The sequence below is a fragment of the Achromobacter sp. GbtcB20 genome, from assembly GCF_019091095.1.
GTDB classification, from domain to species: domain Bacteria; phylum Pseudomonadota; class Gammaproteobacteria; order Burkholderiales; family Burkholderiaceae_B; genus Achromobacter; species Achromobacter mucicolens.
The window spans coordinates 1-44,649 of sequence record NZ_JAGXJZ010000028.1 but is presented as its reverse complement, the minus strand read 5'-3'; the positions used below and the strand labels follow the sequence as shown (position 1 = coordinate 44,649).

The 44,649-nt window shown below is 65.8% G+C and carries 37 protein-coding genes; 20 read left to right on the top strand and 17 right to left on the bottom strand.

The genetic code is table 11. From position 1 onward, the window contains the following. Positions 1–247: 247 nt before the first annotated feature. The 3 genes from KVT32_RS25225 to KVT32_RS25215 form a co-directional block, all read right to left on the bottom strand. Positions 248–1,447, bottom strand: coding sequence for an MFS transporter (locus KVT32_RS25225; RefSeq protein WP_217618995.1), 1,200 nt, complete (start codon positions 1,445–1,447; stop codon positions 248–250). Between the two features lie 98 nt (positions 1,448–1,545). Next, entirely contained in the window at positions 1,546–2,052 is a 507-nt protein-coding gene (locus tag KVT32_RS25220; protein ID WP_056327822.1) for a hypothetical protein, read from the bottom strand. 204 nt (positions 2,053–2,256) lie between these two features. Then, positions 2,257–3,141 carry a LysR family transcriptional regulator gene (locus KVT32_RS25215; protein ID WP_056327821.1) on the bottom strand — a complete coding sequence of 295 codons (885 nt, stop codon included), beginning with the start codon at positions 3,139–3,141 and terminating at the stop codon, positions 2,257–2,259. A gap of 84 nt (positions 3,142–3,225) precedes the next feature. On the opposite strand from KVT32_RS25215, the gene KVT32_RS25210 reads away from it, so the two are divergent. Both KVT32_RS25210 and KVT32_RS25205 read left to right on the top strand, forming a co-directional pair. Next, the gene (locus KVT32_RS25210) at positions 3,226–4,065 is read left to right on the top strand and encodes an alpha/beta hydrolase (RefSeq protein ID WP_217618994.1); all 840 of its coding nucleotides are present in this window, start codon (positions 3,226–3,228) and stop codon (positions 4,063–4,065) included. A 61-nt stretch (positions 4,066–4,126) separates the two neighbouring features. After that, complete coding sequence (locus tag KVT32_RS25205) at positions 4,127–5,092, top strand: tripartite tricarboxylate transporter substrate binding protein (protein ID WP_217618993.1); 966 nt, start codon at positions 4,127–4,129, stop codon at positions 5,090–5,092. Between the two features lie 62 nt (positions 5,093–5,154). On the opposite strand, the gene KVT32_RS25200 is transcribed toward KVT32_RS25205, so the two are convergent. Beyond that, complete coding sequence (locus tag KVT32_RS25200) at positions 5,155–5,604, bottom strand: Lrp/AsnC family transcriptional regulator (protein ID WP_008159001.1); 450 nt, start codon at positions 5,602–5,604, stop codon at positions 5,155–5,157. A gap of 130 nt (positions 5,605–5,734) precedes the next feature. Between KVT32_RS25200 and KVT32_RS25195 the strand changes: the two genes are divergently transcribed. The 5 genes from KVT32_RS25195 to KVT32_RS25175 all read left to right on the top strand — a co-directional run bounded on the left by KVT32_RS25195 (position 5,735) and on the right by KVT32_RS25175 (position 15,524). After that, positions 5,735–9,241, top strand: coding sequence for an indolepyruvate ferredoxin oxidoreductase family protein (locus tag KVT32_RS25195; protein WP_217618992.1), 3,507 nt, complete (start codon positions 5,735–5,737; stop codon positions 9,239–9,241). Positions 9,242–9,545: 304 nt separating this feature from the next. After that, complete coding sequence (locus KVT32_RS25190; protein ID WP_152383333.1) at positions 9,546–12,476, top strand: ribonucleoside-diphosphate reductase subunit alpha; 2,931 nt, start codon at positions 9,546–9,548, stop codon at positions 12,474–12,476. A 20-nt stretch (positions 12,477–12,496) separates the two neighbouring features. Further along, positions 12,497–13,696 carry a ribonucleotide-diphosphate reductase subunit beta gene (locus KVT32_RS25185; RefSeq protein WP_056327816.1) on the top strand — a complete coding sequence of 400 codons (1,200 nt, stop codon included), beginning with the start codon at positions 12,497–12,499 and terminating at the stop codon, positions 13,694–13,696. A 350-nt stretch (positions 13,697–14,046) separates the two neighbouring features. Then, complete coding sequence (locus KVT32_RS25180; protein WP_062841584.1) at positions 14,047–14,775, top strand: histone H1-like DNA-binding protein; 729 nt, start codon at positions 14,047–14,049, stop codon at positions 14,773–14,775. Between the two features lie 188 nt (positions 14,776–14,963). Then, positions 14,964–15,524 carry a YggT family protein gene (locus tag KVT32_RS25175; RefSeq protein WP_056327927.1) on the top strand — a complete coding sequence of 187 codons (561 nt, stop codon included), beginning with the start codon at positions 14,964–14,966 and terminating at the stop codon, positions 15,522–15,524. 4 nt (positions 15,525–15,528) lie between these two features. Here the strand turns inward: KVT32_RS25175 and KVT32_RS25170 are convergent, their stop codons facing one another. From KVT32_RS25170 to KVT32_RS25110, 13 genes are all read right to left on the bottom strand, one after another. After that, a complete protein-coding gene (locus KVT32_RS25170) occupies positions 15,529–16,977 on the bottom strand; it encodes a D-alanine--poly(phosphoribitol) ligase (protein WP_062841583.1) in 1,449 nt (482 codons plus the stop codon). A gap of 16 nt (positions 16,978–16,993) precedes the next feature. Continuing rightward, on the bottom strand, positions 16,994–18,121 hold the full coding sequence (locus tag KVT32_RS25165; RefSeq protein ID WP_152383331.1) for an MBOAT family O-acyltransferase: 1,128 nt from the start codon (positions 18,119–18,121) through the stop codon (positions 16,994–16,996). 7 nt (positions 18,122–18,128) lie between these two features. Further along, entirely contained in the window at positions 18,129–18,302 is a 174-nt protein-coding gene (locus KVT32_RS25160) for a hypothetical protein (protein ID WP_128829895.1), read from the bottom strand. Then, complete coding sequence (locus tag KVT32_RS25155; protein WP_056327812.1) at positions 18,299–19,486, bottom strand: D-alanyl-lipoteichoic acid biosynthesis protein DltD; 1,188 nt, start codon at positions 19,484–19,486, stop codon at positions 18,299–18,301. Before KVT32_RS25155 ends, KVT32_RS25160 begins: the two co-directional genes overlap by 4 nt. Next, complete coding sequence (locus KVT32_RS25150) at positions 19,464–19,703, bottom strand: acyl carrier protein (RefSeq protein WP_008159625.1); 240 nt, start codon at positions 19,701–19,703, stop codon at positions 19,464–19,466. Before KVT32_RS25150 ends, KVT32_RS25155 begins: the two co-directional genes overlap by 23 nt. A gap of 408 nt (positions 19,704–20,111) precedes the next feature. Further along, the gene (locus KVT32_RS25145; RefSeq protein WP_056327811.1) at positions 20,112–20,615 is read right to left on the bottom strand and encodes a glycine zipper 2TM domain-containing protein; all 504 of its coding nucleotides are present in this window, start codon (positions 20,613–20,615) and stop codon (positions 20,112–20,114) included. A gap of 205 nt (positions 20,616–20,820) precedes the next feature. Further along, positions 20,821–21,762, bottom strand: a complete 942-nt coding sequence (locus tag KVT32_RS25140; RefSeq protein WP_152383330.1) for a carbohydrate kinase family protein — start codon at positions 21,760–21,762, stop codon at positions 20,821–20,823. Between the two features lie 12 nt (positions 21,763–21,774). Continuing rightward, positions 21,775–23,229 (bottom strand): DUF3426 domain-containing protein, encoded by a 1,455-nt coding sequence (locus KVT32_RS25135; RefSeq protein WP_175157404.1) that lies wholly within the window; start codon positions 23,227–23,229, stop codon positions 21,775–21,777. Between the two features lie 24 nt (positions 23,230–23,253). Beyond that, positions 23,254–24,186, bottom strand: a complete 933-nt coding sequence (gene prmA / locus KVT32_RS25130) for a 50S ribosomal protein L11 methyltransferase (protein WP_152383328.1) — start codon at positions 24,184–24,186, stop codon at positions 23,254–23,256. A 111-nt stretch (positions 24,187–24,297) separates the two neighbouring features. Further along, positions 24,298–25,644, bottom strand: coding sequence for an acetyl-CoA carboxylase biotin carboxylase subunit (gene accC / locus KVT32_RS25125; RefSeq protein WP_217618991.1), 1,347 nt, complete (start codon positions 25,642–25,644; stop codon positions 24,298–24,300). Between the two features lie 9 nt (positions 25,645–25,653). Further along, entirely contained in the window at positions 25,654–26,109 is a 456-nt protein-coding gene (gene accB / locus KVT32_RS25120) for an acetyl-CoA carboxylase biotin carboxyl carrier protein (RefSeq protein ID WP_063951929.1), read from the bottom strand. Between the two features lie 88 nt (positions 26,110–26,197). After that, complete coding sequence (gene aroQ / locus KVT32_RS25115) at positions 26,198–26,632, bottom strand: type II 3-dehydroquinate dehydratase (RefSeq protein WP_056327805.1); 435 nt, start codon at positions 26,630–26,632, stop codon at positions 26,198–26,200. 89 nt (positions 26,633–26,721) lie between these two features. Beyond that, entirely contained in the window at positions 26,722–27,255 is a 534-nt protein-coding gene (locus KVT32_RS25110) for a TlpA disulfide reductase family protein (protein WP_217618996.1), read from the bottom strand. Between the two features lie 97 nt (positions 27,256–27,352). Between KVT32_RS25110 and mpl the strand changes: the two genes are divergently transcribed. The 13 genes from mpl (at position 27,353) to KVT32_RS25045 (ending at position 44,431) form a co-directional block, all read left to right on the top strand. Then, positions 27,353–28,723: a UDP-N-acetylmuramate:L-alanyl-gamma-D-glutamyl-meso-diaminopimelate ligase gene (gene mpl / locus KVT32_RS25105; RefSeq protein ID WP_217618990.1), complete on the top strand. Its 1,371-nt coding sequence runs from the start codon at positions 27,353–27,355 to the stop codon at positions 28,721–28,723. A 110-nt stretch (positions 28,724–28,833) separates the two neighbouring features. Further along, entirely contained in the window at positions 28,834–29,433 is a 600-nt protein-coding gene (locus KVT32_RS25100; protein ID WP_152383325.1) for a YqiA/YcfP family alpha/beta fold hydrolase, read from the top strand. A gap of 75 nt (positions 29,434–29,508) precedes the next feature. Then, a complete protein-coding gene (locus tag KVT32_RS25095; protein ID WP_152383324.1) occupies positions 29,509–31,404 on the top strand; it encodes a ribonuclease catalytic domain-containing protein in 1,896 nt (631 codons plus the stop codon). 910 nt (positions 31,405–32,314) lie between these two features. Further along, positions 32,315–32,986 carry a response regulator transcription factor gene (locus tag KVT32_RS25090; protein WP_056327800.1) on the top strand — a complete coding sequence of 224 codons (672 nt, stop codon included), beginning with the start codon at positions 32,315–32,317 and terminating at the stop codon, positions 32,984–32,986. Further along, a complete protein-coding gene (locus KVT32_RS25085; RefSeq protein WP_217618989.1) occupies positions 32,973–35,510 on the top strand; it encodes an extracellular solute-binding protein in 2,538 nt (845 codons plus the stop codon). Before KVT32_RS25090 ends, KVT32_RS25085 begins: the two co-directional genes overlap by 14 nt. Before the next feature lie 143 nt (positions 35,511–35,653). Then, complete coding sequence (locus KVT32_RS25080) at positions 35,654–36,751, top strand: ABC transporter substrate-binding protein (protein ID WP_217618988.1); 1,098 nt, start codon at positions 35,654–35,656, stop codon at positions 36,749–36,751. Between the two features lie 137 nt (positions 36,752–36,888). Then, a complete protein-coding gene (locus KVT32_RS25075; RefSeq protein ID WP_056327797.1) occupies positions 36,889–38,667 on the top strand; it encodes an iron ABC transporter permease in 1,779 nt (592 codons plus the stop codon). After that, positions 38,660–39,748, top strand: coding sequence for an ABC transporter ATP-binding protein (locus KVT32_RS25070; RefSeq protein ID WP_152383322.1), 1,089 nt, complete (start codon positions 38,660–38,662; stop codon positions 39,746–39,748). Before KVT32_RS25075 ends, KVT32_RS25070 begins: the two co-directional genes overlap by 8 nt. A gap of 108 nt (positions 39,749–39,856) precedes the next feature. Next, positions 39,857–40,729, top strand: coding sequence for a TonB family protein (locus KVT32_RS25065; protein ID WP_056327795.1), 873 nt, complete (start codon positions 39,857–39,859; stop codon positions 40,727–40,729). Beyond that, on the top strand, positions 40,726–41,589 hold the full coding sequence (aroE, locus tag KVT32_RS25060) for a shikimate dehydrogenase (RefSeq protein ID WP_056327794.1): 864 nt from the start codon (positions 40,726–40,728) through the stop codon (positions 41,587–41,589). The genes KVT32_RS25065 and aroE overlap by 4 nt, the downstream gene beginning before the upstream one ends. 5 nt (positions 41,590–41,594) lie before the next feature. Continuing rightward, positions 41,595–42,329, top strand: a complete 735-nt coding sequence (gene mtgA, locus KVT32_RS25055) for a monofunctional biosynthetic peptidoglycan transglycosylase (RefSeq protein ID WP_217618987.1) — start codon at positions 41,595–41,597, stop codon at positions 42,327–42,329. 93 nt (positions 42,330–42,422) lie between these two features. Next, positions 42,423–43,601: an LPS export ABC transporter permease LptG gene (lptG, locus tag KVT32_RS25050; protein ID WP_180100372.1), complete on the top strand. Its 1,179-nt coding sequence runs from the start codon at positions 42,423–42,425 to the stop codon at positions 43,599–43,601. After that, complete coding sequence (locus KVT32_RS25045; RefSeq protein WP_062841565.1) at positions 43,598–44,431, top strand: symmetrical bis(5'-nucleosyl)-tetraphosphatase; 834 nt, start codon at positions 43,598–43,600, stop codon at positions 44,429–44,431. Before lptG ends, KVT32_RS25045 begins: the two co-directional genes overlap by 4 nt. The last annotated feature ends 218 nt before the right edge of the window (positions 44,432–44,649 follow it).

Sequence of the window (44,649 nt, the reverse complement as noted above, 5' to 3'; positions counted from 1 at the left end):
CTAGGCTATAAAACCCCAGCCCAGGTCGAGGCCAATGTGTCCTAACCAAACTGTCCGAGAAATCCGGGTTAGCTCAGACACCCTCCGAAAGCCCGCTGCCCAGGTGTCTCCTCCGAAGGCTCATTGCCCAGGTGTCTGACACCCTCGAGAGCTAACGCCGCAAACCCGCGACGGTCTCGGCAGGGTGTCTGACACCTGCATAAGCCTGCCGCCCTGGTGTCTTCAATCCGGCGTGACGCAACGCCGTTCACGCCCGCTGCATCGCGGCCCTCGCCTTCAGCGCCCGGGCAAAGAACGCCCCCAACAGCGGCAGCAGCACGGCCGAACCGCCGAACAGCGCGGCCGCGCCGATCTCGTCCACCACGGCCCCTGCCAGCGCCACGCCCGCCGCCTGCCCCATGAAGAGGCACGAGGCAAACCATGCCACCGCCGTGCCGCGCGCGGACGGCACCATCTGCGTGGCGTTCGTCTGCAGCGTCGCGTGCAGCAGGTAATAGCCGAAGCCCGCCAGCACGCTGGCCGCCAGGCTCCATATCCAGACCGGTCCCAGCCAGTACGACAGGAACGCCACGCCCAGCACCAGCCCGCCCGCGACGGCCAGGCCGCGCTCGCCCAGCCGTTTCAGGATGCGGCCCGCGACAACCGTATAGATCAGTCCGCCCACCGCATACACGGCGACCAGCGCGCCGGCGGCGGTCAGAGAAATATCGAAGCGTTCGTGCAGGTACGAGGGAGCAAAGGCCAGCGCGCCGAACACCAGCAGCCCTTCGATGAACACCGTCGCCAGCACCACGCGCGCCCACGGTGCGCCCAGCACCAGCCGCGCCTGCGCGACGAAGCCTTGCCGAGGCGCGCCGGGATCGACCTGCGCAAAGCCGGCCGCCCGCTGACGCCGCACTTCCAGATGCAGCAGCACCCCCACGATCAGATATCCCGCCACGAGCGCGGCAAAGGCCCACCGCCAGCCGACGGTATCGGCAAAGAGCCCGCCCGCAAGCTGGCCGGCCGACATGCCGAGGATGGTGCCGGTCAGAAAGCGCGCCAGCGTCGCCTGCCGGCGTTCATAGGGAACGTTGTCGCCGATCCAGGCCATGGACAGGGGCACGATGCCCGCGCCGGCCGCGCCGGACAAGGCGCGGCAAAAGACCAGCATGTCGAGCGATCCGGCCATGACGGCGCCGGCGCTGCCCAGCGCGCACGCAACGGTCGCCACGCTGACGACACGGTACTTGCCGTAGCGGTCGCCCACCGGACCGAAGAACATCTGCAGCACGCCATAGGCCACGGCAAAGGCCGTGACGGCGCGCGCGGCCTGGCCGGTGGTGGTGCCGAATTCCGCCGCCAGTTGCGGCAGCATGGGATCACAGATTCGGAAAGCGCTGGCGCTGACGAAGGCGGCCAACGCGAGCAGCGCGATCGCGCGTGCTTCGGAGGACAGGGCGGGCATGGGAAACCGGCTGCGGGGCGAAAGTCGAAGCCCGCACCTTACCGCAGCCTGGCCCACTTGGCTTGACCGCCGGGCGAAATGTCCGCCCGGCGCAACGGTCAGTAGGCCAGTCGGTAGCCCGCGGGCATGCGGCGCGCGGTCAGCAGCATGCCGCCCGACTTCAGTTCGCGCAGCGACAGCTTGGACTGCTCGACCTTCTCGACGCGGTAGCGGTTCAGATAGATCGGATCGGTGGGATCCACCGGCTCGCCCGCCGACTTCGTGGTGCGCATCGTGTAGACGCCGTCCGCCACGCTCCAGCAGCCCGTCTCGCGCAGCGCGGGACGCGTCTTGCGGCCGATCTTGAGCAGGGATTCGTAGGACATGGTGCCGTCGGCGGACAGCACGATCAGCGACTGCATGTCGCCCGCCACATCGCGCGGACGCGAATTGGACAACCAGGTGCCGATCATCGGGTCGCCGGTCTTGGCGGGCGTGCAGGCCACCGGCTTGGGCGGTTCAGCGGGTTGGGCCTCGGTGATGGCGGCTGGCTTCCTGGCGGCGCAACCGGCCAGGATCACGATGGCGCAGGCAATGCCTGCCGTACGCAAAAACACACTGCTCATGACTTCCTCAAGACGTCCGCCGACGCGCCGCGCCGATCACACCGGCCCGTCCCAGGCGCAGCGGACTTCACGCACTCTAAATAGGCGTCAGGGAAGAATCAACGACGATCCGCGCCGTGTGCAAATGCGCAACAGTGCGGGTGCGGACGCGCCCGGAATCCGCGCGGAAACCGCAAAAATGCGTTGGTTTCTAGCGACAGCGGCTCACCCGCGACGCGCCTTCTCGCGCAGCATTTCCTCCATGCGCGCGGCGGCCGGAGACAGGCTTCTGCCGGCCAGACGGGCAATGCCCAGTTCGCGTTCGATGCGCGGCCGCGACAAGGGCACAAACGCCAGTCCCGGCGAATCCGGCGGCACGCCCAGGCGGGCCAGCACCGTCACGCCCACGCCGCGCTCCAGCATGGCCAGCAGCGACATCATGTTGGAGACGAACACCTGCCGGTCCAGCATGAACGCCGCTTGCGGATGACCGGCAAGCTGGCGGTGCGCAATGGTGCCCACCAAAGGCAGGTCGGCGATCTCGCGCCACGTCACGGACTTGCGGCCAGCCAGCGGATGGCCGCGATGGCAGACCAGGCCAAAGGCGTCGCGCATCAGCGGTTCGAACGACAGGCGGCGGTCGCGCGACACGGTGCTGCACACGCCCAATTCCACCTCGCCCGCCAGCACCATGCGCTCGACCCCCTCGGAGTTGTCGTCGAACAGGCGCAGCGACACCGCGGGATACTGCGCCCGGTAGGCGGCCACCAGTTCGGGCAGCCAGTGCGTGGCGGCGGACGCGACGGACGCCATCGTCAAGCTGCCGGCGCCATTGTTGGCCAGCCCCGACAATGCGCCGGCGACCCGGTCGTGGTGGTCAACCAGTTCACGCGCCAGCGGCAGGCAGTCTTGCCCGAAGCGCGTCAGCGTGCCGCGGTTGCCGGGCTCGAACAGCGGCTGGCCCAGGCGTTGTTCCATTTCCCGGATCGACAGGGACAACGCGGGTTGGGATCGGAAAGCCCGGACGGCTGCGGCGCGAAAGCTGCCCAGCTCGGCGACCAGCAAAAAATGCCGGTAATGGGAAATGGAGAGATCGGGAAGCGGGCGCATGGGGCGGCGGATTAGTAGAACTTATCAATCCATATGAAAAATAAAGTTTTCTGATCATAGGCCGCCTCTTAAGATGGCCGCAATATGCCTACCGCCAACCTTATCTCTCCCCCCGCCACGGACCCGCTGGACTTTGGCGTGGCCGATCGGCTGCCCGTGCGCGATGCGGGGCATGGCCGCCTGCGCATCGGCGCCGTCCCGCAAGACGGCCGGCCCGGCCTGTTGTTCGTGCCGGGCGCCTACCACGGCGCCTGGTGCTACGCGCACTATCTGGATTACTTCGCAGCGGCCGGTCTGGCGTGCGCGGCGCTGGACATGCGCGGCCACGGCGACCTGCCGCAAGACGCCGGATTTCCGAACGTCACCATCGAGGACCTGGGCCAGGACGTCGTCAGCGCCCTGGATGCGCTGGAGGCGCCGACCGTTGTCGTGGGCCACAGCATGGGCGCGTTGCCGGCGCTGCTGGCCGCCAGCCAGCGGCCCGTGGCTGGCGTCGTGCTGCTGGCGCCCTCGCCTCCGGGCGATCTGCCCGGTGCGCGGGGCTTGCCTGCCGTGCCCGGGGCAGCGCCGCGCGCCGCCCCCGGCGAGGCGGAAATCCGCTCACGGTTTCTGGCGACCACGCCTGACCGGGACGTTCGCGCGGTGGCGCGGCGCCTGTGCGCGGAAAGCCCCCAGGTTCTGAACGATAGGTACCTGCTGCGCGTGGCTATTGGCCCGGCATCGATCCGCGCGCCCGGCCTGTGCCTGGAAGCCGGACTGGATACGCATGACCGGCATCCGCCGGGACAGGATCAAGCCATTGCGCGGCGCTACGGCTTTTCGCATGCCCGGCTTGCCGGACAACCCCACTGCATGATGTACGCAGATCATTGGCAGATCAGCGCCGGCGCCATCCTGGACTGGCACCGAACGCAATTTGGCTGATCACCAGCAAGATAAACACGACAACGACAACGACGCGCCCAAGCGCACTCAGGAGACAGACATGACCATTTTCCGCTTGCTGCGTCCGGCGCTCGCCGGCGCCTGCCTGCTGTGGGCCGCGGCCTCGCACGCCGCCGGCTGGCCCGATAAGCCCGTGACGATCATCGTGCCCTCCGCGGCGGGCGGCGCGGCCGACCTGACCGCCCGCACCTTCGCGCAGTATTTGGGCGAGAAGACCGGGCAGACAGTGATCGTGGAGGATCGCCCCGGCGCCGGCGGCATCGTGGGCACCAACGCCAGCAAAAGCGCCGCGCCCGACGGCTACACGTTCCTCTTGTCCACGAACTCCACGCATTCGGCCAATCAGTTCCTGTACAGGACGCTGCCGTACGACGCGCAAAAGGATTTCGTGCAGGTCGGCATGCTGGGCACGTTCGGCACGGTGGGCGTCGTCTCGCCGGACAGCCCGTACCGGACCGTGCCCGAATTGGTCGAGTACGCCAAGAAACATCCGGGCGACGTCTTCTTCGGCTATTACAGTTCGTCCTCCCAGGTGCCGTCCGAACTCTTCAAGCAGCGGGCCGGCATCAACATCACCGGGGCGGCGTACAAGAACATCACGCAGATCATCACCGACCTGCGCGGCAAGCAGATCGGCTTCGCTTTCGTGGATTACCTGACCGCCATGGGCCAAATCGACGGCAAGGGCCTCGTCCCCATCGCCGTGACCGGCGCCCGGCAGCATGATGCCTGGCCCAGCGTGCCGACCATGGCCACCTACTATCCTGACTTCGTCGTGGCGGGTTGGCTGGGCCTGTCGGCGCCCGCCCGCACGCCACCGGAGATCGTCGCCAAAATGAACGCCTACCTGCAGGCCGCGGTGCAGGACGACGCCACGGCGCGCAAGCTGCGCGCCTTGGGATTGACGCCGGAAGCGATGGACGTGGCGCGCTTTGACGCGTTCGTGAAGGAAGACACGGCTCGCTGGAAGGAATGGATCCGGATCGCCGGCATCCAGCCCCAATAAACCTGTCCCTTTGCACTGCGGCGCGCCCTTTCTCTCTATCTATATAGAGAAGGCGCGCCTTTCTACAGCGGCAGCCGCTGCTCGTGCTTGATTTCACGCAGCGCCACAATGGTGCGCGTCTGCCGGATGCCCGGCATGTTGAACAGGAACCGGTGCAGGAAGCGATCGTAGGCTTCCGGACTTTCCACCAGGATCTTCAACAGGAAGTCCGAATCGCCGGTCACGGCATAACACTCCAGGATTTCCGGGGCATCGCGCACCGACCGCTCGAAGTTCTCGACCGTGTTTGCCGAATGCCGCTCCAGGCTGATCTGCGCAAACATGCAGCCCAGCCCCACCTTGCTGCGGTCGACCTGGGCGCTGTAGCCCTGGATCACCCCGCTCGCCTCCATCGCCTTCACGCGCCGCCATACAGGCGCGGCGGACAGCCCCACCTTCTCGGAAAGCTGCTGCGCAGAGGCCCGGCCATCTTCCTGCAGCGCCTTGAGGATGCCGATATCGGTCTTGTCCATTCGTTTGTCTCCTGGTTTTCTTGAAATACGAAATGTTCATTGCGAATTATAGGGATAGCACGATCCAAAAACGCAATAAACCTGATCCCTCGCGAACCTATCATGGTGCCAAAGACGAGGAGCATTGACTATGGACGGTACCCCCGCCGCCGCACCCGAGCTGGACCTTGATTACCAGCTTGCCGACAACCTGACCCGCGAGTCCGGACGCATCTTCCTGACTGGCACGCAGGCCCTGGTGCGCCTGATGCTCACGCAGCGCCGGGTGGACCGCGAACGCGGCCTGAACACCGCCGGCTTCGTATCGGGGTACCGCGGATCGCCGCTGGGCGGCGTGGACATGGCCATGTGGAAGGCGCAGAAGGCGCTGGACGCCAACCAGATCACCTTCCTGCCGGGCATCAACGAAGACATGGCCGCCACGGCGGTCATGGGCACGCAGCAGGCCGGCGTGCGCGCTGACCGCAATGTCGATGGCGTGTTTGCCATGTGGTACGGCAAGGGTCCCGGCGTGGACCGCGCCGGCGACGCGCTGCATCACGGCAATGCCGCGGGCGCCTCGCGCCACGGCGGCGTGCTGGTGGTGGTGGGCGACGACCACACCGCCGTGTCGTCCTCGATCCCGCACGCCAGCGAAGCGTCGCTGATCGGCTGGCAGATGCCGATCGTGCATCCGACGTCCATCGACGAATACGAGACCTTCGCGCTCTGGGGCTGGGCGCTCTCGCGTTATGCGGGCACGTGGGTCGCCTTCAAGGCCGTGTCCGAAACCATCGAAAGCGGCCACTCGTTCACGCCAGCCGCCATCCAGACCTACGACATGCCCGAGGATCCGGACATGCCGGCCGGATCGCTGGAATACTCCGCGCGCGACTTCCTGTCGCTGGCGGTCGAAACGCGCATGAACCAGCGCATGAAGGCCGTCGCCGCCTTCGCGCGCCGGCACAGCATCGACAAGCTGACCTGTCCGGCGCCCAAGGCGACGGTGGGCATCGTCACCGTCGGCAAAGCGCACCTGGACACCATGGAAGCGTTGGCGCGCCTGGGCGTGGACACGGTCACGGCGAATGCGCCGGTGCGGATCTACAAGCCCGGCCTGACCTGGCCGATGGACGAAGGCCGGTTGCTCGACTTCGCGCGCGGCCTGTCGCACATCCTCGTCATCGAGGAAAAAGGCGCAGTGGTCGAAAGCCAGATCAAGGACATGCTGTTCAACCTGCCCGAGCGGCCGACGGTCGTGGGCAAGAAGGGACTGGACGGCGAGCCGATGGTGCCGTCTGCCGGCCAGCTGCGCCCGTCGCTGCTGGCCGCGCCGCTGGCCGGTTGGCTGTCGCGCGCCGCGGGGCTGCCCGTGAACCGCGACCTGTCGGCCTTCGAATGCCAGGCGCCGCTATCCAACGACGCGGACGGCATGCGCCGCCGCCCTTACTTCTGTTCGGGCTGTCCGCACAGCACGTCGACCAAGGTGCCCGAGGGCAGCCAGGCGCTGTCCGGCGTGGGCTGCCACTACATGGCCGCGTGGATGGACCGCGACACCGGCGGACTCACGCAGATGGGCGGCGAAGGTGTCGACTGGATCGGCCTGTCCCGCTATACGAAGATGCCGCATATCTTCCAGAACATGGGCGAAGGCACGTATTACCACTCGGGCTACCTGGCCATCCGCCAGGCCGTCGCGGCGCGCGCCAACATCACCTACAAGATCCTGTTCAACGACGCAGTCGCCATGACCGGCGGGCAACCGGTGGACGGCCCGATCTCGGTGCCCCAGATCTGCCAGCAGCTGCGCGGCGAAAACGTGGCGCGCATTGTCGTCACCACCGACGAGCCCGAGAAATACCAGGGCGTGGACCTGGGCCCCGGCATCAAGGTCCACCACCGCCGCGAGCTTGACGCGCTGCAGCGCGAGCTGCGCGAGATCCCGGGCGTGACGGTCCTGATCCATGACCAGACCTGCGCGGCCGAAAAGCGCCGCCGCCGCAAGAAGAACCAGTTCCCGGACCCGGCGCGCCGCATGCTGATCAACAGCGCCGTGTGCGAAGGCTGCGGCGACTGCGGCGTGAAGTCCAACTGCCTGTCGGTCGTTCCGCTGGAAACGCCGTACGGCCGCAAGCGCGCGATCGACCAGTCCAGCTGCAACAAGGACTACTCGTGCGCGGAAGGCTTCTGCCCGAGCTTCGTGTCCGTCATGGGCGGCAAGCCCAGAAAGAGTGCGGCGCCCAAGGCCGACCAGGAACGCCTGCAGGGCATGATCGCCGGCCTGCCGCAGCCCGCCCTTCCTGCCTTGGACCATCCCTATCGTCTGCTGGTCGCCGGCATGGGCGGCACCGGCGTCATCACCATCGGCGCCATCGTGTCGATGGCCGCGCACCTGGAAGGCCTGTCGGCCGCGGTGCTGGACCTGACCGGACTGGCGCAGAAAGGCGGCACCGTCGTGAGCCACATTCGCCTTGCCCCGGCGGGCTCGGCCGCTGGCCCCGTGCGGCTGGACTGGCAGCAGGCCGACGCGGCCATCCTGTGCGATCCGGTTGCCGCGGTCGCGCCGGATTCGCTGGGCGCCTTGCGCCACGGCCACACGCAGGTCACGGTGAACACCTACGTGGCGCCTGTGTCCGACTTCACGCGCAATCCCGACGCCGCGATGCGCCCCGAGGCGCTGCTGGCCAAGATCCGTCATGCGGCGGGCGACGCGCACACGGCCGCGATCGACGCGCATGAAGCGGCGCTGGCGCTGTTTGGCGACAGCATCCTGTCGAACATGTTCATGCTGGGCTACGCCTGGCAGCGCGGCGGCGTGCCGCTTTCGCAGGCCGCCATCTATCGCGCGATCGAACTGAACGGCGTGGCGGTGGCGGCCAACCGCGCCGCCTTCGACAGCGGCCGGCTTGCCGCGCATCGCCCCGACGCGCTGGAAGGCGCGCTGCGCCCGCGGGCCCAGGTCGTACAGTTGCACATCCCCGAAACCTTCGAGCGCGCCGTGGCGCGCCGTGTCGAAGACCTGACGGCCTATCAGGATGCGGCATACGCGCAGGCGTATCGGAACGTGGTTGACGCCGTCGCGGCCCGCGAGCGGGCCCTGGCGCCCGATGCCAAGACGCCCCGCCTGGCGATGGCCGTGGCGCGCGGCCTGTACAAGCTCATGGCGTACAAGGACGAATACGAAGTGGCGCGCCTCTATACCGGCGAGACGTTCCAGGCGCAGCTGGAAGGCCAGTTCGAGGGCGACTACAGCCTGCGCTTTCACATGGCCCCGCCCATCTTCGCCCGCAAGGATCCGCGCACCGGCGTGCCGCGCAAGATGACGCTGGGTCCGCGCACGATGTCGGCACTGAAATTGCTGACGCGGCTCAAGGGCCTACGCGGCACCTGGTTCGATCCCTTCGGCCATACCGCCGAGCGCAGGATGGAACGGGCGCTGGTCACGGAGTACCGCCAGACCATCGATCAACTGCTTGCAGGGCTGACTGCGGACAACCTCGGGCAAGCGGCTACAATCGCCGCCCTGGCTGAAAACATTCGCGGCTTTGGCCACGTGAAGGCCGCCAATGTCGAGAAGTACCGGACCGATCTGGCCCGGCTCATGCAGAGCTATACAGCACCGGCCCCGCACGCCAGCGCCTTGCGGAAAACCGCATAAACAGCCGGTCTGAGTGGTCACTGACCTGGGCGCGCCTTGCGGGGCGCGCCTAGTGCATTTGGTTACAATCTTTTGTGGGATTCGTCTTATCTTCTTCTTGTCCCTGTAAACCTCGATCACTAGAATTAGTGGCCAACGAGGGGTGCTACACTACATCTTGTGGTCGCCTAAGCGCTGATTCCCGCCGGCCACGCCTTACGGACTAGCCTGTCCGGACGTTGCGACCCCCATTACAAGATCCAATTTTGACCAGACATGACGTCGTCATGTCTTCATCTACGCGCTTTTTCGCACAGGAGCTTCCATGCAGACTACGATCGCCTCTGTGACCCGGCCTTCGGCCGTGCCGCCCTCCCAAATCGATTCCCCCGCCGACGCCAACAGCGGCAAATGGGCCAGCTACAACATCATCCGCCGCAATGGCTCGGTGGTTGGCTTTGAGCCCAGCAAGATCGCCATCGCCATGACCAAGGCCTTCCTGGCCGTCAATGGCGGACAAGGCGCCGCGTCCGCGCGTGTGCGCGAACTGGTCGAAACGCTGACCGGCCAGGCCGTCAACGCCCTGGTTCGCAACCGCCCCAACGGCGGCACCTTCCATATTGAAGACATCCAGGACCAGGTCGAACTGGCGCTGATGCGCTCGGGCGAGCATGACGTCGCGCGCGCCTATGTGCTGTACCGCGAAAAGCGCACGCAGGAACGCGCCGCCGCCGCTGCCGCCGAAGGCCAGCAGAAGGCTGACGCCGCGCCGCAGGAACATGTGCTGAACGTCACCGACGCCGGCGTGCGCCGCCCGCTGGACGTGGCCGAACTGCGCGCCACCATCGTCGCCGCCGGCGAAGGCCTGTCCGAGTTCATCGACGCCGAAGCCATCCTGAAGGAAACGGTCAAGAACCTGTACGACGGCATCCCCGTCGACGAAGTGTTCAAGTCCGCCATCCTCTCCGCGCGCGCGCTGGTCGAAAAGGATCCGGCCTACAGCCAGGTCACCGCCCGTCTGCTGCTGCACACGATCCGCAAGGAAGTGCTGGGCGAGGAAGTCTCGCAAGACGGCATGGCCACGCGCTACGCCGAATACTTCCCCACGTTCATCGCCCGCGGCATCGAAGGCGGCCTGCTGTCGCCCGAACTGGCCAGCTATGACCTGACCAAGCTGGGCAAGGCACTGAACGCCAAGCGCGATCTGCAATTCGGCTACCTCGGCCTGCAGACCCTGTACGACCGTTACTTCCTGCACATCCGCGGCACCCGCATCGAACTGCCGCAGGTCTTCTTCATGCGCGTGGCCATGGGCCTGGCGCTGCGCGAGAGCGATCGCGAAGCACGCGCCATCGAGTTCTACGAGATCCTGTCCTCGTTCGACTTCATGAGCTCCACGCCCACGCTGTTCAACTCGGGCACGCTGCACTCGCAGCTGTCGTCGTGCTACCTGACCACCGTCTCGGACGACCTGGAAGGCATCTACGACGCCATCAAGGAAAACGCGCTGCTGGCCAAGTACGCCGGCGGCCTGGGCAACGACTGGACCCCGGTCCGCGCGCTGCGCAGCCACATCAAGGGCACCAACGGCGAAAGCCAGGGCGTCGTTCCGTTCCTGAAGGTTGTGAACGACACGGCCGTCGCCGTGAACCAGGGCGGCAAGCGCAAGGGTGCGGTCTGCACGTACCTCGAAACGTGGCACCTGGACATCGAAGAATTCCTGGAACTGCGCAAGAACACCGGCGACGAGCGCCGCCGCACGCACGACATGAACACGGCGAACTGGATTCCCGACCTGTTCATGAAGCGCGTCATGGAAGGCGGTGAATGGACGCTGTTCTCGCCGTCCGACTGCCCCGACCTGCACGACAAGTATGGCCGCGCGTTCGAAGAAGCCTACGTGGGCTACGAAGCGCGCGTCGCCAGCGGCGAACTGAAGCTCTTCAAGAAGATGCCGGCGCTGACGCTGTGGCGCAAGATGCTGTCGATGCTGTTCGAAACCGGCCACCCGTGGATCACGTTCAAGGATCCGTGCAACATCCGTTCGCCGCAGCAGCACGTGGGCGTCGTCCACAGCTCGAACCTGTGCACCGAGATCACGCTGAACACCAACGAATCCGAAATCGCAGTTTGCAATCTGGGTTCCGTGAACCTGGTCGCACACATGAAGCCGGCTGCCGGCGGCGGTTTCGAACTGGACCACGACAAGATCAAGCGCACGGTCAGCATCGCCATGCGCATGCTCGACAACGTGATCGACATCAACTACTACGCCGTCGACAAGGCCCGCAATTCCAACGCGCGCCATCGTCCGGTGGGCATGGGCATCATGGGCTTCCAGGATTGCCTGCAGATGATGCGCGTGCCGTACGCATCGCAAGCCGCTGTTGAATTCGCGGATCGTTCGATGGAAGCGGTGTGCTATCACGCCTACTACGCGTCGAGCCTGCTTGCCGAAGAACGCGGCCGCTATCAATCGTATGAAGGCTCGCTGTGGTCGCGTGGCATCTTGCCGCAAGACACGTTGAAGATGCTGCGTGAAGAACGTGGTGGTCACGTTGACGTTGATGATTCGAGCACGCTCGATTGGGATACGTTGCGTACGCGCATCAAAGAACACGGCATGCGCAACTCCAATTGCATCGCAATCGCCCCAACCGCCACTATTTCCAATATCATTGGCGTATCTGCGTGCATCGAACCCACTTTCCAGAACTTGTACGTCAAATCGAATCTCTCCGGCGAGTTCACGGTCGTTAACGATTACCTCGTGCGTGACCTGAAGAAACTCGGTCTCTGGGACGAAGTCATGGTCGCCGACCTCAAGTACTTCGACGGCAGCCTGTCCCGCATCGATCGCGTACCTTCCGAACTCCGCGAACTCTACGCCACCGCGTTCGAAGTCGAACCGCGCTGGCTGGTTGAATGCGCGTCGCGCCGCCAGAAGTGGATCGATCAAGCCCAGTCGTTGAACATCTACATGGCTGGCGCATCGGGCAAGAAACTGGACGACACCTACAAGCTGGCATGGACGCGTGGCCTGAAGACCACGTACTACCTGCGCACCCTTGGCGCCACCAGCGCCGAGAAGTCCACGGGACGCGGCGGCGAACTGAACGCCGTCAGCGCGGGCAATCCGTCCACCGCCAACGCCGTTGCCGCAGCACCTGTTTTGCCGGAACCCGAAGTTCTCGGGGCGGTTTGCACCATGCGGCCGGGCGACCCCGGCTTCGAAGAGTGCGAAGCCTGCCAATAACCGCCTCCGGAGAATGAATCATGATTAATTGGGACGACGACACCACCGCCACGCAACCTGCACAACCTGCCGCGCCCGCGGCGGGCGGTCAGGCTGCCCCGGAAGTCCGGGCGGCGACGGGTGTGTTCGGCGACACCGCCATGCCCACGCCGGCCGCGCCTCAGCACGCAGCCGGCTTGGCAGCCAGCGGCGCGGCAACCTCGCAGCGCGTCAAGGTTGCCGACAAGCGCATCATCAACGGCCAGACCGACGTCAACCAGCTTGTGCCTTTCAAGTACAAGTGGGCGTGGGAAAAGTACCTGGCCACTTGCGCCAACCATTGGATGCCGCAAGAGATCAACATGTCGCGCGACATCGCCCTCTGGAAGAACCCGAACGGGCTCACCGAGGACGAGCGCCGCATCGTCAAGCGCAACCTCGGCTTCTTCGTGACCGCCGATTCGCTGGCCGCCAACAATATCGTGCTGGGCACCTACCGCCACATCACGGCCCCCGAATGCCGCCAGTTCCTGCTGCGCCAGGCATTCGAGGAAGCCATTCACACGCACGCCTATCAATACATCGTCGAAAGCCTGGACCTGGACGAAGCCGAGATCTTCAACGCTTACAACGAAGTGCCGTCCATCCGGGCAAAAGACGAGTTCCTGATCCCGTTCATCGACGCGATCGCTGATCCCAACTTCAAGACGGGCACGCCCGAAGCCGACCAGACGCTGCTCAAGTCCCTGATCGTCTTCGCTTGCCTCATGGAAGGCCTGTTCTTCTACGTTGGCTTCACGCAGATCCTGGCGCTTGGCCGCCAGAACAAGATGACCGGCGCTGCCGAGCAGTACATGTACATCCTTCGCGATGAATCCATGCACTGCAACTTCGGCATCGATCTGATCAACACCGTCAAACTGGAAAATCCGCATCTCTGGACGCCGGAATTCCGCGAAGAAATTCGAGAACTCTTCCGCAAAGCGGTCGAACTCGAATACGCTTACGCCGAAGACACGATGCCGCGCGGCGTGTTGGGCTTGAACGCACCCATGTTCAAATCCTACCTGCGCTTCATCGCCAACCGTCGTTGCCAGCAGATCGGTATCGAACCTCTGTACCCTCAGGAAGAAAACCCCTTCCCGTGGATGGCGGAAATGATCGACCTTAAGAAGGAACGCAACTTTTTTGAAACTCGCGTGATCGAATACCAAACCGGTGGCACGCTGAGCTGGGAGTAACGCAGTACGCCATCGAGCCCGGCGCGGGCACGCCCTTCTCTTTCCGATGGGCGTCGCGTTCGCGACAGGCTTGATGGCAAGCTCCTTGGTCAGGGTGTCTTCGAACACGTAGAACAAGCGGTCGGCGGCCTGTGAACAGGCCGCCTGCCGGCGCCATTTGAAATGGCTCGCGCCAAAGGGGCGGGGGCCATATCAAATGGCTGTGCCGAATTCATTAGCGCAAACCGTAGTAGCTGTTGCTCGCACAGAACAGCGGCATGCGCCGATGAATAGCCCGGGCACGGTCCGCCGATTGGCGGGTCGGGGCACGGGTTTAAGTTCTGGGACCCCTGAACCTAAGGAGCATGACCATGGCAACAGCCAAGAAAGCCGTCAAGAAAGCAGCGGTGAAAAAACCCGCCGCCAAGAAGGCAGCAGCAAAGAAGGCCGCTCCGGCCAAGAAAGCTGCCGTCAAGAAAGTTGCAGTGAAGAAAGTCGCAGCCGCCAAGAAGCCGGCCGTGAAGAAGGTTGCCGCCAAGAAGGCTCCCGCCGCCAAGAAAGCGGTTGCCAAGAAGGCCGTAGCCAAGAAGGCCGTCGCGAAGAAGGCTCCGGCCGCCAAGAAGGCTGTCGCCAAGAAGGCCGTTGCCAAGAAGGCCGTTGCCAAGAAGGCCGTCGCCAAGAAAGCCGTAGCCAAGAAAGCCGTAGCCAAGAAGGCCGTTGCGAAGAAGGCCGTTGCCAAGAAGGCTGTTGCCAAGAAGGCAGTCGCCAAGAAGGCCGTAGCCAAGAAGGCGCCCGCCGCCAAGAAGGCTGTTGCCAAGAAGGCTGCCGCCAAGAAGGCCCCGGCCGCCAAAAAGGCTGTTGCCAAGAAGGCCGTAGCCAAGAAGGCTCCGGCTGCCAAGAAGGCGCCCGCCGCCAAGAAGGCTCCCGCTTCCAAGCCGGCTGTTGCCGCCAAGAAGCCTGCCGCCGCGAAGAAGCCCGCTGCGAAGAAAGCCGCTCCGAAGAAGCCCGCCACGCCGCCCACCACGGCAGCTGCCCCGGGCGCGAAGACCGCGCTGAACCCCGCCGCGTCGTGGCCCTTCCCGACGGGTGGCCGTCCTTAATCCGGACGCGCCGAAGCGTTAGCTTCATCAGAGCCGCCTGGTTTGCACCGGGCGGCTTTTTTAATGTCTGCGCGTCATGCCATCCAAATGGCTGACCCCTGCACCGGGCCCGATGCACTAGGACCGTACGCAATTTTTACGTCTGGCCGTGCGACAATTGATTCCTCTTTTTTGGGGTGATCGCGTCCATGCTCGGTGAAATCTTCCGCTTCCTTCTCGAAATCGTGTTCACGCTGTTTGGCGCGGCGCTGATTGCCCGCGCCTGGATGCACGCGATACGACTGCACCCCTTCAACCCGTTGGCGCGCGCGATCTACGGAGCCACCAACTGGCTGGTGCTGCCGCTGCGCAAGATCATTCCCGCAGGCAACAAGATCGATTGGACCAGCCTGGTGTGCGCGTGGTTGTCGGCGCTGGTCTATCTGGTCCTGTTGTGGCTGGTGGCCATCGGCGCGCTGATCCCCGCCGCGCTGCTGCCCGCCGCGATGGGCTCGGCCCTCATCATGACGGCAAAGTGGGCGCTGAACCTGGTGGTCTGGCTGACGCTGATCCAGGCCGTGCTGTCGTGGGTCAACCCGATGGCGCCGATGATGCCGCTGCTGCAATCACTGACTGCGCCGTTGCTCGATCCCATCCGCCGCATCCTGCCGCGCACCTCGATCGACTTCTCGCCGCTGATCCTCTTGATCGCGGCCCAGATCCTGCTGATGGTCCTGGCTCGCCTGAGCTACGGCATGATGGGCGTGTGATCGCCTACACGGGAATCGCGCTGTAGATCTCGATCAGCTTCTTGCGGTCGATCTTGTGGTTGTTCGACATGGGCAGCGCCGGACACGCGACCAGTTCGGACGGCACCATGTAGGGCGGCAGGCGCTCGGCCAGCCGCTCCTTCCAGCCGGACAGGGCCTGCGGCGCCAGCAGCGCAGCTTGCTCGCCCGCTGCTTCCGAGCCCGTCACGAAACCAATCAGCCGCACCGCCGTGCCATCGGGACGGCGCAGCACGGCGCAAGCGCTGGCCTCCACGCCCGGTAGCCCATGCAGGGCTTCGTCGATTTCCGCCAGCTCGATGCGGTAGCCGTTGAGCTTGATCTGGTCGTCCATGCGGCCGCGGCAGAACAGCAGCCCGCCCTCTTCCATCAGCCCCAGGTCGCCGGTGCGGAACGCGCGGCGGCCGTCGTCGTAGGTGTAGAGCTTGGCCGCGTTCAGGTCGGCGCGGTTAAGGTAGCCGCGCATCACGTGGTCGCCCACGATGCAGATCTCGCCCTCGTCCACCAGCAGCACGCTGTCCGGTTTGGCGTGGCCGACCGGCAGCGGGTCATGCGCCGCCAGCACGGCGTCGGTGACTTCGATCCAGGTGGTGGCCACCGTGGCTTCGGTCGGACCGTAGGTGTTCAGGATGGACGCATCCGGAAAGCGCTGGCGCAGCTTTTTCGCCAGCGCCGCCGGCAGGGGCTCGCCGCAGAATAGGAACGTGCGCAGCGTGGGCAGCGTCGCCGGAGAGAAGTCTCGGTTGGCCAGCTGCTGATGCGCGAACGACGGCGTGGACACCCACACCGTGATGCCGTGGGCGGCCAGCCGGGCCATCCACGGACCGGGCGCGGCAATCTGGTCGCGGGCGTTGAGCACGCAGCTTCCGCCCGACGCCAGGGTGGCAAAGACCTCGTACATGGACAGGTCGAAACTGAAGGGCGCCTGGTTCATGAACACGGGCGCCTCGCCCAGGCCAAAGCTGCCGAGCATCCAATCGCCAAGCAGGCCGACGCTTTCGCGGCCGATCTGCACGCCCTTGGGGTCGCCCGTGCTGCCCGAGGTGAACATCACGTAGGCCAGACCGCGTTCTTCCAGCATGGCGCCCTCGCCCGCCGTGAAGCTGCCGGCCGCGGCGTCGAACACGGCGGCCGCTTGCACGATCTCCACGATGCGGCGCAGGCGCTCAGGCGGATAGATGGTGTCCACCGGCACGAACGGCGCGCCGATCAGCAGCGCGCCGACCATGGCGACAAAAAAGGCGGCTTCCTTGTGGCCGTAGATCGCCACCGGCACATCGGGCGCCACGCCGTGCTTGCGCGCGGCGTCGGCCCAGGCGTGCGCCTCGGTGCGCAACTGGGCCCACGTCAGGCTGCGGTCGGCGGCGGCAACCGCCAGCGCGTCGGGCGCGCGCCCTTCGTCGGCGAACTGGAAGGACTTCAGATCGAAACGCATGCCGTGACTCCCGGCGTCAGATAGGGCTGCGGCCGCTGAACACATACAGTGCCAGCGCGGCCAGAATCAGGGTGAGGACGCGCCCCAGAAATCGCATGACGGGCTTGGCCAGCGCAGCCTGCAATGCGGGCCGGGTGCGCGCCGCGTTGATCAGCAGGTTGTGCCCCACCGAATACAGGCCGAACATCAGGCCGCTGACGATGTAATGCAGCGACAGTCCGTTCCACACCCCCATCGCCAGCAGGGTCGCGAAAATGCCGATATTCTGCGCCGCCAGGCGGTGACGGCCAAAGAAGCGGGTCTTGCTCAGCGCCTTGTAGATCGGCATGAACACGACATCGCGCAGCCATTCGGACAGGCTGATGTGCCAGCGGCGCCAGAAATCCTGCGGGTTGAGCGTGGCCAGCGGATTGCGGAAGTTGATCGGCAGCGTGAAGCCGAACAGCATCCCGATCCCGATCGCCATCGTCGAATAGCCGGCAAAGTCGAAGAACAGGTACGCGCTGTAGAGCGAGGCATTGAGCGCCACGCCCGTGAACGAATAATCGTGCGCGTCGAGCGTGGCCAGTCCGTAGCGCCAGATCAGCTCGGCCAGGCCGAATTTCTGAATGACGCCCACCATGATGAGTTCCAGCCCGATCAGCCACGTGTTCAGGTTGACCCCTTCGTAGCCGCGCTTCAGATCGGCCTGGAAGGCGCGCCAGCGGTACATGGGCCCCGCCAGCAGCGTCAGCGGGAAGAACAGGTAGATGAAATAGTCGAGCGGCGAGACGCGTTCGTTGCGCGGCGCGAACAGCAGCACGTCGATGGCGCGGAACGTGGCAAAGGACAGCCCGAGCATCGCGCCCAGGTGCGAGACCCCGGTCTTGACCAGCAGCAACGGCGTCATCGTGATGATGACGGCGAGCCAGGTGGGGATGTAGTTGCGGCGCATTGCCCACAGCGCGCCGCCGGAAATGGCCAGGAGCGCAATGGGTTGATAGGGCCGCGCCCAGAACACCGCCATCCAGACGCCCAGGCAGATGACGCCGATGATGTGGCGGTACCCGATGTGCAGCGGCATGCCGGACGAGCGGTATGCGACGAGGCCAAGGCCGCCAAACAGCGCGCCGCCAAAGAAGCTCAAGCTAGCAAAGAGTTCCATGGTGCGCTCAGAACTGCTGGTATTGGAATTCGACCTTGATCGGTCCGCCGCTGCCCGTCGTGGGCTGCGCCTGCAGCACGAACACGAGGATCACGCCCACGTACAGGCACAGATGCCAGAAGAAGCGGCGCGCCCAGGGCGCGCCCGCATTGCGGGCTTCGTCTTTACGAAAGAATTTCATCGGGAAAAATACTCCGCAATGCCTTGATCGGCCATGGCCCAGCCGAGTTCGGCCAGGTGCATGTCGTCGCGCAGCATCCCCGGCTCGAAGGGAATGCTGTAGAGATCCAGGCACCCCATCTGATAGCGGGTGCACATGCCGGTGATGGCGGCCACCACGGGGTCGAACCGTTCGACATCCAGGATGAGCTTGGGGTTGAACGGCTGGATGACGAAGTACGCCTTGACCTTGCGCTTTTGCAGCAAGGCCATCACACGCGACAGGTCGCCCAGCTCGGTGCGCGTGATCGGATCGACATCCGCGAACTCGTTGCGCGCCGGCGAGTACAGCGGCGCCAGATATTGCTGGTAGTAGTCGTCGCGCACATCGTAGGGATTGTTGCCGCCCAGGGTGTGTTCGACTTCGCGCGCTTCGTGCGTGATCCGGGACCACTGCCCGGCATTCAGGCGGGCGGACATCGGCCACGACACGTACCGGTGCGCGGGCACCGACAACTTGCTGCGCGGCTTGTCGGGCGCCGGTTCCTTGCGGGCTTGCCACCACAACGCCAGCTTGTCCTTCAGCTCGGAGACCTGGCCGTTGGCGATGAGCCACAGCAGGCCCCAGTTCGCGTTGTCGCTGATCCAGTTCTGCATCTGCTCGCGCGTGCTGGGCTGGTCCCACAGCCGGTCCCAGACCGGGCCGGTGACGTGCTCGGCAAATGCGCTGCGCGGCAATTGGCCGCCGGAGGCGAACCACGCCGGCGACAGCATGATGACCAGCCGCGTGTTGGGCGTAAGCGAATCGGACACCGATTCCAGCACGCTGACGATGCCATACGACTGGAACATCGCATGGCCGTAAGCGAGCGTCGGCACCTTCAGCTCTTCCGGGAAAAAGCGGTAGGGGACGAAACGCAGGTCGTGGCTGGAGAGCTCCGAGGATCCCAGCACCACCAGCGTGCCGTCGCTCAGGGCATTGCCCAGACGATTCAGGTTGACGTGCTGGGTGCCCCAGTCGGGGCCCAGGTTGGGCAGGTAATTGCTCTTGTTGGCCGCCAGCGCCGAGGGCGAGGACGCCGGGTTGACGACGCGGCTGAGCAGGTCATCCGCGCCGCAATACGTGCCTACCGCCAACGCCACCGCCGTCGCTGCCGCCGCGACGTGCGACAGGAACCGGGTATTACGAAGTATGGGCAGCGACATAGCCGGCAAGCACGCGGACCGACTGAAGGTGCTCTGCGATTTCGGGAGCCGGAATGCTGCAGCCGTACTCGGACTCGACCGCGAGCGTGATGTCCACGGCGGCGAGCGAATCGACCAGGCCAGTGGCAATCAGTTGCGTATCGGGGGTGACTTTCTTCATGACGATCGACTCGACGATCTCGCCGATCTTGGTGTGGAGTTCTTGCTCGGTGTGCATAGATCTTGCAGCGTAACGTTGCCTGTTCGGCAAACCATCCCCCGCCCCGGGATTTCAGGCGCTGAGGATACAGAAAACAGCTGAAACCAAACTGAAAAATTCCAGCCAGCCAGAACGGTCGCCGGATGCACGTGGTTACATTAAATCCGGACTGCCGCGCCGTCGCAATCATTGCACTTCGGCCGTCGAATCGCCATGAAACTTATGGTGGAAATGGCGAGAAAAGGCTGGGAAAGGTAACGTTCGCGGGTAAATCCGGGGGGTCGCGTTGTGAGCGAGCGACATATTTTGACGTGTCGGCCTCCTGCGGCATTTGACCCTGATTCAAGGCGGCCGCCGCCACCATGAAAAAAAGCCCGCTTGCGCGGGCTTTTTCGTACAGCGAGCTTTCCAAACGGTCGGCGCGGATTACATCGGCGTGACGCGGGTCGGACCGGCGCCGCTGATCACCTGGACACGCTGGCCCACGCTGACGGGCACGTCGGCTTCCTGGGCGACGACACGCGTTTCGCCGTTGTCCAGGCGCACCGTGATCTCCAGGCCGGAGTTCGTCTGCGCGCGGTTTTCAACGGCGTTGCCGGCCAGGGCGCCGAGGATGACGCCGCCCACCGTGGCGATCGTGCGGCCCGTGCCGCCACCGATTGCGTTACCGGCCACACCGCCCAGCGCGCCGCCGGCCACCATGCCGACGCCGCTGGACTTGTCGTTCTGAATGACGATCGGACGCACGCCAGTGACCGTACCGGTGCGGACGATCTGTTCGCGCTGCGCTTGATCGTAGCTATAGACACCGCTGGAGGCGCTGCGATTGGCGCAACCGCCAAGCACGGCCATCGACGTCACCACGGCCGCGACAGCCAACCAGCGGCCAGTGCGCGGCGTCACCAGGGAAATAGACTTTATATGATTCATTTGGACTCCTCATTCGGGCACGGCCGACGGTAACTGATGATACTCCGAGCGCAACGCCCGGCAAGTGCGCCAGCAACAGACTGAAACCCTCCGCCAGAAGCTGCAAAACGGGCCGGGAAACAACGGGCTACAGCCCGTTGCCATTGCGCATGGATTGGCCTTCGACTCGTGCTGCGTGCGCCGGTTCCCGGGAGTCCTTTTACGGTCAGGCGGGCAGATGGATGCCGTACGTGGCGTGCAGCACGGCGTCGATCTCGCCGCGCGTAGGCGCGTGGTTTTGCGGGCCGCGCGAGGCGATCTTGATGGCGCCCATCACGTTGCCCAGACGGCAACTGTCTTCCCAGTTCCAGCCGCTGGTCAGGCCATACAGCAGGCCGCCGCGCTGTGCGTCGCCGCAGCCCGTGGGATCGACCACCTGCGACGCGCGCACCGGTTCGATCTGGATGGTCTTGCCTTCGGTGTGCAGGGTGGCGCCTTCGGCGCCGCGCGTCACGACGACGGCCTGCAGGGAACGGGCGATGTCCGCGACGCTGCGGCCGGTGCGCTGCTCGACCACGCCGGCCTCATAGTCGTTGACCGTGAGCGCCTGGGTCAGCTTGAGCATGCGCTCCAGGTCCGCGCCGTCAAAGAGCGGCATGGCCTGGCCCAGGTCGAAAATGAAGGGGATGCCGCGCTTGTTCAGGCGCTCGGCATGGGCAAACATGCCTTCCTTCGCATCCGGCGCGACGATGGCCCAGGCGGCGTCGGCATCGCTCAGGTCGTTCTGCGCGGCAAAGGACATGGCGCCCGGGTGGAACGCGGTGATCTGGTTGTCGTCCAGGTCGGTCGTGATGAAGCACTGCGCGGTGAAGGTGTCGGGGATGACCTTGACGCGGCTGACGTCGACGCCCAGGTCCGACAGGCGCTGCATGTACTCGCCGGCGTCTTCGCCAACGGTGGCGACCGGCACGGGTTTGCCGCCCAGCAGGTTCATGTTGTAGGCGATGTTGCCCGAGCAGCCGCCGAACTCCTTGCGCATGCTGGGCACCAGGAACGACACGCTCAGCGACTGAATGCGGTCGGCAAGAATGTGTTCCTTGAAGCGTCCTTCGAACACCGCGATGGTGTCGAACGCCATCGAACCGCAGACCAGAACAGGGGTTGCCATGCTTGTCATCCTTTACGGAAAAAACTTGTCGAGTTGGTAGCCATTGACCTGAACGCCGGTCACTTCAATGGGGACGGAAATCTTCAGGGCGCCTTGCGGGCCGAACGGGCCGGCCAGCTGCTGCGGCGTGAGGTAGTCTTCGGGCATCAGCACCTTGCGCACGACCACCGTGTCCGAGAGATCGTTCAGTTCCAGCACCAGCGCCGGCCAATACTGCGGCTTGTCGTAGCGGTTGTGCAGCATCACGGTCAGCACCAGGCGGGTACGGCCATCGTCGATGGCGGCGGCGCCCGTTGGCGGCTGCAGCGACGACGAGGAAATGCTGATGAGATCGCGCCGGCGCGCGTAGCCAACGGTGCAGTCCAGCGGCTTGCAGACGGCTTCCAGGACCGGGCGCAGCGCCGGCACGGAGTTGGCGATGTCGGTGCGATACGCGTACAGCAGTTGCAGCGCCAGTGCGATCAGGCCCACGAGGCAGGCGTAGCCCCACAGCTTGCGCACCAGGCCGCTGCGCTCGATGCGGTCCTGGTCCAGGAATTCGGGCGGCGCCCGGCCCACGTCCGTGGCGCTGGAGTAACGCGTGCGGGTGTCGCCCAGTACCGGCTCGTGCGCGCCGGCATCCCGGTCGTCGTCTTGATCGTATTCGTCGTCGCGCTCGAGGTCCCGCACGTCGTCGTACGCGTCGTCGTAAGTGTCGTCGTGCCGGTCGTCGTGCGGGTCGTCGTGCGAGTCGTCGCGCAGACCTTCGCGCGGATCGTTGTACAGGTTGTTGCGCTCGCCGGTTGACGCGCGGCCGGCGCGCCAATCCAGCGTCGGCTCGTCCGATCGGCGGGCAACGATGGGTTCCTGGCGATACGCCGGAAGCGGGTGCGCGGGCGCAGCGCGAGGTGGCTCGGGCGCGCGCAGGAACGGCTCACCGTCCTCGTCGGCGTAATCGTCGTCTTCGATGTCGTCGTCGGCGGCGGCTTGCGGCTCGGTGCGCTTGCGAATGTCATCACGGCCACGCAGCACGGCGGGCGGCACCGCCGGCGCGGACGGCATCGTGGGCGCGGACCGGACCATGGGCGCGGGCGGCGCCTCGGGTTCGTCTTCCCAAGGCAGGACGATACGTGGTTCTTGGGGCTGGGGCGGCGCGGCCGGCGCGGGCGGCTTGGGCGGCGCGACTGCTGGCGCTCGCGCAGGGATGGCGGGCGGCGCGTAGGCGGGTTCAGGAATCGGGGCGGCGGGTGGGTGCGGCTCGGGCGCGGCCAGCACCGGCGCGGCGACGGCCGCGGCGGAAGACGGCAGCGGCGCACTGGCCGGCGCTGTCGCTACAACAGGCGCGCCCGGCGCGGACACCAGACACGCACGGCCGTCGAACACGGTGGAGCAGGCGCCGCAACGCACCAACCCATTGCGGACCCGAAGCTGGTCGGGCACCACCTTGAAAGACGTGCCGCACTGCGGGCAGCGGGTGGTCAGAGCCATGAGGCGTGCTCCTGCTGCCGCAGCTTAAGGCTTGCGGCCGTGCAGGCACACCCAGCCGTCGCGCGCGCGCCAGACCGACATGGCAAGCCACGGCGCGTAAGCGGCGGCGACTTCCTCGGCCTGACGTTCGAGCACGCCCGACAGCACCAGATGGCCGCCCGCGGCGACGCGGCCGGCCAACATGGGCGCCAGCACCTTCAACGGATTGGACAGGATGTTGGCGACAACCACTTCGAACGTTCCGTCGGCCAGCGCATCGGGCAGCATGGCCTGCAGTTCGACCTTGTTGACCTCGGCGTTGAAGACCGTGCTTTGCACCGCCTGCGCGTCGATGTCGACCGCCTGCGTGGGGCCAGCGCCCAGCTTGCGCGCGGCGATGGCCAGAATGCCCGATCCGCAGCCATAGTCCAGCACGGTCGCGCCGGCAGGCAGTTCGGCTTCCAGCCAGGCCAGGCACAGGTGCGTGGTCGGATGGCTGCCGGTGCCAAAGGCCAGACCCGGGTCCAGTTCGATATGGATGGCGCCGTCCTGGTCCGGCGCGGCCGCGGCGTCCATGCCCGGCACGTCGGGATTGTCGCGATGCCAGCTGGGGACGATCCAGAGCCGCTCGGCAATGTGGATCGGGCCGAACTGCGATTGCGTCAGGCGCACCCAGTCGGCGTCCGGCACGTCGCGCAGGCTCCAGCCGTCAAAGACTGACGCTTCGAGCTCTCCGGATTGCGCGGCTTCTTCCATGATCTGCGCGGGATCGGCTCCGTCCGGCAGCAAGGCGACGACGCGGTTGCGGTCCCAGGCCTGGACGTCGGGCTCGGTGCCGGGCTCGCCGAACAGGGGACGCTCGACGTCGGTGCCGAAGTCGGCGTCTTCGACGGAGACCGACAGCACGCCGGCTTCGAGCAACGCATCCGACAACGCTTCGGCCTGCGCCTCCGAGCAATGGAGCACGAGTTCACGCATGATTATTTCTCTTCCATCTGGTCAACGGGCCGCGGCATGCGCCGCGGCCCGATCAACCTTAAAACATCTACAAGGCAAAACGCAAAAGGGGCCGTGAGGCCCCAAAGTCGGTCAGGGACGCTGCGCCAACTTGTGTTCCAGATAATGGATGCTGGTGCCGCCTTCAATGAAGCGGGCGTCCTGCAGCATTTCGCGATGCAGCGGGATGTTGGTGGAAATGCCTTCCACCACCATTTCCGACAGCGCGATGCGCATGCGGGCCAGCGCCTGGTCACGCGTGTCGCCGTAAGTAATGACCTTGGCAATCATCGAATCGTAGTTCGGCGGCACGAAGTAGCCGTTGAACGCGTGCGAATCGATGCGAACGCCAGGACCGCCCGGCGTGTGCCAGTTCGTGATGCGGCCGGGGCTGGGCACGAAACGGAACGGATCTTCCGCGTTGATGCGGCATTCGATCGCATGGCCCTTGAACGCGATGTCGCGCTGGCGCAGCGCGAACTTTTCGCCGGCGGCGATCAGGATCTGCTGCTGCACCAGGTCGATGCCCGTGATCAGTTCGGTGACCGGGTGTTCCACCTGGATGCGGGTGTTCATTTCAATGAAATAGAACTCGCCGTTTTCATACAGGAATTCGAACGTGCCCGCGCCGCGATAGCCCATCTTGCGGCAGGCGTCGGCACAGCGATCGCCAATGCGCTCGATCAGGCGGCGGGCAATGCCGGGCGCCGGCGCTTCTTCGATCACTTTCTGGTGGCGGCGCTGCATGGAGCAGTCGCGCTCGCCCAGCCAGACCGCATTGCGGCCGCCATCGGCCAGCACCTGGATTTCGATATGGCGCGGGTTCTCGAGGAACTTCTCCATATAGACTTCCGGGTTGTTGAACGCGGCGCCTGCCTCGGAACGCGTCATCGTGACGGCGTTGAGCAGCGCGGCCTCGGTGTACACCACGCGCATGCCGCGGCCACCGCCGCCGCCTGCTGCCTTGATGATGACCGGATAGCCGACTTCGCGCGCAGTGCGCAGGATTTCCTGCGGATCTTCGGGCAACGCGCCTTCCGAACCCGGCACCACCGGCACGCCGGCTTCGATCATGGCGCGCTTGGCGCTGACCTTGTCGCCCATCAGGCGGATCGTGTCCGGACGCGGGCCGATGAACACGAAGCCGCTCTTCTCGACGCGATCAGCGAAGTCGGCATTTTCGGACAAGAACCCGTAACCCGGGTGGATTGCCTCGGAATCCGTGACTTCGGCGGCCGAGATGATGGCCGGCATGTTCAGGTAGCTTTCACGCGACGGCGCGGGCCCGATGCACACGGATTCATCGGCAAGGCGCACGTACTTGGCTTCGCGGTCGGCCTCGGAGTGGACGACCACGGTCTTGATGCCCAGCTCGCGGCAGGCGCGCTGAATGCGCAGGGCGATTTCGCCCCGATTGGCGATCAGGATTTTTTCGAACATGTTCAGCTATCAGCCAATGACGAAGAGGGGTTGACCGTACTCGACGGGCTCACCGTTTTCGACCAGGATTTCTTTGATGACGCCGGCCTTGTCGGCTTCGATTTCATTGAGCAGCTTCATGGCTTCAATGATGCACAGCGGATCGCCTTCCTTGACGGTGGCGCCGACGTCGACGAACGGGGCGGCGCCCGGGTTCGGCGAGCGGTAGAACGTGCCGACCATCGGGGCCTTCACGACGTGGCCTTGAATGACCGGGGCAGCGGGCGCGGCCGGTGCGGCGGCGGGCGCGGCGGCAGCCACGGGCGCGGCGGGCACGCCGGCTTCGGGCTGGTGGTAGGCCACCGGCTGCAGGGTCTGCGAGAACTTGACGATTCTGACCTTGCCTTCGCCTTCGGTGATTTCCAGCTCGGCGATGCCCGATTCAGCCACCAGGTCGATCAGGGTTTTGAGTTTTCGAAGATCCATAGAAGCTGCTTCCCGAGATAGTGTCGGCGTCGCCCCAGCGTCGGGTTCGCGCCGTATAAGATGTAAAAGCGTTGAATTTGGTGCGAGATCAGTGCCGCACTGCGTATCGCAGCGCGGCCTCGTAGCCGTCCGCGCCCAGGCCGCTGATCAGGCCCTGCGCCAAGTCGGACAGATAAGAGTGATGCCTGAACGGCTCTCGCTTATACAGATTGGACAAATGTACTTCAATAAATGGGATCGCGACCCCGGCCAGCGCATCGCGAATTGCGACGCTGGTGTGCGTGTAGGCCGCTGCGTTGATGATGATGAAGTCCGTGCCGTCCTGCCGTGCCGCCTGAATGCGGTCAACCAGCGCACCTTCGTGATTGCTTTGCCACGCAGTCAGCGTGGCGCCCAATTCACCCGCGAGCAACTCGAGACGCTCATTGATCTGGGCCAGAGTAAGACTGCCGTAGATATGAGGTTCCCGGGTGCCAAGCAGGTTCAGGTTCGGGCCATGCAATACCAGTATGTTTTGCGCCATGCGCGTGCCAAATTGTGGATTGCCAATTGTTGGCAAAACAGCCGATAAACCAGCTTTTTACGCCAATTCCTACTATTTGTCCAACAGACTTACGCCTTCAGCGCCGCCAGCGTGCGACCCAGGTCATCGGGCTGGACTTCACCCAATATCTTCCGGTTAATGCTGCCATCTGCATTGAAAACGATGGTAAAAGGCAGCCCTCCGCTGGGATTTCCCAATTTGCGCAGGGTATCGATGGCGCCAGCGCCGATCACCCACAGCGGGTACGAAACCTGTATTTTCTCGACAAATTTTTGCATGTTGGCTGCAGTATCGACACCGAAGCCAACAAAGCGCACATTCGGGTATTTTTTCTGCAAGGCATCCAGCGCCGGCATTTCCTTTACGCACGGCGCGCACCACGTGGCCCAGAAATTGACCACGATGGGCTGGCCCTTCCAGCCTTCCAGCGAATGCGAAGCGCCGGCCAGATCGGGCAGCTTCATCTGCTTCAAGGCGGCCACCGGATCGCCGGCGTCGGCTGGCGCCGCGGCGTCCTGGGACTTGCGTCCCATCAGCGTGTAGCCGCCCGCGACAGTCGCGGCCACGGCCACGGCGGCGGAAAGAAGTAGGCGTCTATTCATGGCGCGATGATAACCGTTGCGGCCGTTTTTCGCCGCACCCGCGCGGCGCCGGCTTGTCGCGGCGCTATATATACAATGCAGGGCAGGAGATTTATCAATGCACCTGCACATTCTTGGCATCTGCGGCACCTTCATGGGCGGGCTGGCGCTGATCGCGCGCGCCGCCGGCCACAAAGTCACGGGTTGCGACGCGGGCGTGTACCCGCCGATGAGCACCCAGCTTTCCGAACAGGGGATCGAACTGATCGAAGGCTTCGGCGCGGAACAATTGGCGCTCAAGCCGGACTTGTACGTCATCGGCAACGTGGTCAGCCGCGGCAATCCGCTGATGGAAGCCATTCTGGAATCCGGGGCGCGCTACGTGTCCGGTCCGCAATGGCTGGGCGACAACATCCTGCCGGGCGCGCATGTGCTGGCCGTCGCCGGCACGCATGGCAAGACCACCACCAGCTCGATGCTGGCCTGGGTGCTGGAAGCCGCGGGCCTGGCGCCCAACTTCCTGATCGGCGGCGTGGCGCAGGACCTGCGCGTTTCCGCCCGCTACGATCCGGCGCGTCGCCCCTTCGTGATCGAAGCCGACGAATACGACACGGCATTCTTCGACAAGCGGTCCAAGTTCGTCCACTACCGGCCCCGGACCGCCATCCTGAACAACCTGGAATACGATCACGCCGACATCTTCCCCGATCTGGCTGCCATCGAAACCCAGTTCCACCACCTGGTGCGCACGATCCCCGGGTCGGGCCGCATCGTCCGGCCGACGCACTCTGAGGCCCTGGACCGCGTGATTGCGCGAGGATGCTGGTCCGATACCGTCACGTTCGGGGCCGACGGCCATTGGCAGGCCTCGCCGCCCGACGCGGAAGGCGCCTTTGAAGTCATCCGCGCCGGCGAGCGTGCCGGCACGGTGCGCTGGACGCTGACGGGCGAACATAACCGCATGAACGCGCTGGCCGCCCTGGCCGCCGCCGAGCACGTCGGCGTGCCGGCAGAACAGGGCATCGACGCCCTCACCCGCTTCGGTGGCGTCAAGCGCCGCATGGAACTGCGCGGGACGGTCAACGGTATCAAGGTCTATGACGACTTTGCCCACCACCCCACCGCCATCGCCACCACCCTTGAAGGTTTGCGCCGCCAGATTGGCGCCGCGCGCATCCTGGCCGTGCTGGAGCCGCGTTCCAACACCATGAAGCTGGGCACCATGGCCGCCCGTCTGCCCGAGGCCCTGGCAGACGCCGACCTGGTGTTCTGCTTTGGCGCCAACGAGGGCAAGCATGCGCTGGGCTGGAACCCGGACGAGGTGCTCGCGCCCCTGGGCGGCCGGGCTTCCAGTTACGATGACATCGGCGCGCTCGTGGCGGCGGTCGCCGGCGCCGCCCGCCCGGGCGACCAGGTGCTGGTCATGAGCAATGGCGGCTTTGGCGGCATTCATGGCAAGCTGCTGGACGCGCTGCAGGCGCGCGGCTGAATCCGCCGCCGGCCGATCGCGCGGGCCCAGCCGGAACCGGCAGGCCCGCCCGACCGGCCTCAAGGCCAGCTCCAGCCGGCCTCCCGCAACGCAGACGGAAACAGCAAGCAATGATTCTCTATCTACACGGTTTCCGGTCGTCGCCTGATTCCTTCAAGGCGCGCATGATGGCGGGCGCCATGGCCGAGCGCGGCCTGAACGAGGCCTGGGCCTGCCCGCAACTGCCCGCCAGCCCGCGGGAAGCGATCGACCTGGCAATGGGCATGGCGCGCGACCGGCTGGCCAACGCCGACTCGCCGCGCGAATTGACCGTCATCGGCTCGTCGCTGGGCGGTTTCTACGCCACCTGGATCGCCGAGCAGCTGGGCTGCAAGGCCGTGCTGCTGAACCCCGCCGTCAACGCCGCGCGCGACCTTGCCACCCAGGTCGGCGAGCACCACATGTATCATTCCGGCGCGCCGTTCGTTTTTTTGCCCGAGTATGTGGCTGAACTGGCCGCCATCCATGCGCCGCGCATCACGCAGCCCGACCGGTATTTCCTGGTCGCCGCAACGGGCGACGAAGTGCTGGACTGGCGCGAAATGCGCGACCGGTACGCAGGCTGCCGCCAGCGTATCGTGCAAGGCAGCGACCACGGCTTGTCCGATTTCGCGGACTGGATGCCGGAAGTGCTCGAGTTCGCCCTAGGCGGCAAGCCGGTACGCCCTTGATAATCAATATCGACTTTCAACACCCCTAAAGCTGCGCAAGGCGGCGCGAGGCCGCCGCCCAGGACGATCCCCACCATGTATGTGTTTTACGAAGACGACGGCAGCTTCAAGGCCGGCCATATCCTGTCCGAGACCGACGCCAGCCTGCAGGTGGAGTCAGAATCGGGCAAGCGCAGCAAGATCAAGCGCGCCAACACCCTGTTCAACTTCGCCTCGCCGGACCCGGCGACCCTGATGAGCCAGGCGGCCGCCACGGCCGAAACCCTGGACCTGCAATTCCTGTGGGAATGCGCGCCTCAGGAAGAATTTGACTCGCCCGCCCTGGCCGCCGATTACTTCGGCCACGCTCCTACGCCCGTCGAACAGGCCGCGCTGCTGATGCGCCTGCACGGCGCGCCGGCTTACTTCCATCGCCGCGGCAAGGGCCGCTACCGCCCTGCTCCGCCCGACATCCTGGCCGCCGCGCTGGCCGCGCTGGAAAAGAAGCAGCGGCAGGCCGAGCAGCAGCAGGAATGGGTCGACGAAATGGCCGCCGGCCGCCTGCCTGAGCCGATCGCGCAGGCCGCCGAATCGCTGCTGATCCGCCCGGACAAGAACTCGCAGCAATGGAAGGCACTGGACGCCGCATGCGCCAAGCTGGGCAAGACCCCGGACCGCCTGCTGCTCGAACTGGGCGCCTGGCCGCACGCGCTCGCGCTGCACAAGCGCCGCTTCCTGGCCGTCAACTTCCCGCGCGGACTGGCCTTCCCCGACGTGGAACTGCCCCCCATCGACCGCGAACTGCCGCTGGCCGATGCCGAGATCTACTCCGTGGACGACGTCACCACGACGGAAATCGACGATGCGCTGTCGGTCTCGACCCTGCCGGACGGCCGCGTGCGCGTCGGCATCCACGTCGCCGCGCCGGGCCTGTCCGTCACCCGCGACAGCGACCTGGACAAGCTGGCCCGCGCCCGCCTGTCCACCGTCTACATGCCCGGCGACAAGATCCCGATGCAGCCGGACAGCGTCATCCAGGCGTTCTCCCTGGACGCCGGCCGCGAAGTGCCCGCGTTGTCGCTGTACGTCATCGCCAATTCCGAAACCGGCGAAGTCATCGAATCGGAAACCCGCCTGGAACGCATCGTCGTGCGCGAGAACCTGCGCCACAACATGCTGGACACCCAGGTCACCGAGGCAAGCCTCGCGGACCCGACGGCCGATCTGCCCTACGGGCACTGGCTGCGTCCGCTCTGGAAGCTGGCCCAGGCCTTGTCGGCGCAACGCGAAAATGTGCGCGGCAAGCCGGAGAACAACTCCCGGGTCGAATACAGCTTCTATCTGGACGGCAACCCCGACGATCCCGACACGCCTGTGCGCCTGGTCCCGCGCCAGCGCAACGCGCCGCTGGACCGCATGGTCGCCGAGTACATGATCCTGGCCAACAACCTGTGGGGCGGCCTGCTGAACCAGCACGGCGTGCCTGGTATCTACCGCTCGCAACAAGCGGGCCGCGTGCGCATGAGCACGCAGGCGCTGCCGCACGAAGCCATTGGCGTCCCGCAATACGCGTGGAGCACGTCGCCGCTGCGCCGCTATGTCGACCTGGTCAACCAGTGGCAGCTGATCGCCGCGGTGGAACACGGCGTATCCGCCCGCCTGATCGCCCCCTTCAAGCCGCGCGACGCGGACCTGTTCGCCATCATCGGCGCCTTCGACGCGCAATACGCCGCCTGGGCCGAGTTCCAGAGCGCAATGGAACGCTACTGGTGCCTGCGCTGGCTGAAACAGAACGGCGTGACGCGGACGGTGGCGCATGTGCTGCGCGAGGATCTCGTGCGGTTTGCGAATGCGCCGCTGGTGACTCGGGTGGGTGGGATGCCTGAGTTTGAGCGGGGGACGGCTGTTGAAGTGGATATTCTGGGGATGGATGAGTTGTCTCTGGAGTTGGATTGTCGGTTTGTGGGCGAAGTTAAAGGGGAATCTGCGTAGGTCGCGGTTGGTTTTCGTCGGTCGCGTAACGTCTTCGTAGGTCGCCCGACGCCGCGGTCACCGTGCTGCCAGGGTCTTTGGTATGTGGCGCTGTAAGACCTGTGGTCAGGTAAGGGGATTTGCGGGGCCGCCGAATTGCTGCCGCCCGGGCGGCGGCAATCGGCATCGGGGCGGTGGGACGTCGCGAGGGGTGCGCTTCGCGCTGGCGGTGATTGGTTTGCTAATGGTCCGCCTCACGTTGGGGGTGGGCGGTGATGGGCGGCGCGGCGACGGGTCGCTACAGCTTGCCGATCTGTTCGCGCCGCCCATCGGGCACTTGAGTTCAAGGGACGATTAGCGGCGACTGGTGACGTTACCGCGCGCGTGCTGATCTCTCTCGCAAAGGTGTCTGACACCCTTGAAGCGCTCCTTCAAGCTGGAAGACCATTTATACGGGTGTCAGACACCTGGTGAGGCGCACGTACCTACGCGCGAAGCGTCATCATCCAAACGCAAGACGCCGCGTAAGTCTCCGGAGGCCGCCCGCGCGGCCGAACGGAGACGGGCTACGCAAGATGTTTCTGGCCCGAGACAATCCGCGCAAAAATGCCAAGCACACTGTCCGCCCCGGAGGCCTGAAGATTTCTACTGCCAGAGTCCGGTGCGGTGGCGGCCCGGGGTGCGCGGGGCGTCGATAAGCCCGAGGGAATCTGAAGGGAGCCGAAGGCGGACGAAGATGACGAAGGGGGAGTCCGGAGCGAAGGCTCCGGACCGCAATCGTGGCCCCGCGCGCCCCGGGCCGCCGCCGTGCCGGACGCCTCAAGAACTCAATCTTCAACCGCCCAAAGGTTTCCAAGCACCACCAACACACCGCACATCAACGCCCCCCGTTAAACTCCCCAGAAAAAAGCACAACAAAGGAGGAGCAAACATGCGCATTCTGCTGGTCGAGGACAATCTCGATCTTGGCGATGCCGTTGAGAGCAAGCTGCGTTCGGCGGGTCATAGTGTGCAGTGGGTGCGTGATGGCGTGCAGGCGTTGCGTTGGGGGTTGGATGAGACCTGGGACGCACTCGTGCTGGATATCAATTTGCCCGGCAAGGATGGATTCACGCTTATCCGAGAGTTGCGGGCGGCGGGTCTTGAGGCGCCTGTGCTCGTCATGACGGCACGCGCCGAGATCGAAGACAAGATCGACATGCTGGATCTGGGCGCTGATGACTACCTGGTCAAGCCGTTCGATCTGCGCGAACTGGAAGCCCGGCTGCGCGCCTTGTTGCGGCGGCCTGCGGGGCAGACCACCAGTGTGGCGCATTACGGCAATCTCAGTCTGGATCTGGCGAATCGGCATGTCGAACTGGCCGGCACGCCGCTGGAGTTGGGGCGGCGGGAATTCCGGTTGCTTGAGATCCTGGTCGGCAAGCTGGGCCAGACCGTTGCCAAGGAACGCCTCATGAACCAGATCTTCGACCTGGACGACGGCTCGCTCAATGCGCTTGAGCTGCTTATCTCGCGGCTTCGCAAAAAGCTTGCAGGTGCGTCCGTGGATATCGTCACCGTGCGGGGCGTCGGGTATCAGGCCCGCAGCCATGAACATCCCTGAAAGCTTCTCCATCCGCCAGCGCGTCTTCACGTTGGGCGCCGTGCTGCTCGCCTGCGCGCTCATCGGGCTCGTGTTCTTTTTGCGCGGTTATGCCCAACGCGCCGCCGAGCAGGCGTTTGACCGACTGCTCGCGGCCTCGGCGCTGACCATTGCCGGGTCCGTCCAGATCGAAGACAACGAAGTCACCGTCGAGCCGCCCGTGTCCTCGCTGGCGATGCTTTCCGGCGGCGAGCGTGTGTTCTATGAAGCGCGCACTTCAAACGGCAGGCTCATCACCGGGTACGGCGACCTTGCGCCCGGCCTGCCCCTCGCGCAGTCGGCCACGCCCGTTTTCACCTATCTGAGCTATCACGACGAACCCATCCGCGTCGCGACCGTTGGCCGCCTGGTCTCGGCCAGCCAGCATGCCGGCTGGGTCACCTTGCGTGTCGCCGAGACGCTGGGCTCGCGCGAGGCGCTGGCCGGCGAGATTCTTGGCCGCAGCGTGCTGCCGCTGGTCGTCGTGTCCCTGGTCGCGCTGGGCCTGTTGTGGTTTGGCGTGCAGCGCGCCTTCGCGCCGCTTGCCGTCGTCGAACGCGAACTGCGGCGGCGAGCGCCGGATGACCTGGAGCCGCTCGTCAAACCCGTCCCGCGCGAAGTGCGGCGGTTGATCGAAGCGCTCAACGGCTTCATGCAGCGGTTGTCTGGCGCCATGGACACGCTTAACACCCTGGTCGCCGATGCCGCGCACCAGGTCCGCACGCCCCTTGCCTCGCTGCGCGCGCAAGCCGAGGTAGCGCTGGACGAGACCGATCCGCAGCGCTTGCACGCCCGGCTCGAACGCATCCATCTGAACGCCACCCACGCCAGCCAGCTCATCAACCAGCTGCTCATGGACGCCACCATCACCCACCGGCTCGGCAAGGGCGCCCGCGCGATGGTCGGCGTGGCGGAAACCGTCAACGAAACGCGCCGCCGCATTGGCCCGTTGGAGGCGCAGCGGCTGCGCATCGCCATTGCGCCCGAAGTGCGCCGCGCGCGCATCGCCGGCGATCGGATCGCGCTGCGCGAAATGTTGCGCAACCTGGTCGACAATGCCCTGCGCTACGCGCCGGACGGGCCGGTTGATATCCAGGCCACGCCCGTTGCCGGCTATCGCGTCGCGCTCACTGTCTCGGACCGCGGCCCAGGCGTGGCCGACGACGAGAAGGAATCGGTGCAGCAACGTTTCTCGCGCGGCCGCGCCGGGGAAACGCTGCCCGGATCCGGACTGGGACTGGCGATCGTGCGGTCCGTTGCAGTGGCCCACGGCGGGTCGCTGTGGCTGCTGGACCGGCCCGGCGGCGGCCTGACGGCCCGCGTCGTCCTGCCGCTGGCGCGTGCCGGGGCCAACCGCGCGCTGATGGCAGCTGCTGCCGCGGTCTGCGCCGCCAGCCTGCTGCTGGCCGCGCCGTCCGCCGACGTGCGGGCCGCGGACGTCGAGGTGACCGGCGCGGCTGCTCCACCCGCCGCACCGCAGGTTGCCGGCATCCCCGAGATAATCACCCGCTATCCCGCGCCCCAACCGTCCTCGCGCGTCCTCACCATCGCCGGCCCCACGGACACGCCCGTCGTCGCCCCGCTGATCCAGGGTTTTCAGTCGCATCGCCCCGACGTCAGCGTCGTGTACCGCGAAATGGGCAGCCGCGAGCTCTACGAAGCCGCCATCGAAGGGCGATTGAAGGATGTGGACGTCCTCATGAGTTCCGCGTCGGACCTGCAGATCCGGCTTGCCAAGGATGGCTATGCGCTGAGCTATGCCTCGCCCTACGCCGCGCGGCTTCCGTCGTGGGCCATATGGCGGCACGAGGTCTACGGCTTCACGTTCGAGCCCGCCGTCTTCGTCTACAACCCCAAGCGCTTCGCGGAAGCTGAAGTGCCTCGCTCGCGCCAGGACCTGCTGCGCCTGCTGGAGCAGGATCCGTTGCGCCTGCGCGGTCGCATCGGCACCTACGACATTGCCGCCAGCAGCGTGGGCTATCTGCTGGCCGAACAGGATGAGCTCGTCTCTTCCAACTTCTGGGGGCTGGCCAACGCCATGGGCCAGGCCGGCGTGCGGCTGGCGGCCACCAGCGCCGAAATCCTGGACGCTATCGAGCGCGACGAACTCGACATCGGCTACAACATCCTTGGCTCTTACGCGCTGTCGCGCCAGGCTGCGGGCCGGCCCATCGGCGTGGTGTTTCCGCAGGACTACGTGCTGGTGCTGGCGCGCTCGGTCCTCATCGCGCGCACCGCCCCCAACCCCGACCTCGGCCGCGCCCTGGTCGACTGGCTGCTGTCGCCCGCCGGCCAGCAGGTGGCTTCCAGCCATGCCGCGCTGGGGTCCATCATGGAAGACACGCCGGGACGGTGGACGTCGGAAGCCGTGCTGGCGCGGTCGCAGGGCATCGTGCAGCCCGTGGTGCTGAGCCCCGCGCTGCTCGTCGGCCTGGACCAGCGCCGCCATTCCCGGTTCGTGCAGAACTGGATCCGGCTCGTCACCGACACGCCGCAGCGTCCGTAACCCGGCGCGCAGGCGTGGCCCAGGGATTTCCCCTAGCCGCCGCCTGCCGCCATGACAGGACGACGACAGACGCGCACTCCTAAGATGGCTGCACGCGGGCCCCAGAGCCCGCATCAAGCCAAATCCAATCGGAGACAACACCCATGCTTGCCAAGTCCAAACTGGCGGCCGCCTGCGCCGCCGCATTCGCCATCGCCTCGGGCAGCGCCTTCGCGCAGGCTGTGCCGGCGGGCTATCCGGCCGACTACCAGAAGGTCCTGGACGGCGCCAAGAAGGAAGGCAAGGTCGTCATCTATTCGACCACCGACACCAAGGCCGCCGGCCCCATCATCAAGGGCTTCGAAGCGATGTATCCGGGCGTCAAGGTCGAATACAACGACATGAACAGCACCGAGCTCTACAACCGCTACATCAGCGAACAGGCGGCGGGCGGCGGCAGCGGCGACCTCGTCTGGAGCTCGTCGATGGACTCGGCCCTGAAGCTGGCCACCGACTACGCGCTGAAGTACAAGTCGCCCGAGGCCGGCAAGCTGCCGTCGTGGGCCGTCTGGAAGGATTCCGCCTACGGCACGACCTACGAGCCGGCCGTCTTCATCTACAACAAGCGGCTCATTCCCGCCAATGAAGTGCCCACCACGCACGGCGCGCTGGCCAAGCTGATCGCCAGCCAGCCCGACAAGTTCAAGAACAAGGTCACCACCTACGACATCGAGAAGTCCGCGGTCGGCTTCATGCTGGCGGTGCAGGACAAGGCCAACGATCCCAAGTACTTCGAGACCCTCAAGGACATCGCCAAGGGCGGCCTGGTCGTGCAGTCGTCCACCGGCACCATGATGGAACGCGTGTCCTCGGGCGAAAACCTGATCGGCTACAACATCCTGGGCTCGTACGCGGAGACCCGCGCCAAGAACGATCCGTCGCTGGGCGTGGCCTACCCCACCGACTACGCGCTGGTGCTGTCGCGCGTGGCGTTCATCAGCAAGAAGGCGAAGAACCGCAACGCCGCCAAGCTGTGGATGGACTACCTGCTGTCGCAGAAGGGCCAGGAAATCATGGCCAACCAGGCCGACCTGGCGTCCGTTCGCGACGACATCGAAGGCGACAACGACGTGGACGGCATGACCAAGAAGCTGGGCGCCTCGCTCAAGCCGATTCCGGTCGACGAAACGCTGCTGGACTACCTGGAGCAGAACAAGCGCCTGGAATTCATCAAGCAATGGCGGGCCGCAGCGGGCAAGTGATGCCCGGGCTCCGGGCGGCCTCGCGGCCCGGAGCCGCCGCAAACGCAGCGGACGGCGCGCCGTCCGCCTGACCCTGCCCCGGGGCCCTCGTCCCCGGCGGCGCGGCCACCGCGTCCTTCAAGACCACAGGATTTCCCATGCAGTCATTGCGCAGAAAATGGCAGTCCCTGCCACGCGGCGTGGTGGTGCTGATCACGGCGCTCGCCATCTACGTGCCGCTGTCGTTCATCATCATCCAGAGTTTTCTCTCGGCGCCCTTCTTTGCCCCGTCCAAGACCTGGAGTCTGGACGCCTTCCGCTTCATCTTCGCGGACCCCGATTTCTACAAGGCGCTACGCAGCGGCTTCATTCTCGCGTTCGGGCTGGCCGCCATCGCCATTCCGCTGGGCGGCATGCTGGCGTTCCTGATGATCCGCACCGACCTGCCGGGCCGCCGCTGGATCGAGCCGCTGATCCTGGTGCCGGTGTTCGTGTCGCCCATGGTGCTGGGCTTCGGCTACGTGGTCGCCGCCGGCCCCGTTGGCTTTTTCTCGACCTGGACGCAGAACATTCTGGGCTTCGTGCCCTGGAACGTCTATTCGCTGACCAGCATCGTCATCATCGCCGGCCTGACGCACGTGCCGCACGCCTACCTGTACATCTCGTCGGCGCTGCGCAGCATGGGGTCCGACGTGGAAGAGGCCGCGCGGGTGACCGGCGCCTCGCCGCTGCGGGTGATGGTGTCCGTCAGCCTGCCCATGGTGCGGCCGGCCATGCTGTACGCCACCGTGCTGCTCTTTTTCCTGGGCCTGGAAGTGTTTGGCCTGGTGCTGGTGCTGGGCGACCCGGAAGGCAACCTGGTGCTGGCCACCTACCTGTACAAGCTCACCAACAAGCTGGGCATCCCGTCCTATCACCTGATGGCCGCGGTGGCCGTGGTGCTGATCTGCATGACGATCCCGCTGGTGATGCTGCAACGCCGCCTGATGCGCACCGCCAACCGCTTCGTCACCGTCAAGGGCAAGGCCTCGCGCGCGCGGCCGCTGCCGCTGGGCAAGTGGCGCTGGGTCGCGGGCGGGGTCGTGGCGTTCTGGCTGTTCGTCACCATCATCGTGCCGCTGACGGGCGTCTTGCTGCGCGCGTTCGTGTCCAACTGGGGCCTGGGCGTGTCGCTCTTTGACGTGCTGTCGCTGGACGCCTTCCGTACCGTGTTCTCGCAGCCCAACCTGATGCGCGCCATCGTCAACTCGGTCGCCATCGGCGTCTTCGGCGGCGCGCTTGCGGTCATGTGCTACATGTTCGTGGGCCTGGCCATGCACCGCAAGCCGGACAACGTCACGCGCTTCATGGACTACAGCGTGCTGGTGCCGCGCGCCGTGCCGGGCCTGCTGGCCGGCCTGGCGTTCTTGTGGGTGTTCCTGTTCGTGCCGATGTGGCTGGACAACGCGCTGGACGTGGACGAAGGCGGCTGGCTGTCGGCCCTGCCCTTCGCCGAATGGCTGCGCGAGAACTTCGTCGAATGGCTGCGCGCCCTGCGCAGCACCATCTTCAGCGTGTGGCTTGCGTACACCGTCGTGTGGATGGCCTATGGCTTGCGGCTCATCTCGTCGACCCTGCTGCAGGTGGGGCCCGAACTGGAAGAGGCCGCCCGCAGCGCCGGCGCGCGCCGCGGCCAGGTCACCCGCCACGTCACCGTGCCGCTGGCCAAGTACGGCCTGATCGGCTCGTGGCTGCTGATGTTCCTGATCTTCGAGCGCGAATACTCCACCGGCGTCTACCTGCTGTCGCCCGGCACCGAGACCATCGGCTCCATGCTGGTGTCGCTGTGGGCCTCGGGCGCCATCGACATCGTGGCCGCGCTTTCCTTCATCAATATCGTTCTGGTCGTGATCGGCCTGGGCATCGCCCTGCGATTCGGAGTCAAACTTCATGATTGAGCTTTCTGTAGAAGACCTGCACCTGGACTACGGCGACAACCCGGTGCTCAAGGGCGTGTCGATGCAGCTGCGCCAGGGCGAAGTGGTGTCCCTGCTGGGGCCCTCGGGCAGCGGCAAGACCACGTTGCTGCGCGCCGTGGCCGGCCTGGAAGGCCCCAAGCGCGGCCGCATCACCATCGGCAACCGCGTCGTGTACGACGGCGCGGCCCGCCAGGAAATCCCGGCCGAAGAGCGCAACCTGGGACTGGTGTTCCAGTCGTATGCGCTGTGGCCGCACAAGACCGTGTTCGAGAACGTTGCCTATCCGCTCAAGCTGCGCAAGACACCGGGCGCCGAGGTGCGCGAGCGCGTGCAGGCCGTGCTGGACCAGCTGGGCCTGGGCAAGCTTGGCCAGCGCCACCCGCACGCGCTATCCGGCGGCCAGCAGCAACGCGTGGCCATCGGCCGGGCGCTGGTGTACAGCCCGCCCGTCATCCTGCTGGACGAACCCCTGTCCAACCTGGACGCCAAGCTGCGCGAGGAAGCGCGCGCCTTCCTGCGCGAACTCATCATCCGCCTGGGCCTGTCCGCACTGATGGTGACGCATGACCAGAGCGAAGCCATGGCGATCTCCGACCGCATCCTGCTGCTGAACAACGGCAAGATTGAGCAGCAGGGCACGCCGCAGGAAATGTACGGCGCACCGTCCACCCTGTTCACGGCCGAATTCATGGGCAGCAACAACCGGTTGGATGGCAAGGTCACCGAGCTGCGCGACGGGCAAGCCCGCATCGAAGGGCCCGGCTGGTCGCTGTGGGGCAAGGCCGGCGCGGACGTCGTGGCGGGCCAGGATGCCACCGCGGTCATCCGGGTCGAGCAGGTGCGCCTGGCCGACGACCCGGAGGGCAACCACGTCGACATGCCGCTGCTGACCAGCATGTATCTGGGCGACCGCTGGGAATACCTGTTCCGCACGCCGGACGCCGATCCGGCCCGCAGCCTCGCCCTGCGCGCCTACGGTCCGGAAGGCCGCGAGCCCGGCCCCTGCCGGCTTGCGCTGCCCGCCAGCAAGGTCTGGATCTTTTCCCGGCCGACCGCCTGATCCGGTCTAGACCGTCCGTCCGAGGGCTGTTACAGCCGTCGGACGGAGCGCACCGCGCCCCTGGACTCGCCTTACAATGCGCAGGTGCAACACGCAGATTCCCCCTCGATGCTGAGCCGTTACCTGTGGTGGCTGGGCCAACCCGCCCAGCACTACCTGCGTATCGGCATCGCGATATCGCTGTTGGTGCACGCCGGCGCGCTGGCGTGGCGGTTCAGCGCGCCCGCGCAGACGCGGCCGCCCGTGACCAGCCTGGAAGTCGTGCTGCTGAACGCCCGCAGCGAGACGCCGCCTGAAACCCCGCGCACCGTGGCGCAGAACCAGATGACCGGCGGCGGCAACGCCGACCGCGGCGTGTCCACCACCCCGCTCCCCCAGACCGGCAGCTCGGCCGAGACCATCGTGCTGGAAGCCATGCGCCAGCGCCAGGTGCAGCTCGAAGCTGAACAGGCCCGGCTGATGACCCAGTTGCAGTCGCCGCACAACGCCGGCCCCGAGCGCCAGGCGGTCAATCCGTGGCCCGATGGCGCCGATGTCGGCCAGGACGCCCAGGATCAGGCCAGCGTCATCCAGAACGCCCAGGTGGCGGCGCTGGCGGCGCGGGTCCAGCAATACAGCGCCGAACCGCGCAAACAGTTCATCGCGCCCTCCGCCGACGCGTCCCGCTACGCCGCGTATCTGGATGCCTGGCGCACGCGCATCGAGACGGTCGGCACCCAGCATTACCCCGACGAAGCCCGCGGCCGCATCTACGGATCGCTGCGCATCACGGTGTCGGTCCGTGCCGATGGCAGCATCGCCGAGGTCGAGATCGACCAGCCTTCGCCGCATGCGGTCCTGAACCAGGCGGCGCGCCGCATCGTCCAGCTGGCCGCGCCCTTCCCCCCCTTCCCGCCCGATATCGCCCGCGATACGGACGTGCTGGTCATCACCCGCACCTGGCATTTCGTCAACGACACTCTGGAAACACAGGCCCCATGACCGAGGCGATTCCTCAAGCCCGCTACGCCGTCATCGGCAATCCCATCGCGCATAGCCGCTCGCCTCAGATCCACGCCATGTTTTCGCAGCAGACCGGCAAGCCGTTGCGCTACGAGCGCCTGCTTGCCCCGGTGGATGGCTTTGCCGGCGCCGTCGCCGAATTCGTGGCCGATGGCGGGCTGGGCCTGAATGTCACCGTGCCGTTCAAACTTGAGGCCTACGCCCTCGCGGCGGACCACCTGTCGGCCCGCGCGCGGCTGGCCGGCGCCGTCAACACCCTGTCGTGGCGCGATGGCGTCTGGCACGGCTGCAACACCGACGGCGTTGGTCTGGTCAACGACCTGCTGCGCCTGGGCGTGCGCCTGGCGGGCGCCAACGTGCTGCTGGTCGGCGCCGGCGGCGCGGCGCGCGGCGTCCTGCAGCCGCTGGCCGAGGCCGGCTGCGCCCGCATCCACATCGTGAACCGCACGGCCGCCCGCGCCGAGGAACTGGCCGCGGCCTGGCGCGCCAGCGGCGTATCACCGCAGACCCAAGTCACCGCCGGCGCCCTGGCGAGCGCCGCCCTGCCCGGCGGCTGGAATCTTGTCATCAACGCCACCGCCAGCGGGCTGCAGAACGCCGCCCCCGACCTGCCGCCGGGGCTGTACGCCGACGGCGCCGCCGCCTACGACATGATGTACGGCGCGCAGCCCACCGCCTTCATGCAGCAGGCCAAGGCCGACGGCGCCGCGCTGACCGCCGACGGGCTGGGCATGCTGGTCGGCCAGGCGGCCGAAAGCTTTTTCATCTGGCACGGCGTGCGCCCGGATGCGGCGCCCGTCCTGACGGCGCTGCGCGAGGCGCTGGCCGCCGGTAGCTGAACGGCATGGCGACCCGAACTGGCCGCAGCGGCGGCCGAAACTGGTTCCGTATCTCCACCGGCTTGCTGATGGCGCTGGTGTGCGCCGTCCTGCTGTACCAATTCTGGCTGTTCGCCCAGGTGGTCTGGTACAACTACCGCGACCCGGGCAGCAGCGCGATGATGCGCGAAGAGCTGTCGCGTCTGCGCAAGGAAGACCCGGGGATCGAGCTCAAGCACGAATGGGTGCCCTACGACAAGATCAACCGTTCGCTCAAGCGCGCGGTGATCGCGTCCGAGGACGCGAATTTCACGGACCACGACGGGATCGAATGGGACGCCATCCGCAAGGCCTGGCAATACAACCAGAAACAGGAAGAGGCCGGGCGCTCCAAGCGGCGCGGCGGCTCCACCATCACCCAGCAGCTGGCCAAGAACCTGTTTCTGTCCGGCTCGCGAAGTTACCTGCGCAAGGGCCAGGAACTGGTCCTGGCCTACATGATCGAACACGTCATGAGCAAGGAACGGATCCTTGAGCTCTATCTGAACGTCGCCGAGTGGGGCGTGGGCGTATTCGGCGCCCAGGCCGCCGCCAAGCATTATTTCAATACCACCGCCGCCAACCTGGGCAACGCCCAGTCCGCCCGGCTGGCGGCCATGCTGCCCAATCCGCGCTTCTACGACAGCCATCGCAAGTCCAATTACCTGAACTCCCGCGTCGGCATCCTGACGCGCCGGATGCAGCTGGTCGACATCCCCTGAAAGGGGAATGGGACGATTCGATCCTCCCGGCCGTCTTCGGGCTGCGGGATTTGTTAAGCTTTCACGTTTACGCGCTCCATTCCTTTTTCCTCCATGCGTACTGCACGTCGCTACCTGGCCCGCGAGGTCTATCGCTCTTGCGCAGTGGTCCTTCTGGCCCTGCTGGGCCTCTTCACGTTCTTCGCTTTGGTGGACGACCTGGACAACGTGGGCGACAAGTTCTCCATGATGGCCCTGCTGTACATGCAGGCGCTGGCGATCCCCACCCGTCTCTATGATCTTCTGCCCATCGGGCTCCTGATCGGCGCCATCCTGGCGCTGGCGGGCTTGGCCCAGCGCAACGAACTCGTCATCCTGCGGGTTTCCGGCGTCAGCGGCATGCGGCTTCTGCGGATGCTCTGGATCGTCACCATCCCGCTGATGATCGGCGCGGGCCTGCTGTCCGAATACGTGACGCCCTGGGCCGAGGTCAAGACCGGCGAGGCCAACCTGATGTTCCGCGGCAAGGCCGGCGGCGATCGCTTGAAGAGCGGCTACTGGTTCAAGGAACCCACCGCCAACGGCGGCACCCGCATCATCAACATCGCCGAACTGAAGGGCGACGGCCAGGTGGCGGGCGTCACGCTCTACGAATTCAAGAAAGACCTGACGATGACGGCGCTGTCCACCGCCCCCACGGGCACGTTCACGCGGGGCGACCTGGTGCTCAAGGACGTCTCCGAGACGCGCCTGGACGCCGAGGCCGCCGAGGCGCTGGCCAACGCCCGGCCGCCCAAGAATCCGCCCGCCACCGTCGTCAAGCTGCCCGAACGCTCCATCGACACCACCCTCAGCGCCGAACGCCTGCTGGCCCGCGTGCTGACCCCCGAACGCATGTCGATCGTCACGCTCCTCGACTACGTGGAATACCTGCGGGACAACCAGCTTCAATACGGCCGCCAGGTCGTCGCCCTGTGGCGCAAACTGGCCTACCCCTTCACCCTGATCGTGATGATCACCATCGCCGCGCCCATCGGCCTCATGCAGACCCGCCGCGGCGGCGTCGGCGCCAAGGTGTTCGTGGGCATCCTGCTGGGCGTGGCCTTCTTCATGCTGAACCAGCTTGCGCTGAACGTGGGTATGCTGGGCAAGTGGCCGCCCTGGCTTACCGCCCTGGGCCCGAATCTGGGCGCCATGGCGCTGGCGCTGGGCGCCATGAGCTACATGGAATACCGCCACACCATTACCCGTCTCATCCAGCAACGTTGGCCTTGGAGCAAGAGTCCCGCATGAACGGCAGTATCTGGATGATCGGCGACGTGCAGGGGTGCTGCTCGCCGCTGGATCGCTTGCTGTCCCACCCCGAACTCGTCGGCGACCCCAAGTCGCGCTTCTGGTTCGCTGGCGACCTGGTCAACCGTGGCCCGCAGTCGCTCGAAACCTTGCGCCGCATCATCGACCTGGGCGACCGCGCCACGGTGGTCCTGGGCAACCACGACCTGCACCTCCTGGCCGCGGCCGCGGGCGTACGCAAGCCGTCCAAGTCCGACACGCTGGAATCCATCCTGCGCGCACCGGACGCCACGGACCTGCTCAACTGGCTGCGCTCCCGCCCGTTGGCGCACTTCGAACAGAACCACCTGCTGGTCCACGCAGGCACGCTGGCCAAGTGGGACGTCGCCAAGACGCTGGCCCTGGCTGGCGAAGTCCAGGACGCGCTGCGCGGCCCCAACTGGCAGAAGGCGCTTCAAAAGATGTACGGCAACGAGCCGGCCACCTGGAAGGAAGACCACAAGGGCGGCAAACGGATGCGGGTGATCATCAACGCGCTGACGCGGATCCGCCTGTGCACGCCCAACGGACACATGGAGTTCGCGACGAAGGTGACGCCGGGGGCTTGGCCGCCCGGGTTGGTGCCTTGGTTCGATGTGCCTAACCGGGCGACCCGTAACGTGACGACGGTGTTCGGGCATTGGTCGACGCTGGGGTTGTTGCAACGGCCGGATGTGATTTGCCTGGACACCGGATGCGTGTGGGGCGGGTCGTTGACGGCTTTGCGATTGCAGGATCGGAAGGTCGTGCAGGTTAAGTGTTCTCAGTTTCAGGATCCGATGGCGGAGTGAGGGCTGGCGGGTGTTTTGGCGGGGTTCTTCTGTTCTTCTGTTCTTCTGTTCTTCTTAGGCCGTTCCCGGTTGGATCTTCGTAGGTCGCGTACCGTCTTCGTCGGTCACACGACACGGCGGATCTTCGTCGGTCGCGTACCGTCTTCGTAGGTCGCCCGACGCCGCGGTCACCGTGGGCACGATCGCCCACGATTGCGGTCCGGAGCCTTCGCTCCGGA

Excerpts from the sequence above, each read along its gene's own strand:
- KVT32_RS25210 (WP_217618994.1), top strand. The coding sequence starts at position 3,226 with ATGCCTACCGCCAACCTTATCTCTCCCCCCGCCACGGACCCGCTGGAC.
- KVT32_RS25160 (WP_128829895.1), bottom strand. The coding sequence starts at position 18,302 with ATGAAATTCTTTCGTAAAGACGAAGCCCGCAATGCGGGCGCGCCCTGG.
- KVT32_RS25185 (WP_056327816.1), top strand. The coding sequence starts at position 12,497 with ATGATTAATTGGGACGACGACACCACCGCCACGCAACCTGCACAACCT.
- KVT32_RS25195 (WP_217618992.1), top strand. The coding sequence starts at position 5,735 with ATGGACGGTACCCCCGCCGCCGCACCCGAGCTGGACCTTGATTACCAG.
- KVT32_RS25090 (WP_056327800.1), top strand. The coding sequence starts at position 32,315 with ATGCGCATTCTGCTGGTCGAGGACAATCTCGATCTTGGCGATGCCGTT.
- KVT32_RS25150 (WP_008159625.1), bottom strand. The coding sequence starts at position 19,703 with ATGCACACCGAGCAAGAACTCCACACCAAGATCGGCGAGATCGTCGAG.
- KVT32_RS25110 (WP_217618996.1), bottom strand. The coding sequence starts at position 27,255 with ATGAATAGACGCCTACTTCTTTCCGCCGCCGTGGCCGTGGCCGCGACT.
- KVT32_RS25215 (WP_056327821.1), bottom strand. The coding sequence starts at position 3,141 with ATGCGCCCGCTTCCCGATCTCTCCATTTCCCATTACCGGCATTTTTTG.
- KVT32_RS25135 (WP_175157404.1), bottom strand. The coding sequence starts at position 23,229 with ATGGCTCTGACCACCCGCTGCCCGCAGTGCGGCACGTCTTTCAAGGTG.
- KVT32_RS25080 (WP_217618988.1), top strand. The coding sequence starts at position 35,654 with ATGCTTGCCAAGTCCAAACTGGCGGCCGCCTGCGCCGCCGCATTCGCC.
- accB (WP_063951929.1), bottom strand. The coding sequence starts at position 26,109 with ATGGATCTTCGAAAACTCAAAACCCTGATCGACCTGGTGGCTGAATCG.
- mpl (WP_217618990.1), top strand. The coding sequence starts at position 27,353 with ATGCACCTGCACATTCTTGGCATCTGCGGCACCTTCATGGGCGGGCTG.
- aroQ (WP_056327805.1), bottom strand. The coding sequence starts at position 26,632 with ATGGCGCAAAACATACTGGTATTGCATGGCCCGAACCTGAACCTGCTT.
- KVT32_RS25165 (WP_152383331.1), bottom strand. The coding sequence starts at position 18,121 with ATGGAACTCTTTGCTAGCTTGAGCTTCTTTGGCGGCGCGCTGTTTGGC.
- KVT32_RS25200 (WP_008159001.1), bottom strand. The coding sequence starts at position 5,604 with ATGGACAAGACCGATATCGGCATCCTCAAGGCGCTGCAGGAAGATGGC.
- aroE (WP_056327794.1), top strand. The coding sequence starts at position 40,726 with ATGACCGAGGCGATTCCTCAAGCCCGCTACGCCGTCATCGGCAATCCC.
- KVT32_RS25045 (WP_062841565.1), top strand. The coding sequence starts at position 43,598 with ATGAACGGCAGTATCTGGATGATCGGCGACGTGCAGGGGTGCTGCTCG.
- KVT32_RS25155 (WP_056327812.1), bottom strand. The coding sequence starts at position 19,486 with ATGTCGCTGCCCATACTTCGTAATACCCGGTTCCTGTCGCACGTCGCG.
- KVT32_RS25180 (WP_062841584.1), top strand. The coding sequence starts at position 14,047 with ATGGCAACAGCCAAGAAAGCCGTCAAGAAAGCAGCGGTGAAAAAACCC.
- KVT32_RS25065 (WP_056327795.1), top strand. The coding sequence starts at position 39,857 with ATGCTGAGCCGTTACCTGTGGTGGCTGGGCCAACCCGCCCAGCACTAC.
- KVT32_RS25085 (WP_217618989.1), top strand. The coding sequence starts at position 32,973 with ATGAACATCCCTGAAAGCTTCTCCATCCGCCAGCGCGTCTTCACGTTG.
- KVT32_RS25070 (WP_152383322.1), top strand. The coding sequence starts at position 38,660 with ATGATTGAGCTTTCTGTAGAAGACCTGCACCTGGACTACGGCGACAAC.
- KVT32_RS25075 (WP_056327797.1), top strand. The coding sequence starts at position 36,889 with ATGCAGTCATTGCGCAGAAAATGGCAGTCCCTGCCACGCGGCGTGGTG.
- mtgA (WP_217618987.1), top strand. The coding sequence starts at position 41,595 with ATGGCGACCCGAACTGGCCGCAGCGGCGGCCGAAACTGGTTCCGTATC.
- KVT32_RS25140 (WP_152383330.1), bottom strand. The coding sequence starts at position 21,762 with ATGGCAACCCCTGTTCTGGTCTGCGGTTCGATGGCGTTCGACACCATC.
- KVT32_RS25205 (WP_217618993.1), top strand. The coding sequence starts at position 4,127 with ATGACCATTTTCCGCTTGCTGCGTCCGGCGCTCGCCGGCGCCTGCCTG.
- KVT32_RS25225 (WP_217618995.1), bottom strand. The coding sequence starts at position 1,447 with ATGCCCGCCCTGTCCTCCGAAGCACGCGCGATCGCGCTGCTCGCGTTG.
- accC (WP_217618991.1), bottom strand. The coding sequence starts at position 25,644 with ATGTTCGAAAAAATCCTGATCGCCAATCGGGGCGAAATCGCCCTGCGC.
- KVT32_RS25170 (WP_062841583.1), bottom strand. The coding sequence starts at position 16,977 with ATGCGTTTCGATCTGAAGTCCTTCCAGTTCGCCGACGAAGGGCGCGCG.
- KVT32_RS25095 (WP_152383324.1), top strand. The coding sequence starts at position 29,509 with ATGTATGTGTTTTACGAAGACGACGGCAGCTTCAAGGCCGGCCATATC.
- KVT32_RS25220 (WP_056327822.1), bottom strand. The coding sequence starts at position 2,052 with ATGAGCAGTGTGTTTTTGCGTACGGCAGGCATTGCCTGCGCCATCGTG.
- lptG (WP_180100372.1), top strand. The coding sequence starts at position 42,423 with ATGCGTACTGCACGTCGCTACCTGGCCCGCGAGGTCTATCGCTCTTGC.
- KVT32_RS25175 (WP_056327927.1), top strand. The coding sequence starts at position 14,964 with ATGCTCGGTGAAATCTTCCGCTTCCTTCTCGAAATCGTGTTCACGCTG.
- prmA (WP_152383328.1), bottom strand. The coding sequence starts at position 24,186 with ATGCGTGAACTCGTGCTCCATTGCTCGGAGGCGCAGGCCGAAGCGTTG.
- KVT32_RS25100 (WP_152383325.1), top strand. The coding sequence starts at position 28,834 with ATGATTCTCTATCTACACGGTTTCCGGTCGTCGCCTGATTCCTTCAAG.
- KVT32_RS25145 (WP_056327811.1), bottom strand. The coding sequence starts at position 20,615 with ATGAATCATATAAAGTCTATTTCCCTGGTGACGCCGCGCACTGGCCGC.
- KVT32_RS25190 (WP_152383333.1), top strand. The coding sequence starts at position 9,546 with ATGCAGACTACGATCGCCTCTGTGACCCGGCCTTCGGCCGTGCCGCCC.